Source organism: Acidithiobacillus sp. TH-A117, assembly GCF_057473465.1.
Window position 1 is genome coordinate 1 of the sequence record NZ_JBYCKQ010000022.1, and the last position, 54,768, is coordinate 54,768.

Consider the following 54,768-nt stretch of genomic DNA (forward strand, 5'->3'; position numbering starts at 1 on the left):
AAAGGGGAGACTCGAACTCCCACGCCGTGCGGCGCTGGAACCTAAATCCAGTGCGTCTACCAATTCCGCCACTCTCGCTTACGCGCTATCTTATGCGTTATAGACCCTGACGACAATCATCGGAGTGCCGCCCATGAGCAAGACCCAGCAATCCCAGCGCTTACGCCGTTTGCTGGCGGTGGAATCGGCGCGGATCATGGCAGAGGAGGGGGTCGTCGATTTTCGAGTGGCCAAGGAAAAAGCGGCGCGCCGCTTGGGGACGGGGGGCGATGCCCGACACCACTGGCCGAATAACAGTGAAGTGGAAGTGGAGCTGCAGGCCCGACTGAATCTTTTTCATGGCCCGGATCATGCCGCAGATCTGCGCCAACTACGCGAACAGGCACTGCAAGCCATGTTGTGGCTGGAGGACTTTCAGCCGCGCCTGACAGGGCCGGTGCTGAGTGGCACCGCGACCCGACATGGGGTTATCACCTTGCACCTGTTTGTGGATACGCCGGAAAGCGTGATTTTCTTTTTGATGGACCAGAAAACGCCCTACGAAGAAAGCTGGCAGCGCCTGCATTTCGGTGATGCTCCGGCGGAAGATTATCCCTGTCTGAAAATAGAATATGGTGGAGCGGAAATCCGGCTGGTCATTTTTGGTCTGGACGAAGATCGCCGTAGTCCGGCTTCACCGGTGGACGGCAAGCCCCTTAAACGGATCGGGGTGGCGCCATTACGCAAGCTGCTGGAAGAAACGCAATACACTGCGGTCTAAGGGTGTCTGGACCGCTTTTTTCCTGATACCAGTTTATTGTTTGCCAGTTTATTCCTGGCCTGTGGGCAGAATGGCGGATTTTTGTTCCTGGGGACGCAAATGCTGCCAACTAACCAGGGCCAGAGCGATGAAAATGCAGACCATACCCACAGCCTCCCAGCCCCCGGGCGTTTCTCCCAATTGCAGCCAGGCGGCGATCACGCCAATGAGAGGGGCGGCCAGGGTGCCCATTCCGGCAATCCCGGAAGGCAGTTTTTGCAGGGCGTAGGCCCAGAGAAAATAAGCCAGAGCAGTTCCAGGAATGGCGTTATAGATCAGGGCACCGACAAAAACCGGGGTCCAGTGGACGGTGAGCGGATCTATGCAGAGCGTCATGACAATCAGCCCCAGTCCGCCAAAAATCGTTTGCCAAAGGGTGCTGTTAAATAAATCCATACCAGGAGGGGCATAACGCTTTTGCCAGAGGGCCGAGGCCGCCCATAAAATGCCAGAAATCAGGGCGATCACACTCCCTGCCCATTCGCCGCTGAAACTCCAGGGCTTGAGAATGGCGATCAGACCCAAGAGCGCCAGTACCACCGCCGGCCATTGCCAGCCGTGGAGTTTTTCGCTTAGCAAGGGCCAGGCGAACACGATCAGCCAGAGCGGCATCATGTAGACGAGAATGGCGGTTTTCCCAGCCCCGCCATATTCCAGTGCCCACAGGGCCAGACCGATAAATCCGGTGGTCTGGAGCAGGCCGAAGGGAATGATGTAGCGGGCAGAGGGCATGGATAATGGTCGTTTCATCCAGAGCATCAGGGGAATGAGAACAAGCACACTCAGCCAGACGCGCAGGGTGGCAAAAAGCAGGGGCGGGCAGTCAGTAATGGCGACTTTCATGACCACCCAGTTATATCCCCAGATCATGGAGAGCAGGGCCAGCGCGGCTAAAGGCATCAGGGCGGCTGGCGATTTTTGATCAGAGGACATCAGTCAATGACTCCGAATATAGAGAAAGCCGGGACAGAAATCCGTCCCGGCAACTGCAATGTTCACTACGGCAATGGGGTTAGAAAAGGCGTCAGCGCAATTTCGCCCGATCATATTGCTCAGGCCACTGCAAGTCTACTCCCAGTTCCCGGGCGGCATGCAGGGGCCAGTAGGGATTGCGCAGTAATTCCCGGGCAAGGGCAATGCCATCTGCCTGTTCGTTGACCAGAATATGCTCAGCTTGCATGGCTTGGGTAATCAGCCCGACGGCTACCGTAGGGATGCCGACTTTTTCGCGAATATGTTGGGCAAAAGGTGTTTGAAAGCCGGGTCCGGCAGGGATGACGGCATCGGGGGTCATTCCGCCGCTGCTGCAATCGATGACGTCTACGCCTTTATCCTTGAGGTGTCCGGCAAGAACCGTGGACTGTTCCAGATCCCAGCCGCCGGGTACCCAGTCGGTGGCGGAGATGCGTACCCACAGCGGCAGATGCTCAGGCCAGACGGCGCGCACGGCATCGGTAATTTCCAGAGGCAGGCGCATCCGGTTTTCGAGGCTGCCGCCATAGGCATCTTCCCGTTGATTACTGACTGGTGACAGAAAACTGTGCAGGAGATAGCCGTGGGCCATGTGCAATTCCAGCACCTCAAATCCGGCTTGCAGAGCGCGCTGTGCAGCGGCCACAAAGTCCTTGCGGACTTTTTCCAGATCCTGGGTATCCATGGCTTTCGGGACGCTGTGACTGGAACTGAAAGGGAGGGGGCTGGGACCTAGCGGTAGCCATCCCTGTTCTAGGTTCGCGGCAATGGGAGCGCCACCATCGAAAGGTGCCTGGGTGGAGGCTTTGCGTCCGGCGTGGGCAATTTGTATGGCTGGCACCGCGCCCTGCTTTTTCATGAATTGGGTGATAGGTGCTAGCGCTGCAGCCTGCTGATCATTCCAGATACCCAAATCCCGGGGCGAAATGCGACCTTCGGGGCTGACTGCGCTGGCTTCGGCCATGACCAGTCCAGCGCCACCTACTGCCCGGCTGCCCAGATGGACCATATGCCAGTCACTGGCCACGCCATCGGGTGTGGAGTACTGACACATGGGGGCAACGATGATCCGGTTACGCAGGGTGACGCTGCGCTGGTCCCAGGGTGTGAATAGCTTGTGCGTCATGCAGATCTCCCGAGATATTGGTGAAAATGATCCAGGGTCAGGCGCCAGCCCTCTGCGGCCGCTTCCGCGCGGTAACTATCGCGCGGATCAGCAAAAAAGCCGTGGGGAGCACCGGGGAACAGGGTCAGGGTGTAGCGCTTTTTGGCCGCACTCAGGGCAGTGGCAATACGTCCATGTTCTTCCGGAGTGATGGAGTTATCATCAGCCCCATAGAGCAGCAGGAGGGGTGCCCGCATCTGGTCGACCAAGTGGAGTAACGGTTGGCGACCGGCCGGATCCTGGTCGGGGGCGATACCACCACCGTAAAAAGCCACGGATGCACCGAGCTTGTCGGCATGCACCGCATTCGCCATAAAGGCAAAACGCCCTCCCATACAAAAACCCACGGCACCGATGGCATCGCTGCGGACTTCTGGACGTTTGTGCAGTTCGGCAATGGCCAGTCCGGCTTCCTGCATGGCGAGATCATCTTTCAGGGTTTTGAGATGCCCGATGGCATTCTCGAAATCGCTGTATTCATAAACTTTGCCATGATAGAGATCAGGAACGATGGCACAGTATCCGGCGCGGGCAAATCTTTCGGCGACATCTTGAAAATGACTGTTCACCCCAAAAGCTTCGATAAAAATGACGACACCGGGATGGGGACCGGGGCCGCCGGGACGGGCGTACCAGGCACGCAAGTCCTGATCCAGTTGTAGCCATTCGGAATGTATTTCAGACATGACTTTAACTCCTTATTCGGACGTGAAAAGGGTGATGGTAATACTATGTGTTCAGACAGCGAGAGATTGAATATAGACTTGCAGCTGTTTGAGGCAGCGCTGATAGGCCGCTACAGACTGGGCATTTTTCCCGAGGCCGACACAGCCCTCAATAGAGGCGACAATGAAAAGAGCGATATCCTGGGGGGCGGTATCTGCGCGAACTTTTCCTGAGGCCTGACCTTCCTTGAGCGCCTCGGTAACCACTTCCACCCAGCGTTCGATAATTTTTTGCAGACCCTGGCGAAAGGATTCATCCAGAGGGCTCATTTCCTGAATCAGATTATTGAGGGGGCAGCCGTAGCGAATGACGGATTCATCGGCGGAGGCAATTTTTTCTTCGATGAGTTTGAGCAGACCACGGATGGGATCACTATGCTGGGCGAGCATGTTGAACCAGCGACCTTCGAGTTGGGGGCCAATCACTTCTTCAATCACCGCAAGACCGAGATCCCGCTTGGTGCCGAAGTGGTGATAAAGGGCGCCTTTACTCACCGAGGTGTTGGCAAGAATGCGCTCCAGACTGGCCGCCTGAAAGCCCGATTCTAGAATTTCGGTGTAAGCAGCATCGAGCAAATCATTGCGGGTTTGCTCCGGATTGCGGGTTTTACGTTGAACCATAGTCATCATGGGTGATGAAGATACCGACTAAGCGGTATATTGTCAATTATGGCCTTATCCTTCATAGGGAAAAACTCCTGCGGCACTTGGGCAGAAATCTGTGCCGCGTTACACTAAAGCTGTCTGGTGGAGAGGATGGTGAATGAATGAAAGCATCAATGGATTTCAAGCGGCAGGGTGACAAGCAGAATTCGGCTTTTTTTGAGGAATGGTTGGGACGTTTGCTGGAGGATCGGGATCGGCAGGGACTCACGGAGAATATCGGCCGGATTGATGCCCTGATGATTACCGTGGAGCCGGGCCATTCTGCCGCCTATGTCCATGAACTTTGCTTGATGACCCCGTATAATTATCTGGTAACTCTCGAAACCGACCAGCATTCCACCCATATTCTCCGCATTGATATGAATGCGCCCGATGTACTGGTGCGTGAAGTCAAGGACCCCGGTTTGCACGGCATCTTCCGCAGCTTGAATGAAGTGTATCCGGTGGGTGCCAAACGCCCCAATTCCCGCTATATGGGCGAAGTCTTTCAGGTCAAAAATCTCCATGAGGTACTGGAAGTCCAAAAAAGCCGGGAAATCCGCTTTTTCAACCAGGAGCAGGTGCGGCATCTCGAGTTGCCGGGCAACATGGCCATCGTCAAGCCCTCTCCCTATACCCACAATATTGTCGCTTACTGGGAACGCCCTGATAATGACATCCGGGTGTATTCCCTGGGCCTGTCTTCCATTCGCGATGATATGCAGGTGGCCTTTGAACAGGCCAAGCTGCTGCGGGAAAAACTCGGTCTGGATCAGTTGCTGCTGCCCATTGATCATCTGGCCACCCGGGTGTACAGCCAGAACCGGGAAGTGGCCATTCTCGAATATCTGACCTTATCCAGTTATTATTATTGGGGTTCTTACGATATTCCCGATCAGAACTCTTCCACCAATGTCACCAAGAGCGTTCATTACGACAATGTGTTGAACAGTCCTGCCAAGGTATTTACGGCGGCCAACCATCCCTACTTTTGCAATCATCTGATCGGTCAACCTTCACCGACCGAAGCCTTTGTGCGGAATTTTGGACCACGTCTGCATCATCTGGCGGTAGGCGTCCAGGATGGTCATACCAATAATCAGATCAACATTGATTATGTGGTGGATGCCCTGCAAAACTGCGGACAGAAATTTCTCCTGCAGGTGATTGGGTCGGAGCAGGAAGGCTTGAAGCAGATTTTTTCCAGCGCTTCGGAACACTCCTCCCTGATTGTTGAATATGTGCAGCGTTTTGGCGGTTTTCAGGGCTTTTTTACCAAGGAAAATGTGGCAGACCTGACCGCCGCAGCCGGAGCGGACGAAACTCTGCGCAGTCTGGATGCTGAAGCCCGGGCCTGAAAGCCTCCGGGCCTGTCAAAAATAGCGCAGGGACAAATCCAGGCTCTGCAGATTGCGGGTCAGGCTGCCAACGGAGATGAAATCGACGCCTGTTGCGGCCACCGCAGCAATATTGTGCAAGCCCATGTTACCGGATGCCTCCAGCGGAATTTTGCCATTCACCCGCTGGACGGCACTGCGCAGGTTTTCCAACGTGAAGTTGTCGAGGAGGATCATGTCGGCACCGGCGGCCAGGGCCTCTTCCAGTTGCTCCAGATTTTCCACCTCAATTTCGATGCGGGTCAGGGCCGGAGCAAGGGCCTGAGCGGCATGGAGTGCGGCCGTAATGCTGCCACAGGCGGCGATATGATTTTCCTTGATGAGGATGCCATCAAAGAGCCCGAGTCGGTGATTATGACCGCCCCCTATCCGCACTGCATATTTTTGTGCCTGACGTAAGCCGGGAATGGTTTTACGGGTGTCCAGCAGGTGGGTGCGGGTGCCTTGCAGTAATGCCACATAATCCTGCACTGCTGTAGCCGTACCTGATAAGGTCTGCAGAAAATTCAGGGCACAGCGTTCGCCGCTGAGTAGCGCCCGAGCCGGACCTGCAATGATGCAGAGCTCCTGGTCGGCTATAACGGCGGACCCTTCGGCAACCTGCCACTGCACATGCAATTGTGCAGACAGGGCGGCAAAAGTTGCGGTCGCATAAGGTTGTCCGCAGACAATACCGGGCTCCCGGCTGATAATCCGCGCTTTGAGCATTTGCCCTTCAGGAATCAGGGCGGCGGTCAGGTCACCACTGCCCAGATCTTCGCGCAATGCCTGGCGGACAACGTCCGGGAGATCTTCAGGAATCATTCCAGCTCCTTGATTTTGTTGCCGACCCAAAAAAGCCAGAGTAGCCCTATACAGGCAGCCGTCAGGGAGGCCAGCAAAATTCCCAGCTTGGCTTCTTCCACCATGTGCGCATCCTTGAAGGCAAGATCACTGATAAACAGAGACATGGTAAACCCTATTCCCGCCAGCCAGGCAGCACCCAGCAGATGGGGCCAGCGCACTCCACCGGGCAGGCGGGCGAGCTTGATTTTAATAGCTAACCAACTCGTCAGGGATATTCCCGCAAATTTTCCGAAAACCAGCCCCAGAAAAATTCCCAGAGTGACGCGACTGAGTAACATGCCGCTGTTGACGTGCGCAAAGTTGATGCCGGCATTGGCCAGAGCAAAAACGGGAATCACCAGAAAAGTCACCCAGGGCTGGATGCGATGTTCCAGATGCTGCTGGGGCGCAATGGCCTCGGCGCTGCTGTGTTCAATACTCTGAATGATGCCCGCCAGTTTGCCATTGACCAGGGGATCCAGGCGCTTGCTGTGAATGATGGTGTCACGCAGGTTTTCGCTACGCGCACTGAGGGTATCGGCCAGTTGATCGGGACGAATCCGTCCTCTTGCGGGAATGGTAAAAGCCAGCAGAATCCCGGCGACGGTGGCATGGATGCCCGACAGCATCACAAAGTACCAGAAGGGCAGACCCAGAATCAGGTAGGGTAGTACCTTGCGTACCCCGCTTTGATTGAGCAGCACCAGGCCCAGGAGCAAAAGGCCGGCAATGAATAAGGCCGTCAGGCTTAAGGAAGGCGTATAAAAAATAGCAATGACCAACACCGCGCCCAGATCGTCGGCAATAGCCAGAGCGGTCAGGAAAACAATCAGATTACGGGGAATGCGCCAGGCCAACAACACCAGAATGCCGATGGCGAAAGCGATATCTGTCGCCATGGGAATGCCCCAGCCCCCGGCTGCCAGCCCACTGGGATTGATCTGATGATATATCAGGGCCGGTGCCAGCATACCGCCCCCGGCGGCAATAATGGGCAGGGCGGCATCCCGCAGCGAGGATAATTCTCCGACCAGAAATTCCCGCTTCAGCTCTAAGCCCACCACAAAAAAGAAGACCACCATCAGCCCGTCATTGATCCAGTGGTGCAGGCTCTGGTCCAGCACCCAATGGCCCCAGTGGATGCCGAAATGCTTTTCCCAGAAGAGGTGATATTGGGTATGCCAGGGTGAATTGCTGAGGAAGAGGGTGAGGACGGTTGCCAGAATCAGGATGATTCCGCCTGCCGTTGCCCGCCGTAGAAACTGTTCGAAAGGCGAAAAGACCTTGCCGAAAAGGAGCTCCAGCGGGTAGTAGTGATTCTGGAGGGATGGCGTATCCGGCATTTTCACAGTTGTTGCAGGCGGGCAGCCTGTTCGGCCAGTTGCTCCAGGGCGGCTTCGATTTCCCGCAGGCGCTCTTCCTCCTTGGCGACGACCTCCGCCGGAGCGCGACTGCGGAAACTTTCCTGCCCTAACTTGGCCAGGGTTTTGCTGCGATCAGCCTCCAGACGTTGCTGTTCCTTACCCAGGCGAGCCTGCTCTGCGCCCACGTCAATGACCCCTGCCAGGGGCACGAGAATTTTGAGCTCAGCCAATAACTGCAGAGCGGCTGGTGGCACTTCGGTACTGTCCGGCAGCCAGTCCAGGCTGCTCAAACGGGCCAGGGCAAAAAGCCAGGGTTGGTAATGTTCGGCACGGCGACGATCCTCGGCATCTCCGCCCTGCAGGAGAACCGGCAACAATTTTCCGGGAGGAATGTCCATTTCGCCACGCACCGAGCGCACGGCACGGATGAACTGGATCAGCCATTCCGTGTCTGCATCCGCCTCGGGATCCACGCGCTGCAGGTCGGCTACCGGGTAGGGTGCCAGGGCAATGCTGCTCCCGCTTTTGTCGAGCATGGGGGCAATACGTTGCCAGAGCGTTTCCGTAATGAAAGGCATCACCGGATGCAGCAGACGCAATCCGGCTTCAAGCACCTGCAATAGGGTGTTGCGGGTGCCGCATTGCTGGGCGGCGGTGAAAGCGCTATCCGCTCGCAACACCGGCTTGCACAGTTCGATGTACCAGTCGCAGTAGTCGTTCCAGAAAAACTGATAGAGCGCATGGGCCGCATCGGCAAAACGGTACTGATCAATGGCATGGTTTACAGCGGCCTCGCAGTGCTGCAGGCGGCCGATGATCCAGCGTTCCGGGGCCATCAGGGTCTGATCGCCCTGTAACAATCCTGTTTCTGGTACCTGCATCATGGCAAAACGGGAGGCGTTCCAGAGCTTGTTACAGAAATTACGGTTGCCTTCGACGCGCTTCAGGTCAAATTTGATGTCCCGGCCCTGGGTGGCCAACGCAGTAAAGGTAAAACGCAGGGCATCGGTACCAAAGGCGGGAATGCCCTCGGCGAACTCCTTGCGGGTGGATTTTTCGATTTTAGCGGCCATTTGCGGCTGCATCAGCCCCCGGGTGCGCTTGCTGACTAGATCCTCCAGGCTGATGCCGTCGATCAGGTCTATGGGGTCCAACACATTGCCCTTGGACTTGCTCATTTTCTGGCCTTCGGCATCGCGCACCAGGCCATGAATATAGACTTCCTGGAAGGGTACTTCATCCATGAAGCGCAGACCCATCATGATCATGCGCGCTACCCAGAAAAAAATGATGTCGAAACCGGTGACCAGCACACTGCCCGGGTAAAAACGCGTCAGATCCGGGGTTTTTTCCGGCCATCCCAACGTGGTGAATGGCCACAAGGCCGAGCTGAACCAAGTATCCAGCACATCCGGATCGCGTTCCAGCACCACCGGCATGCCGTAATGGCGGCTGGCCTGGCTTTGGGCTTCTTCTTCATGACGGGCCACAAAAATTTTCCCGTCTGGACCATACCAGGCCGGGATCTGATGACCCCACCAGAGCTGTCGGGAAATACACCAGTCTTCAATGCGATGCATCCAGTCAAAGTAGGTTTTGTTCCAGTTTTCGGGGACAAAACGAATCCGGCCTTCTTCCACGGCCTTGATGGCAGGCTCAGCCAGCGGCGCAACCCGCACGTACCACTGATCGGTCAGGTAAGGCTCGATGACCGCCTGGGAACGATCACCACGGGGCACCATCAGTTTATGGGGGTCGGTTTTAACCAGCAGACCTTCGGCTTCCAATAGGGCAATGATCTGTTTACGGGCGGCATAGCGGTCCAGACCCTGCAATGATTCAGGAATGGCTTCGGCTGTGGTTTCGCGTATATCGGGGCCGGCAAACACTTCCAGCTGCTCGCGGATGCGGGCGTCCGGGGTGAATACATTCATGAGCGGCAGATGATGGCGCTGACCCACCTGATAGTCATTGAAATCATGAGCCGGGGTGATTTTGACGCAGCCCGAGCCAAATTCCGGGTCCACATACTCATCGGCAATAATGGGAATCTCGCGGCCCATGATGGGCAGGCGCAGGGTTTTGCCGATCAGGCTTGCGTAACGTGGATCCTCGGGATGGACAGCCACGGCGGCATCACCCAGCAGGGTTTCCGGACGGGTGGTGGCGACCACCAGAGAACCACTGCCATCACTGAGGGGATAGCGGATATGCCAGAGGTATCCGTCTTCTTCCTCGCTGAGCACTTCCAGGTCGGAAACCGCTGTGCGCAGGACCGGGTCCCAGTTGACCAGGCGTTTACCGCGATAGATCAGGCCCTCATCATGCAGTTGCACAAACACTTCGGTGACCGCCCGGGACAGACCGCTGTCGAGGGTGAAGCGTTCCCGGGTCCAGTCACAGGAAGCACCCAAACGCCGCATCTGCCGGGTAATATGCCCCCCGGAGCTATGCCGCCACTCCCAGACTTTTTCCAGAAAAGCGCTGCGGCCCATTTGATGACGATCGCCACCAGCCTGGATAATCTGGCGTTCCACCAGCATTTGCGTGGCAATGCCGGCGTGGTCGGTGCCGGGCTGCCAGAGGGTTTCTTCGCCACGCATCCGGTGAACCCGGACCAGAATATCCATGAGGGTATCCTGAAACGCATGGCCCATGTGCAGGTTGCCGGTGACGTTGGGCGGCGGCAACATGATGCAATAAGGCTGCGCGCCAGCGCGGGGCTGAAATACGCCTTCCTCCTCCCAGTGTTGGTAACAGGTGGCTTCAATCTCGGCGGGAGCAAAGGGGCGATCTAAATGGTCAGTCATGAGCCTTCATCAGTCAGCTTCGGTGGGAATGATTTGTTCCAGGCCATTATGCAGAACGCGCTGGAGGATTTCCGGGAGCGATTTGCGCATCTCCTGGGCAAGGCTTTCACGCAGTTTTATCCCTTCCAGGGCCAGGGTCCGCATCATGGTCAGACTTAACTGTTCTTTCCAGATCTTCTGCAGATGTTCGATCATCTGCTCTTCCATTTCGTTCATGACCCGTCTTTCTATTTCCTGAAATAATAGTTGCTCAAAATCCTTGAGAAAATCAAGATCAAAGGGGGTTTTTTCGAGAGCGGGTTCCTGGGTGAAGTGCCCAGTGCTGTGAGGGATTTCTGCAGGCTCTTGAATGGGTTCTTCGTGGATAGGTTCATCGTGTTGTGAACGAACAGATTCTGCAGAAGGTATATTTTCTGACTCGTGAGTAATAGGGGTTGATTCAGGATCGTTTCGGGTGAAAGCTGGCATGGCAGCCGTATCAGCCGTATCAGCCGTATCAGCCGTATCAGCCGTATCAGCCGTATCAGTAAATATGGGCTCCATATCCCTATCAACAGGCGAGCTCAGTGAGCTTGATTCATGGTTGTCCGGAGCTGGCTTTAGCTTATCGCTAACAATGCCGGGAACATGAGGCTCAATATCAGCATTCAATTTTTCATCTGCGGTCGTTTCGTGTCTGGAAGCTGTATATTGACTAAGTCCTTCACGCATCCGCGCCAATGCTGCTTCAAGATCATTGTCTTCGAAATCCTTTGGTGCTTTGCTGATTTCTGGATCCTTCAGGTATGCACTGCTTTGGGTATAACGAGGGGTACTTGCAGGGTCTGTGGCAGTTGCAGCAGCCGAGGACCTTGCCTCTTCCCATTGCATTGAAAAAGTTTTTTCGGTGGAGGCTGGTTTATTGTCCAGAGTCTCTGCGGGTTGCTGACTTTGGAGCTTTTTAGATTCTTTTGTAGATTCTATGGATTCTTCATGCCGCCAAAGAGGAGGGGGCAATCCTTCCCTCACTATATTGGTGAGCAGCAGGGGAGCGTCTTCGTTTTCTTCCAGAGCTCCTTCGAGCACGGGTTCCTTACGGTTGTGGTTCATGGCGATTTTTCTCCGCTCAGGCTTCCAGGGCGTGTACTTGCAAAGTGTATCCAAGGCTTTTTAACTGCTTATATCGTTCTCTGGCTTGATTCCTGGCCTCGGACGCGACCGGAATAAAATCCACCAGCCGGTCAGATCTGGGTAACGCTGTAGGCAACTCGGATATGTTGCATAACACTGTCACTTTACAACACTCCGGCCAAGGATCTTGGTGGAATATTCGCACAGGATTACCGACCCCTAATCCATGAGGAATAAAAGCATCGGCTTGAAAAACCCAGAGTGTATTATCCAGGCTATGGGCAGTTTCCAAATTGTCACAAAGAATATCTGCTTCCCCGGCAACTTGCCAGACCTTGTGGATAACACGACAGATGCCCCGCAGCTGCTCTTGCGGGGTCAACAGGGTTGCGGGCAAATCGTAAAAGGAAGCAGTAGGCAATCTACACCCGGTTTCAGGCAGCGTGATGCGCCCGGTGAAGCAGATACTCTACCAGCAAGGAGACTGGACGACCGGTAGCTCCCTTGTTTTCGCCGCTTTTCCAGGCGACTCCGGCAATATCCAGGTGCGCCCAATGGTAGTTTTCGGTGAAGCGCGATAGGAAAGAGGCGGCCGTAATGGTACCCGCAGGCCGGCCACCGACATTGGAAAGATCGGCAAAAGGACTCTTCAACTGTTCCTGATATTCCTCGTACAGCGGCAATTCCCAGGCCCGATCCATGCTTTCTTTGCCAGCACGGATCAGGTCATGCACCAGGTCTTCGTTATTGCCGAGAACCGCCGCAGTCTGATGACCCAAAGCAATGATGCAGGCGCCGGTCAGGGTAGCCATGTCAATCACTACATCGGGTTCAAAGCGTTCTACATAGGTGAGGGCATCGGCGAGAATCAGGCGGCCTTCGGCATCGGTATTGATGATTTCCACCGTCAGACCCTTCATACTCTTGTGGATGTCGCCGGGTTTGGTGGCCTGGCCGTCGGGCAGGTTTTCCGAAGCCGGAACCACCGTAATGATGTTCAAGGGCAATTTCAGTTCGGCAGCGGCCTGAATGGCAGCAAGGGCGGAGGCGCCGCCGCACATGTCGTACTTCATCTCGTCCATTTTGTCGGCCGGTTTGAGGGAGATACCGCCGGCATCAAAAGTCAGCCCCTTACCCACAAAAACAATGGGAGCCTGTTCATCCGAGCCACCCCAGTATTCCAGAATGATCAGGCGGGGCTCCTGTCGGGAGCCCTGAGCGACCCCAAGTAGCAGCCGCATACCCAAGGCCTCCATAGCGTCAGGGCCTAAAATCGTGCTTTTGATGCCGGTGCGTTGTGCCATGGCTTCGGCTTGCTCAGCAAGCCAGATGGGAGTACAGATATTACCCGGTTCATTGGCCAGATCTTTGGCCCAGGCGACAGCCCGGGCAGTAGCCAGAGCTTCGGTGCAGGCACGCTTGACTGCCGCTTCTTCCTCGTCTCCCCCGGATACGTGGATATGCAGCTGAGTCAGGCTGCGCCGGGGCTTTTCTGAAGGTTCCTTGTGATGATCAAACTGGTAATCACTATCCATTACCGTTTGTACCAGGATTTTACTGAGGGCGGCCGGAGAGCGGCGGGCTACCGGGGTGTCCAGCAGATAAAAACTGGCTTGTACTATTTGTGCCTGCCGCAGGGCTTTGCTGGCGCCCTGAATAGCCTTGCGGAATTTGCTGTCGCTGAGTTTGCCGTGTGTGCCCAGGCCGAGGACCATCACCCTTGGGGTGGCCAGACCAGAGAGCTTATACAATATTTGGGTTTCGCCACATTGGCCGGTGAAGTCGCCGGTGGCCAGAAAAGACTGTATGGCTCCTGCACTGGCTACATCCACCAGGGTGGCCCCCGGACTGAGAATGCCCTGTTCATAAACACCGATGACTATGCAATCGTTATTGTCAGCACTTGGTTTGAGGCTATGAATGGCTATCTCCACGGCAAATCTCCTGATAATCTCTAGGTGAGGAATTTAATATGAACCAAAGTATACAAAGTAAGCCCCAAAGCGGTCGCGAATCAAGACTTGCCTGGCAAAAAAAGCTCTCATGACCCGCATTCGCTGGCAAATCATCCGCAATGTGACGGTCACTTTTCTGCTGACCTGTCTGGTCATTCTCGCCATTCTGGCCATCGGTCAGTTGACCCAGCTCTTGAAGCAGGTGGCTTCAGGGCAATTGCCTCTGCCCATTGTTCTGCAACTTCTGGGGCTGGCTGTACCTACCTTGCTGGTGACAGTGTTGCCCCTCGCCTTCTTTTTTGCGGTTTATCTGGTTTTCAATAATCTTTATCGTTCCAATGAGATGGTCGCCATTCGCAGCACGGGTACGGGGCTGATCGGGTTGTTACCGGGAGTGGCGTTTGTGGTCGGAGTGGTGTTTTGCCTGGAACTGGCTCTGTCCTTATCCTGGGCCCCTGCCGCCCAGCGCACGCTACAGGCAGAATCTGAAAGGCTGGCCAATGCCGCCGCCGAAGCCATGCTTCAGCCCGGTAGTTTTACCTCCTTGCCGGGGGGGCGGGTGATTTATGTAGGTTCGGCCATAGGCAAAAACACCCACCGCTACCATGAAATCTTTCTGTCCATTGCTCACGGCAAACAATCGGATATGGCTTCGGCAGCCTATGGAGAAATTATTCCGGGAAGTGACGGTGGACTGAGTCTGGTGCTGATTGATGGTCAGCGTTATCTGGGGTTACCGGGACAGAATGGTTTCAAGGTGCTGTCCTTTGCGCGCTATCGGGTGATGCTCGGGAGCACTGTGGCAAATAATAACCAGGCAGGCGGAATCAACTGGACTAGTGCTTCTCTGCCAACCTTGCTGAGTCACATGCAAGACCAGGACCAGCGCTATGCGGTGACCGAACTGCAATGGCGGCTGATATGGCCTATCGCTCTGCCACTGCTGGCGTTACTGGCGATACCGTTGGCCTACAGCGAACCGCGCGGTGGCGGTCGGGCGGCGGGCATGTTGCTGGGCGTTTTATTGCTGCTGGCCATCAATAATATATTGATTTACTTCAAGGAACACATGATGGCCGGGAAAATGCCACTGTATCCCGGATTTTTCTGGGTGGTGCTGTTTATTGGCGTCATCGCTTTTTACACCTTCTGGCGTAGAAATCGGGATCTTGGCCTGCTGCCCGTTTTGTTCAGGCAGAGAGTGTCATGAAACGCGCTGATCGACTGCTGTTTACCGGCCTGCTGTCCTACAGTGGGGTGGTTCTGGTGTTATTGCTGGGACTGGTCTATGTCGCCCAGCTCATTGCCAAATCATCGGGTCCCGGACATGGGGTCTGGAACATGGCGCGGCTGATGCAATATGCGGCGCTGCAACTGCCAGATGTCGCCTATGATGTCATTCCCCTGGCCTTGCTGCTCGGTACGCTGATCTGGTTGAGTATTCTCAGCGGACATTCTGAGGTGGTTGCCTTGCGAATGTCCGGCTGGTCATTGTGGCGCCTGGAACAACCCCTGCTCCTGGTGGGTTTGATAGGAACCCTGTGCATGTTTGTGCTGGGTGAGTGGGTGATTCCGGTGACAGCGCCCGCCGCCGAGGCCATGTGGGCCAATGCCAGTCAGCCGGGGGCTGGATTTCATAATATGGGAGAACAGGGGCTCTGGTTGCGTCGGAATCATCAACTGATCCAGATTGGCGCCGTGGGAAATGACGGTAAATCGTTGCAGGATTTGCGTATGGTTTCTCTCAGTCCGGGTATGGTGGAATTAAAAACCCTGACCAGCGCCAGCTCTGCGCACTTTGCCGGCGGCCACTGGGTTTTGCAAGACGTTGCAATTTCGTCGATTACGCCGGAGCGGATACAAATTCGTCATGAGTCAAGTCAGCCCTGGAGCATTGATCTTCCACCCTCCACCCTCAGCAGTTTCGCCCATCCGACGCGGACCATGACCTTGCCAACGCTCTGGCGCAACTATCAGCATCTCCAGACCGGGGCCCTCAAGATGAACCGCTTTGCCCTGGCCTTCTGGCGGCGCTTGAGTTACCCATGGGTGGGACTCATCATGATTCTGCTGGCAGTGCCTTTTGTTACCCGTAATCCTCGGGGAGGCGGCCTGGCAGCGCGGATCATGGCCGGTCTGATCCTCGGGCTGGGCTTCCATTTTCTGACCGAAATGTCAGGGTATATCAGTGTATCAGGCGGTATCAGTCCATCTATAGCGACTATTTTACCCATTGCATTATTTGCGATTATTGCTTTTTTTCTGCATCGCATGGCGGAATAGAAATTTTTCAAACCCTTTTTCATTGTGGCAAGATCACTTTACATTATAATGTCCTTGATTCGACCGGAAGCGGCCAAGCCAATCTCGGATGATCTGTTGCTTGTATGGAGAGAAGAACATGTCCCTGCCTTTGCTTGTTGAGCGTTTGCGTGAATATCATCAATGGCGCTTGCACATCGCGAATGCTGTCCACCAAATTGCCAAGCTCTCCGTAGAGTTGGAAATTCTTCCCAGCGGTACCATGCTGCGAATGGATAATCTTTCCCGGGAAATTGCCAGTGACCAGCTCCGTATTTCCTTTTTCGGTGAATTTGCCCGAGGAAAATCCGAATTGATCAATGCCCTGTTTTTTTCGGACTTGGGCACGCGCTTGATGCCTTCCGGTCCCGGACAAACGACCATGTGCCCGGTGGAAATCACCCACAGCCATGAGAGTCCATCCTTGCAGCTCCTACCCATTCGCAGTCGGACCCTCCATGATTCTGTCGATAAGCTCAAAAAGATTCGTGATCTTTGGACGTTCTTTCTGCTGAATCCTGAAGATAGAAAAGACTGTAGCGAAAAGATGGCGCAATTGACGGAAACTCTTTGCGTACCTCTGGAGGAGGCACGTAAATATGGGCTATGTGCACAAATCAAGGAGTTTGGCGGGCAAACAGAGGCTACTCATTGTAGTTCTTGTGGTGAGGGCAAAGTAAAAATTTCCCGTTGGCGCTATGCGTTATTGCAATGGGCGCATCCAGTACTGGAAGCAGGACTGGTCATATTAGACACACCAGGCCTTAATTCTCTGGGAAGCGAAGCTGATTTGGGTCTGGAAGCAGCCCGGGGTGCTGACGCTTTGATATTTGTACTGAGCGCCGATTCTGGTGTGACCCAGAGCGATCTGGCCATATGGGAGCAGTCCTTGGGCCGTAATGCCATGCAGAATCAATTGGTCGTACTGAACAAGGTGGACACCCTTTGGGATGATTTGCGTTCTTCTGAAGAAGAGGCCACAGCTATTTTGATGCAGCGGGAAAGAACCGCAAAGAGCTTGAATTTAAACTTGGAGCAGGTCATTGCCGCTTCTGCGCAAAAGGGTTTGTTGGGGCGGATACGCCAGGATCAGGGCTTGTGCGAGCGCAGTGGGCTGGCTGAACTGGAGAATGCCATCGCCGAAATTCTGATTCCAGGAAAGCGAGCTTCCATTCTGTCCAGTGCGCAAAGGTTGATCAATCGGGTAGTCATTGATCAGCGGGTACTCCTGGAAGAGCAGGTTAAAAATCTCTGTGGTGAAATTGAAAGTATGGAGCGTCTGCAGGCGCAAACGGGAGAGCAATTACCCCGGTTGCTGGAAAGACAGCAAAAGCTGATGCGTACTTTTGCCGGGGACCGCGATACCTTTATTATGAAAGAAAAAGAATTTCTGGAATCAGCCAACACCTGGTTGCTGCAGGCACTTTCTTTGGAAAAACTGGATCAGATTGTAGCTGCTGCGCGTGCGGAGTTGCTTGCAGCCTGGACTACTGTGGGTATTTATGAGCGATTCTCAAAGTTTTTTGAGGAAACCATTGCCCAGTTTGACAATGCACTGGAACGTGCCAACCGCTTGTCGGCGCTGATGCTGGATGCCTATCGGGTACTGGAGCAGCAGTATGGCTTACCTAAGCTGGATACCATGCCTTATGCTATACTGCCCCGTCGGGCAGAGCTCTTGGCAATGGCGGATCGTTATGAGCGATTTGGCAAGCGTCTGGAAATTGCGGCCTCTACCCAGGGGTCTGTAGTGCGCAAGGCCTTTTTTTCTCTCGCACAGCAAGTTGAAGCTTTTGTCGAGGAAACCCGGAAAGATTTGCGTAATTGGGTCAATGAGTCTCTTGATCTAATGAATCGGCAGCTGGAGCTTTTTGCCACGCAGTCCAAGGAAAAATTGACGGCATTGGAATCCATTGTCGACTCATCGGCCAACATTCAACCGCGTATTCAGTCCCTGAGCCAACAACGGAAAGTCAAAGAAGATAATTTGTCGGCGCTCAATGATACTTATGCGTCACTCTGCAGTTTACTGCAGATGGATAGAGATGTTGCCCTGCAAAAAAATCATGCTGAAGCATTTTTGGCTTAAAAAAATCTGCTTATTACAAGTGGAGATATTTTTATGCTGAAAGTATTTCTACTTTTATTGCTGCTCTTCAGTTTATTTTTTACCTATCGCGCACTCGTCATAAATCGTAAAAACAATAAACAACTGAAAGCACAATTTACTTTGCAAGCGGCTTTGCTGGAAGTGAATCGGTTGCTGGGAGATTCCCTGACCCTCGAGCTCCCTTCAACGATGCAGCAGATGGTGGAAATTTTAGCCAATCGCCTGAGCGCTTCTCTGGTATGGGTTGGTGTACAAAAGACCATGGATGATTACGTCAGCATCCTGTCAGTGGGTGGACCGCGCCGGGATGTGATTGTGAGCGCAAGGATTATGGCTGGTTCTGATGGGGTTGATGGATCCGTGTCTAAAGCGCTGGATAGCGGAAGTGTTCAATACCAGCTGTTGCAAACAGACCCTTCTTATCGTGCTTGGTCCATTCTTGATGATGCTGTTTTTCATGCCAGTCTTTGTGTGCCTTATCGCAGCCTGGATGGCGCCAAAGGCGTCATTGTTTTTTTTCTACCGAAATCTGCAGAATTCGTTTCTCCTAATCATACCTTGTGGTCGCGACTCGCGGATGATTTCGCGGTTTATATGGAACGGCGTAAAAATGCTGTTGATGTCAGTCGTATTTCTGGTTACCAGCTGGCTGTAGTCGATTTACTCAAGGATATTCTGGAAGTGAAGGATCTTTCTGCAGCCCGTGATCTGGTTCTTTCGGTCTTAACAACGCGAGCTGAATCTTGCTGTGCCTGGATTATGGCTGTTACAAAGCAGAAAGATAGTCTGACACGCACGTTGCTGTCAGCTCGCGGAAGCATGCCGGAAACTACGCTCAGACATTGGTTGGAACAGATTCCTGCGGGTCAACAGTGGTTGGATGACGCGATTCGAAGAATGTCCACAAGTGGTCATGCATTCGTAGACATAGTCAGAACCCATTCACTTCTGGAAGTCTGGCGTGACTCGCAAACCGAGATGAAAAAAGTCGCAGTCATAGGCGCATGGCCATTATGGAATGAATCGGGCCTACAAGCCGTTTTATTTGTCAGCAGTAATGACGCCGCTTATTTCAGCAATAACCTACAGGTTTTTCTGCATCAGCTTACCGAAATACTGCATATGGCCGAACAGCAACTCCTCAACAAATCAGAGATCGTCCGTCGGACCCGGTTATATCAAGCTCTCCTGGATGAAGCGGATGCGGTTCTGAAAATGCAGACGGAACAGCCATTGATAGAAGAAATCTGCAGAAGACTGGTTGACAGCACACTTTTTGAAGCAGCCTGGTTAGTACGACCTGAAAAGAGTGGCACTTTGGCAACGCTGGCATTTGTATCATCTGTTGCCAAAGCCATTAACCAGCAAGTCAATGGGCTGAGTGATGAATCAGAACAGGATCTGATTTTGCATGCCTGGAAAACAGGTCAGGGGATTTTTCCCACTCGGACTCAATGCAAAGATGCTTCATCAACTTGCGTTTTTCCAGTGGCATTCTTGCCGGTGCTGCGTGGCTCGAGGGTATGGGGAATATTGGCTGTCAGATGCTCCAAAGTGGAATACTTCAGTGCAGATGTCAATGAGCTCCTAAAGCGGATTGCTTCCCTGCTCGGACGGGGGTTGGATGAAATAGATCTCAAGCTCCAACTGGCTGATGAACAACGCCGGCAAAGTTGGTTGGCCAGTCATGACGCTCTTACGGGATTGAATAATCGTCGCGGTCTGGACGCTTTTTTTACCCATGCCGTTTTGCGTACGCAGCGAAATAACACATTGTTAGCGGTGATGATAATCGATTTGGATGATTTCAAGCCGGTCAACGATACTTATGGGCATGAAGCGGGTGATCTGCTGCTCATTAAAGTGGCCCAAGCTCTGCAAGCGGCTATTCGCGGTACGGATTTCCTGGTGCGCCTGGGGGGGGATGAGTTTGTTCTGTTGCTGGAAGGACTGCATAGTCGGGATGATCTGCAACCGATTCTGTCCAGTATCTGCAAACTGGTGGAGGCACCTGTCCTGCTCGGCGGAGATGCGTCGGTTTCAGTAAGTTGCAGTGCCGGGCTCACCCTGTATCCCGAAGATGCCTCTCCTCCGGATCGGCTTTTGCGCCATGCCGATGAAGCCCTGTATGTTGCCAAACGCAGCAAACAGGACCGTAGCCGCTTCTGGGTCAATTATCTGGATTTACCCGCCGCTGAAAAGGACGACCAGGGTCTGCCTTCGGGCGGATAACTTCAGTAGCTAGCATTTATTGCCTTTGTCGGATCAGCTCCTGATCAAAGGCATTATCCAGCTCCTGGGAGAGTTTGAGAACCTTGCGGAAAATGACCGGATCGGCATCATCGGCCTGGGCGCGCAGACGCAGGCGCGCCAGTCCGTCAAAGCTGTGGGCCCGGTCCACCGGATCGCTCACCGATTGACACTGGTTGCCTTGATATATTGCGTTCAGTATTTCTGCTGTCAGGGGATCATCCAGGGTATTGTTCCAGGCGGCTTCCAGGGCAGCGGCAGGACTGGATTCGTTCAGAAATGGATAGCCCAGGTGCTGGTTGAGAAATACTACCAATTCTTCATAAGTCATCATGCACTCCATAAGTTAGAAACAAATTTCACAGCGATTGGCTCATGCCGTCGTTCAGCGTAAGCTGGCAGGCGTCGCTGACACGTTGAAAATAATATTGCAGGTCCAGAGGAATGGTCACGCCATCCAGCAATCGGAGCAAATGCAGATCTGCGGTCAGGACGATGTCTATCAGTGACAGCTGACCCGTATAAAAACGCTGACGAGCGAGAATTTTGCCCAAGTCGCGCAAGCGCCCCCTGCTTTCGAGTTGCTGATAGGCACCATAACGATCATTGGCCAAGGCCTCCACAGACTGCTGGAAGCGCCGTTCGCATTCGTTGCGATAGAAAGCCATATCTTCTTCATGATGACAGATTTCATCATAGGCCGGCAGAACCGGAGCGATCAATCTTTCCAGGAGCGGTGTCAGACTGCTCCGCCACTGGCAGAATGCCGTCCACTCGGCTTCGCCAATCGGGGCATGCAAGGGCAGAGTTTCCGGATAACGCTGATCCATGGCGGCTAGTTCGGGCAGCGTGCCTTGTTGCTGGCATCCGTCGGCGTGAATCAATACCGGGAGGTCGCCATAACCGAGATCAAAAGCCGTTTCCTGATCCCGTAACGCACAGGGATGGTCCTGCCACTGCAAATTCTTGGCGCTCAGCACCATGCGCAGCATCTGCCCGGAGGTGGAAGACCAGCGGTGATAGAGGTGCAGGTTATCAGCCGGATCAATCATGTTTGATCTGCGTGATCAGCAAGCTGCAGCACATGCTGCCACTGGCTTTCGGTGATGGGCAGGATGGACAGACGGTTGCCTTTGCGCACCAGAGGGCTTTCTGCAAATTCCGGCATAAGACGCAGGCTTTCCAGGGAAATACAGCGGGCAAAACTACGACCATAAGCCACATCTACCAGATCCCAGCGCGGCTTTTCGAGACTGGAGCCCGGGTCGTAATAGTGGCTTTGCGGGTCAAACTGGGTGGGATCCGGGCGAGCTGTACTGGCCACGGTGGCTGCCCCGACAATCCCCGGCACAGCAACCCTGGAATGGTAGATGAAAACTCCATCGCCCACCTGCATGCTGCGGATGAAATTACGCGCCTGGTAATTACGGATGCCATCCCAGGGTTCCTGACCACGGGCTTGCAGGTCTTCCAGGGAAAAAGCCTCAGGTTCGGTTTTCATCAACCAGTACGCCATGGCTTCAGTCCAGGTTGACCGGTGCGGACAGGCGCCGGCTCAGCAGTCGTCCCAACGCCGCTGTCAGGGTTTCCCCACTGTGGCTGTCCACCCATTGATCTTCCTGCGCAGAAAAGCGCGCCGGACCATCACTGCACGCCAGCCAGATTTGCTGGACGGCTTCCTGACGGTTGATGATGATCTGGCTATCATCGGGCAGCAGCAGGGTCAGAACGCTGTCGACCAGATCACATTCCACATCGGGCGCCCGCTCTTCGATGCGGGTCAGCAGGTCGGTCAGGGTGTTTTCGACGGCTACGGCAAAGCTTTTTTCATTCATTCCGGATTCCCTCAAATTTGCTCTATGATGGGGCCGGACCCGCTGCAGGGCAAGTTTTCAGAACGGGCTGCTGCCGGTTCATCCTTCAGGGCTGCGCAGTGTGGCCCTGTAATATGGCGAGGAATGAATCTCCATAAGCCGCCAGTTTGCGTTCACCCACTCCAGGTACATGGGCCAGGCCGGCCAGATCGCGCGGCCGCTGGCGCAGCATCTCCATCAGGGTGGCATCATGAAAAATCACGTAGGGAGGCACGCCCTGGGCTTGCGCCAGATCGCGACGATGCTGCCGCAATGCTTCCCAGAGCAGTTTATCGGCGGGATGAATGTCCTGCGTTTTTTCTTTTTTGCGGGAAGCACTGTTTTCATGCTGACGCAGGGTCAGGATTTCCTCACCGCGCAACACAGAACGGCTCAAGGCACTCAAGCGCAAGCCCCCATGCCCCTCACTGTCCACCTCCACCAGACCCCGCAGCAGCAGATGGCGGAACAAGGCCCGCCAGGCGTTGGCGGATAAATCCTTGCCAATCCCGAATACCGCGAGTTGATGATGCCCCCATTGCTGAATGCGCGGATCTTCCCGGGCCATTAACACATCCACCAGATACTGCACCCCGAAACGCTGACCGGTGCGGTAAACGACAGACAGCGCTTTTTGGGCGGCGACAGTCGCGTCCCAGGTGGCCGGAGGGTGCAGACAGTTATCACAATTGCCGCAGGGCATTTCCAGAACCTCGCCAAAATAGCTGAGCAAAGTCTGGCGCCGGCAGGCGATGGTTTCGCAGAGAGCGAGCATGGCATCCAGCTTGTGTCCTTCCATTTGCTTGCGCTGCTGGTCGGCTTCCGATTGTTGAATCATCTGCCGCAGTTGCACCACATCCTGCAGGCCGTAATACATCCAGGCTTCAGCGGGCAGACCATCGCGTCCGGCGCGGCCGGTTTCCTGATAATAGGCTTCGATACTTTTGGGCAGGTTCAGATGGGCGACAAAGCGGACATTGGGTTTGTCGATACCCATGCCGAAGGCGATGGTGGCCACCATAATGACCCCCTCATCGCGTTGAAAGCGTTGTTGATGGCGACGGCGCTCCTCGGCCCCCAGGCCGGCATGATAAGGCAGAGCGTCCAGGTGTTCGTCCTGCAACCAGGCAGCGATTTCTTCCACCCGTTTGCGCGAGAGGCAATAGACAATGCCCGCTTCCCCATCATGGCGGTCACGGATGAAACGCAGCAGGGCCTGACGCGCACCCTGGCTGCCGCTGTGAATGTGGTAGCGGATATTGGGTCGATCAAAAGACCGGCTGAATACGCGCGCCCGCTGCAAGGCCAGGCGTTCGATGATTTCCACCCGGGTTTTCGGATCAGCTGTGGCGGTCAGGGCGATGCGCGGAATGGTCGGAAAGCGTTCGTGGAGGATTTTCAGTTGCAGATATTCCGGACGGAAATCATGGCCCCACTGAGACACGCAATGGGCTTCATCAATGGCAAACAGATTGATAGAACACTGCTGCAAAAGGCGCAGGGTGCGCTCCTGCAGCAGCCGTTCCGGGGCAATATAGAGTAAATCCAGTTGTCCCAGGCGCAGTGCTGCTTCGGTGGCGCGCACTTCTGCCGGAGAAATGCTGGAATTGAGGGCGGCTGCCGCCACTCCCGCCTGCCGCAGAGCATTCACCTGGTCTTCCATCAAAGCGATGAGCGGCGATACCACCACTCCCGCACCGGGTTTCGCCATAGCGGGTATCTGAAAACATAAAGATTTCCCGCCACCTGTAGGCATCAGGACCAGGGCATCCTGCTCCTGCATGAGTGTCTCAATCACTTCCTGCTGCGGCGTACGAAACTGCTCGTAGCCAAAAGTGTGGCGGAGAATATCGAGGGGAGAGCGGGCGGCTTGCATGTTGCCAGAGGATAGACGCAAAAGCGGACAGGGCCAACTATATCCGTGGACTTATCGGCGGGCGGTCATTATTCCTTGGCGCTGGGCTGGGCATACATGGGGCAGTCGATCTGATGAATTTCCGGAGTTTCCAGATCGATGCGGGCGGCACTCAGCTGGCGTCCCCAGACGCAGCCACTGTCCAGAGCCAGTAAACGTTCATGCACCAGCAAGCCCTGGGTAGCCCAGTGTCCGCAGATGATGGCACCTTCGTTCTGCCGTTCAAAAAACCAGGTATGCCAGGGCGCATAAGCCGAAGCACCCTCTTTGGGCAGGGTACTGGGCCAGTTGAACTGCCCTTCGGCCGTCACATAGCGCGCCCTGGTGAACACAGCTACCCGAAAACGCTGGGCATCGTCTTCATTGCGGCAATCTTCCCAGCAATTGGGCGCCGAGGCCGCCCACAGCATTTTCAAAAAGCGTTTCCATTGCCGCCCGCTCAGGGCATTTTGCAGTTCCTGAGCGTGGGCGGTGGCGGTAGCAATATCCCAGTCGGGATGAATAGCCGCATGGACCATGGTCCAGCCCAGGGTGCTGTCATGGTGGAGTAGGGGCATTTGCCGCAACCAGTCCAGCCAGTCCCCGGCATTTTTATCGCTCAACAGGCTGCCCAGGGTGTCACTTTTTTTAGCCGGAGCAATGCCCGCCCAGCGAGAAAGCGCATATAAATCATGATTGCCCAGCACAATCTGCAAGTGATCCTGCCAGTGGAAAAGTCTTTTCAGGAGTGGCCGACTGTCCGGACCCCGATTCAGCAGGTCCCCTGCCAGCCACAAGCGATCCTCTTGGGCATTAAACTCGATTTTTTTGAGCAGGCCGTTGAAGGGTGCACAACAACCCTGCAGATCCCCCAGTGCATAAATAGCGGCCATAGTTTTAGAGGGTGATGACCTGGGCGGAAATTTTCATCTGGCGGATCAGGGTTTTCATGCTGGCCGTCTCAATACTGGCATTGAGCAATGATTTTTCTGTCTGATGCAGCCACTCCAGGCCAACGACATAGGTCCGGGCACCCAGTTCCTGCAATTCATGAAGGAGATCCTGCTGGACTTTTAGTTGGGCACCAGCCTGTTCATCCTGAAAGGCTAAAGAAATAGCTTCCTGTGAGAGAAAGATGCTGATCTCGACATCATCCGCCAAAGCCGAAGCGGCCATCCGCAGTCCGTGAAGGACAGGATTACCTTTGGCTTCAGGGTCAGATTTGAGAAGTATAGTCCAGTGCATGTTGATAAACTCTTTCATGTAATTGCATTAACCAATTGTAAAAACTATCTTCTTATCAAGCTTGATGGTTGTTTATAAGTTAAGCATAGCATAATTTTGCACCAGCAAAGAATCGGCCTGCTACGGCTTGACCCGGGCATTTGCGCAGGTTATAAGTTGCTCTGAACAGGATATGTTCAACAGGGAATAACGTGGGAGTGTTGATTGCAAAGGTGATGATCCAGTGAAATCTGCCTATGGCACTGAAAGACGCGGTGCGGGCCATTTCCGGCCGGGATCGATTCTGGCGGCGGGTGTCTTCATTTTTTTGCTGGCGCCGTTTGCGGCCCTGTTTTTTGCGACGGACTGGGCGGATTTCCATTTTGCCCAGGGCGATATGGGCGCTATCCGGACATCGCTGCTCTACAGTGGGTTGGCGGTACTCTTGGCGGTACTGGCCGGGACGCCTCTGGCCTGGTGGCTGGCCCGGGGACAATGGCGCGGCAAGTGGCTGCTCGACGCGTTACTCATGTTACCCCTGCTGACCCCGCCCCTGGCATTGGGCATTTTACTCAGTAGTTTTTACGGCCCTTATTCTCCGGTGGGCAGTGTCTTCAGTCAGGCAGGCATCTATCTGACCAATACTGCGCCCGCCTTCATTCTCGCCCAGATATACGGCGCCATGCCTTACTATATCATCGCCGCCCGGGCCGCTTTTGAGGGCGTCCCCCGGGATCTGGAACAGATCAGTCGCACTCTGGGCCGCAATCGTCTGCAAACTTTCTGGGGCGTGACCCTGCCTCTGGCCCGCATTGGCCTCTCGGCAGGGCTGGCCCTGGCCTGGGTGCGGGCCATGGGCGAATTTGGCATCGTCCTGATCGTCGCCTATTTTCCCCAGGGCATCCCCGTCAAATTATGGGTGAATCTCCAGGACATCGGTCTCAGCGCCGTCTATCCCCTGCTGTGGATATTTTTTCTGGTCGCGGTACCGCTGCCTCTCTGGATCGGGCTGCGCGCCAGGCGTCAGACCCAGGCCCTGTTTTGAGTCAGGCACCCGCAGTACTGGACCTGCGCTGTCAGATGACGCAGCCCGTCGCTCTCGACTTGCGTCTGCAGGTCAGGGGCTTTACGGTGCTGCTGGGCGTATCCGGGGCAGGTAAGACTTCATTGCTACAGGCCATCGCCGGCCTGCTACCGGCCCGGGTCAGCCCGTTTGGCGATCTGCCGGTAGAACAGCGTCCCATTGGTTATCTCCCTCAAGGCTATGCGCTTTTTCCCCATCTCCGCGCCTGGGAAAACGTGGCATTTCCTTTGCCACGTTCAGCCCGGCGTCAGACCGAAGCCCTGGCATTACTGCAGCGAGTGGGGCTGAAAGAGCTGGCAGAGCGTTTTCCCTCGGAATTATCCGGCGGCCAGAAACAGCGGGTGGCCCTGGCCCGGGCTTTGGCGCGCAAGCCGCAGTTGTTGTTGCTGGACGAGCCGACTTCGGCCCTGGATATGGCTACCCGTGACGAGGTGCTGGATGAGCTGATTCAAGAGGTGCGTGCCTTCGGAATTCCTCTACTGGCGGTCAGTCATGACCCGCATTTGGCGATGCTCGCCGATCACATGGCCATTTTGCGCGACGGCCGCATCGTTCAGGAAGGCCCCCCTGTCGAAGTTTTTGCCCGGCCCCAACATCAGGCTACCGCGCGGCTGCTGGGTTTTCGTAATTTTCTGTCTGGCCATGTTGACGCACGGGAAAACGCTTTCCTGCAGATTGCCGGTGCTGGCTGGCAGTTGCAGGCCGACGGGCAGGCGGGCCTGTCTGTGGGGTCTCTGGTACAACTGACCTGGCGGGCCGAAGATCTCTTTCTGGAAGAAGAGTCAGAACTGTCCTGTCCCAATCGTCTATTGGTCCGGGTGCGGGCAAGTCGTGCTGAAGGGTTGTCCACCCGCTTTTATCTGGAAGGCCCCGCCCCCCTGGAAATGCTGCTGCCTCGTCAACGAGCCGAAGCGGCGCAGATCACCCCGGGAAGCCCTCTGAAAGTCTGCGTACAGCCCCGGCATTTGCAGATACTGGCAGAATAAATATCGCGCCTACTTTGACACCGTACAGGGATTTTCTTACCCTTAAGTAAGGATTTTTTATAGAGTAATACAAACGGGGGCTTTATGTATTCATCCACTTCATCCATGACCAGAAAGGTCGCCGATGTGGCCGGAAGACTGAGCACCTATAAAAAGGATGCGGCCATCTCGACCGAGGCCATGCATGATGCGATCAAAAAACGCATCCAGAAAAAACGGTTATGAATGTTCGAGCACCCTGACCTTTGATAAAAAAGCAGGTAAATCACTTTACTTTGAGTAGATAGGGTGATTCGATCCAATGGATAATCCATTGACAGTGCTGCAAGGAAGAGTAGAATCCGCAGCTTGAAATTTCTGCACTGACCTGCAATGCAAATACACGGAGAGTAAAACTTGGCGAATACAGCTCAGGCGCGCAAGCGCGTTCTACAAAATGAAAAGCATCGCTTGCACAATGCCAGCATGCGTTCACGTCTGCGTACCTTTGTGAAGAAGGTGCTCAAGGCCGTACATGACGGTAATCAGGAAGAAGCCCGCATCGCGCTGCGCACGGCGGAATCGGTTATCGACAAGTCTGCCGGTAAAGGCGTGGTGCATCGCAATGCCGCTTCCCGCACCAAGAGCCGTCTTTCCGCACGGGTCAAGGCCATGGGCAACGTCGCCGCGCACTGAGTAGGCAGCGCAGTACTGCTTCAAGCAAGGGGCTATCTTAGGATAGCCCCTTGGCGTATAGGGCTGAAAACGCTCACTGCTTCCCTAACATATCGCGCAAACGCGCAAAGGCCGTGGCCGGGTCCATTTCCGGCTCCTCGCTTTGCTCGCCCAGCCAGTCCAGGTGCTCCTTGGGAATCTCCTGCAGAAAGCGCGAGGCCTTGGGATTCACGTCCTGTCCATAACGCCGCCTTTTGCGGCAGCGGCTCAGGGTCAGGCGAAAACGGGCGCGGGTCATGCCCACATAAAAAAGGCGGCGCTCCTCGGCAATTTGTTCCGGGGTTTCGCTGTTGCGATGCGGGAGCAACTCTTCTTCAGCCCCCACCAGAAATACCTGGGGAAATTCCAGCCCCTTGGCGGCATGGAGGGTGGACAGGCGCAGTACGTCGCGGTCATCGTCCTCCTCCCGTTCCAGAACATTGAAGAGCATCAGTCGGTTGAGGATTTCCACCAGTGTTTGTGGGCCGTCTTCCTGCTCCTGCAGACGCTTTATCCAGGTCAGCAGCTCCTGGATGTTTTCCCAGCGCCGGGAGGCTTCTTTTTCATCCCCCTCATTGTGCAGATGCTGCAAATAGCCGATATCATCGGGCAGACTCTGCAGAGCCGGGAGCAGTTCGGCTTTGTGCAGTTCATCGGCCTTGAGGTTGACCCAACCCGCAAAGCTGCGCAGGGCATTTCGGCCTTTGTCGGGGATATCCAGGCCTTCTTCCCAGACTGCCGCGAACAAGGACAGGTTCTGGGCTTTGGCAAACTCCCCGAGCTTTTCCAGGGTACTGCTGCCGATACCCCGGCGTGGCGTATTCACCGCCCGCAAAAAAGCCGGGTCATCATCAGGATTGCTGAGCAAACGCAAATAAGCGAGAAAATCCTTGATTTCGCTGCGTTCAAAAAACGACAGACCCCCGGAAATCTGATAGGGAATGCGGGCATTACGCAACGCCGCTTCAAAAGGCCGGGACTGATGATTGCTGCGATACAAAATCGCATAATCCCGATATTCTCCCTGGCGCTGAAATCGGTCGCGGAGAATGGCATTGACCACCTGTTCGGCCTCGTCGCTTTCATCGGCGCAGTTGAGCACACGAATGGCGTGACCATCCCCCAGAGTGCTCCACAGGCGCTTTTCAAACAGATGGGGGTTTTGCGCAATCACCGCATTGGCCGACTGCAGAATGCGCCCTGTCGAGCGGTAGTTCTGTTCCAGCTTGATGACTTTCAGGGCCGGATAATCCTGGGCCAGACGATGCAAATTGTCGGCCGCCGCCCCCCGCCAGGAATAAATACTTTGATCATCATCTCCCACCGCCGTCAGATTATGGCGTACCCCCAGCAGGTTGCGGATCAGACGGTACTGGGCACCGTTACTGTCCTGATATTCATCCACCAACAAGTAGCGAATACGGTCCTGCCAGGCCAGGCGGGCTTCTTCATTTTCCTGGAGCAGGCGGGTAGGCAGCAGAATCAGATCATCCAGATCCACGGCATTGCAGGCGCTCAGGGCGCGCTGATAGGGCTTGTAGATAGCCGCCGCCTCCTCCCCCAGCCGATCATCGGCCTGGGCCTCCTGGGGCAGGAAACCATCATTCTTGAAGCGGGAGATACGCGCCTGAATGGCCTCAGCCAGATCGCTGGGGCCGTTGGCATCGCGCAGCAGGTTGCGGACCATGCTCAGGCTATCGCCCGGATCAATCACGCTGAAATTATCGCGATAGCCCAGACGGGTAATGTCCTTACGCAAAATATCCAGGCCTAGGCGGTGAAAGGTGGAGACCATCAAGCCCCGGCTGTTCTGACCTTGCAAGGACTGGCTCACCCGGCTTTTCATTTCGCGGGCAGCCTTGTTGGTAAAAGTCACCGCGCAGATATGTTTGGGGGCGACCTGCTGCTCGCGAATCAGGTGGACGATTTTCCGGGTAATGACCCGGGTTTTGCCCGATCCGGCCCCGGCCAGTACCAGCAGGGGACCATGCACATGCCGGACGGCTTCCTGTTGCGGCGCGTTGAGTTCATCAGCCACTGGATCGCAACTCCCGTGAAGATGCAGTAATCAGTGTTCGCTAAGGGTTTTGGCGCTGGCGGCGGGCTCTGCAGGGGAGGGGGATTCAGCAAACCCACCCTTGTAGGCCCACCAGATAATGACCGGACCGAGAATGATCATGGGCACCGACAAGACCTGACCCATGGTAAAAGGCCCGAATACAAAACCCAACTGAATATCCGGCTGGCGGGCAAATTCCGCGACAAAACGGAAAATGCCGTAAAACAGCACGAACATCCCGCCAATCGCCCCGGCCGGACGGGGTTTGCGGCTGTATATGGCCAGAATCAAAAAGAGTAACACGCCTTCCAGCAGAAACTCGTAAATCTGCGAGGGCTGGCGGGGCTGTGGCCCCCCCGCTGGAAACACCATAGCCCAGGGCAGATGACTGACCCGTCCAAACAACTGGTCATTGATGAAATTCGCCAAGCGCCCTAGGCCCAGACCAATGGGCACCGCCGGGGCAATAAAATCCAGGGTCGGCAGAAAACTGTGATCCTTATGAGAGCGGGCAAAGGCCCAGCAGGCCAGCACCACGCCCAACAGTCCGCCATGAAAGGACATGCCGCCATCCCAGATGTAGAGCATCTTGATGGGCTGACTAAGGTAATAGGGGAGGTTGTACCAGATAATATAGCCTACCCGTCCGCCGAGAATCGCCCCCACCGCCACATAAAATTCCAGATCGACTACCTGCTCCTTGGGCCAGTGCCAGTGCGGCATTTTGCCGCGCCGGATCAGCCACAGGGTGGCAATGACGAAGCTGATGATTTCCAGCAACCCATACCAGTGAATGGTGATGGGGCCCAGGGGAAAGCCAACGGTATTGATATCCGGAAAATGCAGCATGGAGGTCCTCACAATTTCCCGCAACCATGGCCGAGGCACCGCTTTCTGTCAAGCGGCCTGATGGATTGTGAACTTTCGATTCTGTCTTTCTGCTGATTGACGATGCCAGCCAAGGTCTCGCGGATGTTGCCGTAGGCAAGGTCAAAGATGCGCAGACTCGCAATATCTGCTGTTCAGTTTCCGATCTGATTCAGGCAGAATCTCTACATGGCTACTCGTCCTTCTGTGATCGTCCTGGGCGCCGGCATTGTCGGCGTCTCCATCGCCCTGCAACTGCAACTGCGCGGGCGGCAGACTCTGCTGCTCGACCGTCAGGGACCGGGGGAGGGGACTTCCTTCGGAAATGCCGGCCTGATTCAGCGCGAAGCGGTCATGCCCCATCCTTTCCCCCGCGCCCTGGCGCAAATGCTCAGTTATGCCCGCAACCGTTCAACGGAAGCCTATTATCGCGGCACCATGCTGCCCCGACTCGCCATTCCGTTCATGCAGTACTGGTACAACTCTCAGCAAGAACGCCATCGTGCCATCGCCCGCCACTATGCGGCCCTCATTACCCACTGCCTGGACGACCACCTGGCGCTGGCCGGATTGGCCGGGGCGACGGACCTGTTCCGTTCCGGGGGCTGGTTGCAGGTGCATGCCCAGGAGGAATCCCTGGACCATGCCCTGCAGGAAGCCGCCTACAAGGCCGAACATTTCGGGGTGACCTATACCGCCCTGGATACGGCCCAGGTAGCGCAGATGGAATCCAGCTTGCGGCCCGGCCTGGTGGGTGGCATCCACTGGACCCAACCCCTGGCAGTGACTGACCCCCACGCCCTGACCCGCGCCTACCTGAATTATTTCACCCGGCTCGGCGGCGAATTTCGTACCGGTAATGCACAAAGTATTCAGCGGGAGCAGGCCGCCTGGCGGGTGCAAACAGCCCATGGCCCCATCGAAGCAGCGGAACTGGTCATCGCCCTGGGGGCCTGGTCACCGGATTTGACCCGCGCCCTGGGCTTTCATCCCCCGCTTTTCGTCAAGCGCGGCTACCATATGCATTACAGCCAACCGGCTACGCCGCTCTGCCATCCGGTGCTGGACGCCGATCAGGGCTATGTGCTGGCACCCATGCAACGCGGCATTCGCCTGACCACGGGCGCCGAGTTCGCCCACCGCGATGCGCCGCGTTCCGCCGTGCCCCTGACCCGCGCCGAAGCCCAGGCCCGGCAACTCATGCCCAGCCTCGGCACCCGTCTCGACCCGGAAGCCTGGATGGGCGTGCGCCCCTGCACCCCCGACATGCTCCCCATCATCGGCTCCGCCCCCGGCCGGAAAGGCCTCTGGTACGCCTTCGGCCATTGCCATCAGGGCCTCACCCTCGGCCCCACCACCGGCCGTCTGCTCGCTGAAATGATGGGCGGAGAAACGCCGTTTACCGATCCATTGCCTTATCGGCCGGGGCGGTTTGTTTGATGTTTTACGACATTAGCCTTGCCTGTCGATGCGATTAATATGATTTGTAAAGTATGCAACGACCAAGTACTTTGTGTTTCCAGAGATTATGAGTTGCGGTAAGCGAGACTGCTTCTTTCAGTTTTTGCGGTGTTCCGGGACAAATAACTACAAAGTCCACCTTGAATTTTTGGCAATAGCTGGTGAGCTGATTTATAAATCCGCTTTCTGGGTTGCCAGACAATAAAGTAGTGTAATTGTATAGTGATTATAAGGTGCCGGTACAGTTCCAGTGTAACCCCCCACTAACCGAAATGAAAAATTTGATTCTGCTTGCCACAGCATGGAATCTCCGGTATAGCCAAAAGGTAGTATAAGGAGGTGTTTCCCAGCGAGATAACTGGCTTGTGCAAAAGACGCAGGAATTGTATTTTTTTTCCAAATATATTGACTTGTGTTTGGTACAATAAATATAACTGCAAATATAACAAATATTATTCGTAGTAGATTGTTCTTCTTGGCAGCCATCCAGTCTGTTAAGATGATGGCAATAATAAGGAATAAATACATTGTGAATCTGCTTGGCAGTGCGTCTCTTATTAGGGGAAAATTAGTGAATATTTTCCATGGCATAGTAATGTTAGTTATTATTCCATTAACATGTAATTTTTCACCAAGGGAAAAAATTGAAATTAGAATTAATATTGTTATTAAGAATGCTCCTATGTTTTTATGATTTCTTATTTTTTCAGATAATGAGATGATAATAATAGAAAAAATTGGGATACCAATGTAGGCGCCTTCTTCGCTGTAGTTCCCGGTGAAGTTTGCTGAGATATCAGAAAAAATGCTCCCGCCAATTTTGGTTATTGGTGTTGGAATAAAATAATTAACAATATCAGTGGAAAAATATAGTGGGCTTCCTGGGATTCCGGGTTTTGATAAGTAACCAAGCATGAGAAAAAAAATAAAAGGGGATATCAATATAAAATAAAGTATAACTGATATAATTGTATCTTTAATGGTGGATAATATGCTGATTCTATATTCTTTCATCAAAAAGAAAAATATTGATATTGTGATGACAAAAAATGTGATGGATGTGGCAAGAACCTCGGTAGATATTCCGGTTTGGAGGGCAAGCAGTACAGCAAGCGTGGTGATATATTTGTTTTTGCTACACTTATTTCTCAGTCGTTTTATAAAAATCAGTATAATTAGTGGTATTATAAATACCATGTCCAGATTGAGATGTCCTTGTAGTTGGCCAAGAACATAAGTGCTATAGCCAAAAATATATCCACCCAAGAATGCAGGAATATCTTTTTTATATAAATATTTTAGTAATAGATATGCTGTAAAAGCATTGAGAGGAGTGGCGAGGAGCGTGAGAATATTCCAGCTTGTGATCGGTCCCATGGTATATGTAATTGGAGCCATCAGGATTGCTAAGGTGGGGATGGAGGTAACCCAAGTGAGATTCAAATTTGCTGATGGCCAAATGTAATTTGTTATAAATGGATTGAGGCCGTTCGCTATAGCTTTAGGCCACCATAATAAAAACCATATAAAGGTGTATTGATCTCCTCCGGGTGTGAATATAGTATTTTTAATGTTATGAAATAACGGATGAAAATATATGCAAGTAATAATGATATAAAACGAAAACGATAAAATTGCAGAAAAGATTTTTTCTTTCTGTTCTTTCATGTATGTGCTCCGGAAAAATTTTTATTTAATTTCTAAATAGTTTTGAATTTATTAGGCTTACTATTCATGAGTGGCCATTTGTGCGTTTTTCATGCTTTTGTGATTCCTGATAACGGATAAAATTGAGGCACCAATATAAAATATATTTCTATCCGCTAGCTGTCAATAGATCTGTTGATAAACCAAATCAGCCGTTTATATGTATCGGTTTGGATTTGGCAAAAATCAGTTTGTGCGCCCCTTCGTGAAACTCATGACCTCAACTTCTCGAACCGCCCGGTGCGGTCCCGCATCACATGCGGAATGAAAACCGTTGTTTCATGGTATCGGTAAAAAATGCGGCAGGGTGGTTCGACGATTTGTCGGTAACGAGACGGCCCCAATTCAGGCGGATAACTGCCGCTCTCTGGAAATTCAGCCAACTGCTCGATGTGGCTGAAGACACGCTGAACAAATGCAGACGCTGCAGCGGGATTGTCGAGAGCGATGAAATCAGCGATAGCATCCAGATCATTCAGCGCTGGATTGGACCAGATTATTTCAACCATCGGGCAAGATAATTGCTGGCTTGGGCGTGGTTGCTGACACGGCCCTCGGCTATCGCCTGTTCGCCACGCGCAATGGCTTCCAGCAAGGTCATACGCTGCTGCATCTGCTCATAAGTCTTTACATCCACCAGGTACGCGCTGGGCAACCCATGTTGGGTGATGAGTATAGGCTCCCTGTCCCGCTCGATGTCTGAGAGGAGTTCTGTAGCCTGTCTTTTCAGGGTGGTGACGAGTTCCGTGCGCATGGCAGTGATACTAAAGTATCACTTGGGAGATGAAAACCCCGCGCCATCGGCTGTTCAGTTTCTGGCCTGATTCAGCGCTGGAGCACGCTTCGCAGTGTTAAACACCCACATCACATCGTCGCTAGCGTTTTTAATATTTGTAGCTACAATAAGTCGATGAAGATCACCTACGATCCCGCCAAGCGGCAAAAGACCCTCGAAGAGCGCGGGCTGGATTTTGAGGATGCACTATTGGTCTTTGCCGGAAAGCACTTTACCCGCGAGGGCGACCGCAGGGACTGCGGAGAAGTTCGCCTGATCACGGCGGACCTCTTGCGGGAGCGAATGGTGGTCATGGTCTGGACGCCGCGTAACACCGATGACCGGCACATTATCAGCATGAGGAAAGCCAATGAGCGAGAACAAGCCCAATATACCCGGCACCTGGATGGCCTCGGACGACGCCCCCGAGCTTGATGCGCAGTTTTTCAAGTGTCCCAATCCAAAGCCACAACCTGACGCGCCTTGAGGGCCTGCGCCTGCTCCTCAATCCAGGATAGGAAATCCTGTTCATAGAGGTTTGGTGCGTGTTCTAGCTGTCTTGCTGTTGCCATTAGAGCATGCCTCCAGTTGGCATGAGATGCTATTCGAAAGAATAACCAGTAAGACGGAGGAAAGGAAGGGCGGAACTGTTGGGTGTTAGTCCAAAACTATCATCCTGGAGTTTGCCTGCATACCTGATTTTCGGAGTGGATTTTAATTGCGTTTTGATATCATTGCCATACAATGTGTGCGTTGATAGATTTTTATGGAGATATATCAAATGGCAAATGTGAATGTAAGAAATCTGCCCGATGAGGTACATCGGGCCATCCGAATCCAGGCCGCCCATCATGGTCGCAGCACCGAGGCGGAAATCCGCGACATTCTGGAGCGGGCGGCTAAGCCGGAGGGGCGCGTAAAACTTGGCTCATTTCTGGCCTCTATCGCCAGCGAGGCAGGTGGCTTAACTGATGAAGAAATCACGATTTTTGAGAACGCGCGCATCAATTCCCCAGCCCGCGCAGCGGGATTTGAATGATTCTGCTCGATACCAACGTCATTTCTGAGCCGCAGCGCCCGGCCCCGAATACCCATGTTCTTGACTGGCTCGATGCGCAAGCGCTGGAAACACTCTACCTGTCAACGATCACGGTAGCCGAGTTGCGTGCAGGTATTGCGCTGATACCGACCGGAAAGCGTCGGGACAGCCTGCATGAAAATTTGGAAAAGCGCTTGTTGCCGATGTTCGCCAACCGGGTATTGCCATTCGATATGGCTTGCACGAAAGCCTATGCCGAGCTGCTGGCCAAGTCCCGCGCTATAGGCGTGGCGATCGAAACAGCCGACGCCTTCATTGCGGCCGTCGCCCTCGCCAACAGCTTCACCGTTGCCACCCGCGACACCAGTCCTTTTGAAGCTGCCGGGGTGAACGTCATCAATCCATGGGAGGCAACGCAGTCATCCGGGGTAAGAAACCCCCGGCTTTAGCAGAGGGTTAGGCTCAGGGCATTCTTTATCACACATGGGACGATCGAGGATAAAATTTTTTCCACTCACAGGATCGTGCCTTGCCATAAATATGCACGTCTCGAATATAACTAGAGATTTTTTTTAAATATCTTCTATTCTTCGTACTGGTGTTTTTCACCTTGACAGCATGGCTAATCAAACTAAATATCCAAAATAATAACAGGAAGGGCTCAGAGTTTTATTTGGAGTATAATTATGCTTGTACGTAATGGCTTGAAGGTATCGCTAGTGATCATGGGGCTATTGAGTAGCCTGTTTCCAGAAGTGTCCATGGCAGCACCTGCAGAACCCAACGAGTTGCAGGCTATGCAATGGCTATATGGCCCCGCCTATGTAAAGACCGGGTCAGTGGTCAAGACGCCAGATCCACATGGCATACGTGTCAACAAAGGGCCTGGATATAATCATACGATCACCGAATATGTCAGGCCTTGGCAAACGGCTACTGTAAATCTCAATGGCAAGACTTATTTCATTGCTACAGGACAAGGCAGCGCCGTTACAGATTCAGAAAACCCAAGTTTTACCGTACAAGCCCAGCCTGCCTACATTTCGGCAATCTGGTTTCAGTGGGATGGAAATCATTGGGTTCCTGTAGGCAGAGAGTATAATTTTGCAGCAGAAGGCTCCAATGGGCGAGTCAATGGCAAGCCATGGAGTATTTTCCCACAACGAGCACTACTAAAAAATCAAGTACTGCTTGTCGGAGAAGAGGACGGTTTTGAGACACAAGGTTATGCATCAAGTTGGTATCCAATCTACACCTTTAATGGTAAAGCATTGCAATATCTTGGCGGCTTGAGTAGCGGAGGGAGCAATGGCGGTGCGGGAGTAACCCCTGTTATTTCCATCCAGGGTAAGATTATAGCGGCTGCTTTGTCTTCAGATGGTCAACCCCATATTATCTTGTCCTTTAATGGTAATACAGTGATTCAGGGTAAAGCCATTCAACTTCACAACACACAATGCAAATTTATCTCCGAAAAAAATCCCAGGAGTATAGACCGCAATGTTTTTAAGCCAACAACCCAATTATGTATGGAAATTGTTAAAAGCATTACCTTTTGATGCCGGAGGTGCAATTTGAATAAAAATATTTTGACATGGTCGGTAATGGCCTCAGCATTGTTACTTTCTGGTTGTAAGCTGACCGACCCTACGGGGCCATCCGTGAAAGTTTCAGAGTGTTGGTCGAAGGGGACTAACCAAACAGTGTCTGAAATTATTGACCCCAACCTAAAGTCGGGTTTGCAGAGAGCGCTTAACGTCTTGGGAGACAATGATTCTTTGGCTAAAAATATCGCAGTCCATACCACCTTGTATAATCGACATCCTGTGGGTGGGAACAAGATTATTGGTTCAGTCGATTGCAGTGCATCAGCAAAAGCAACCATCACCACACCTACTCACCCAAGTGGTATAGTACTGCAAACGTACGGGCTAAATTACTCGATCTTTCCTGGAAAAAATGGCACAGTCATTTTCGCCTCAACTGGGGCATTCTCAGATTCCGTCGAGGCGCACATCAATCAAATTGCCCGGATGGTTCGGCCGCAGCAGCAAGCGAATCCTTCCCCGGCATCCTCTGCGGAACAATCACAACCATCTTTGATTCCCCCAGTACCACCTGAAAGTGATGAGCACACCTCCTTTCAAGATCTTAAATCGGAACTAACTGATGTGACGCATAAAATTGACCTTGTTTACGATGATGAGCTAAATAATTTGTCGCCAACAAAAGCAAGCGAACTTAAAGCGAGCGAAATTGCATGGGTAATAAAAAAGAGAGGCGATTGCGGTACATATAATAGCGATTTAAGTTCCCATAGTAAGACGGCACTGAAATGTCAGTTGAGTGAATCGAAAAGTCGCCTTAAATATCTCCAAGGCGTGACGTAAGTTTTTAATAAATTTGCAAATAGATAGTATGCACAATGTTATTTATCACATTTGTATGCCTCAATTACTTTTTGATAGAGTGATTCATAGGTTTTTGTCCAGTGTAAAATATCAATAAATGGTAGACTAGATTTTAGCGCTTGGGCCGCCATTCTTGCACGTAGGCTTTCGTCGCACATGGTCTTGATAGCAGATTCAAGTTCATCTGGAACACTAGGTTCGAAAAGTAAACCATTTTCACCGTCCTGGATCATTTCTGGTATGCCTCCACGGCGGGATGCAATTACTGGTTTCCCGAACGCGAGGGCTTCAAAGATTACACCAGGCAAGTTGTCATTCCAAAGTGATGGCACAATCACCACGTCAACTTGTGGATAAAATTCTTGAGGAGTAACCTGGCCCATGAAGTGGATTCCAGTATCGTGTGTTTTTGAGCGTAGTTCATCTTCATATTGAAGTTTCCCAGATCCACCAATCCATAGTTCACTATTATCTAAATCGGCTTTACAGAATGCATCGATCAGTAGCGAAACACCCTTTGTCGGGTGTAATCTTCCTATATAGCCAAAACGTAGGCCATTATGTGGCGTTTGAAGATAATCAATGCCTAAGGATTGAGGTGAGCGTACATTATGAATAACTGTTTTGATTGGTACTTCATTAAAATATCCTAATGAAACGTGTTGTTTAAGTATATAGTTACTAACTCCCACAACTGCCTGTAAATGCTGACTTAGCTTGCGGTGCGGTAACCGAAAAGCATGACAGTGCAGGCACTGGCCAACGCAGTTATGGCCTTTATTATACATGGATGAATTTACACAAATTGATTCATAACCGTGTAAAATTTGAACCGATGGTATCCCTAAATGCGATAACATTTTCCAGCTTGCGGAAGACCAACCCTGAAGAGCATGTATGGAAGCTATATCAGGTTTTTCATAATGAACGACTTTACGCAAAAATGATTGCATTAATGGATTATAGATATCTATAGTATGCCAGATGAGCCTTAAAGGTGCGGAAGGTCGTTTTTTGTGAAAGGGCCAGTAAATGTTTTTTATTCCCGCCAGCCAAATCGTTATACCGTCCTTTTCAGTTTTTTTTAGACCGGGCTCATCACTTGTCGCGAGTAGTACACACTCATGGCCACAATCTCTTAATGCACGCATTTGTTCCCATAGGATAAATTCACCACCACCACCTATTCTTGGATCGGATAAGTTATTAAGAAATAATATTTTCATAGCGGATAACTCTTATTTTCTCCTAATCTATTTGATAATCCATCATTAATCGCGCCCTTCAACAATATAAATCTATCTTTTTTATAGAGTACAATAGAAAAAATGTATAGAATAATTATGTATGTGTATAAATTTATAAAAAACATAATGTTGTTTTTTTTGTATTTTGAAGAGAAAAAATAAGCTGTATTTCTCATTGTATAATACGCACGGAAATCCCCATTACCCTTTAATAGTCCAACAAAGCTATTGCTAAAGCTTTTTTTTATGTTCCAAGATGATTCTAAATCTTCTATGATTGCATCTGGCACGAGTAAAATCTGGCCGCCATTTTCGATGATGCGATGGGTAAACTCAATGTCATCTGCGTATAGAATGAAATCAATGTTAGGAAGGCCAGTTAATTCAACCATATCACGATGAAAAAATAGCCCGCTATATGGTGCCATATCGAGGGGTATAGTTGACGGTAGCTTGCCATTAAGTCGTGGCCTTCCCCAGGGCGTTCTACGCCATATTTTATATGGTATATCGAATATATGGAACCACTGAAAACTATTTGGGCGTGGGTTTATACGCTTTATTGGGACACCCATAGCTACATCTACTTGGTGCTCTGGGCGAAAAGCCAATGTTGCCAATTTATTCCGTGGAGTATATTTAATAGCTTGAGTAAAAACATCTAATAATTTTTTTAAGGTGCCTTTCTGGGGCATGTTGTCATCATCTAGTAACCAGATATAATCAGCACCAAGACTAATTGCATATTCTATTCCAGTCGAAAAACCGATAGCAGATCCGGTATTTTCACCCATATTTATAATATGCAAAAATTCTCCATAAGTTTTCTTGAGTGAATTTATTTCCCATTCTGAACCGTTGTCAATAATTATGATTTTTCCTGCTGGCTCTTGCGAGACTGATTTTATCAATTTTTCTATGAATTTTTTCCTATCTCCATATGTGACGGTTACGATAGTAATGTCTTTTGTGTTTATTTCTGTTTTGTTTTTTTCCTTCATTGGGATGTTCATCGTATTACTTGAAATTTCTTATAAGAGCTTGTGGTGCTGCGAACAATCTATCTTTTGTTCGCATGTAATAGCGAAAAATATGGTAATGCATAAAGTTATCCTCCAAACCTAGGCGTATGCTTTGCTTACGAAGATATTGCCAGTTTTGAGCGCAAAGGTTACGTACACTAACTTGCTGCTGTGTTTGAGAAGCGTGGATGCGAAATTTTGCTATAGGGTCTCTAAGATAAGCTAAGTCTCCTTTAGAGAGTAGGTGCGTTGCGAGGCAGAGATCACCTACGCCGACACATAGGTGCCCAAATAAGGTCATCACATTCGGCTCTTCTATGGACATGGCATCAGACCGTCGGAACATCATACAGGTTGGTTCACCCAGGAAATTATGGGCCCTACTAAGTATTTTTTCCATGACTTTTGTGCCAGATATTTTACTATCTGTTCTAGTAAGTTTGGGACCAATGATTGTTGATCTGATTTTTTTTCCTTTCTCATCAATTGCCAACCTGCGACCAGCCGCCAATCGAACACCAGGATGTAAACGCCATATGGCTAGTAAGCGCTCAATGGCATCTGGTTCGAGCAGGTCGTCATCGTACAAGGGCTTGATGAACTCACCGTGAGCCAAACGTATTCCCTGTGTTAGATTATCGGGTTCACCTAGTGCTGGTGTGTTCCGTTTGTAGGTTATTCGTGAATCGCGGGGCTGATACAACCTTACAATTTTTTCTACGGCATCGGTTGAACAATCATCCAGAATAAGAATCTCAGTATTTGTGTACGTTTGGGATAATGCACTGTCGAGACAGTCAGCGAGGAAGTCAGCACGATACGCCGGCACGATAATCGAGACCAGCGGATATTCACCCACAGAATCTATTCGCTTGGTAAACTCCATGATCAACGTCGATTCAATCCGGGTTTCCAATCCTGCAAGGTGTGGGTCAGCACTCTCATTGAGCATAGTCCGCTGCGGTTGTTCCAAGCCGGCCCATTTTGCCAGACGAGACAGTTCTTCCTCATCAACGACCCACGCATGGCCCCACTCGCGCAACGAAACATTGAGGTATTCAGCGCGAGTCTGGATCCATTGGTACCCGTATTTTTCGAGCCAGGGCTGGCGCCAGTTGTTTGTTACGTAGTGTGAAATGAGGTCTTCCAGATCCGAGGTCGCAATGCGAATTCTCCCGCCCGGTTTGAGCACTCTTCGGCATTCACGAAGAAACCGTAAAATATCTCTCTGGCTGAGATGCTCAATGAAATGTTCACTATAGATACCGTCGACCGTAGCATCTGCGTAGGGAAGTCCTTGGGTCACGTCGCACTGTATGTCTCCTCCCGGTTCCAGATCGATATTGATGAAACCGGGGAGTTTGACCTTGCCACAACCGACGTTGAGGTATAAGGGTGAAGTCATTCTAAATCCTTTTGACCACTGAGGAAGCGTGCCTCCAGTTCAAGAAGGGCGCGACTACGCTCCTTAATCCGTTTTGCGGGGTGGCCGGCATAGATACCGAATTCTTTGCAGTCGCGGGTTACCAACGACAGGGCGCCTACCGCCACACCGTCTGCAATGGTGACGCCGGGGAGAATGACGCTGCCGCTACCTACAATGACATGGCGACCCAGTCTGACTGGCGCATGGGTGACATCGGTGAATTCTGCTGGCACGGTGGGATTCGTCAAACTGGCTCCAGAGTAATCGTCGTTACTACTATAGATGGAAACGCGCGAAGACAAGTTCGCGAAGTCCGCAATGATGATCTCGCCTCGACCAATCAGAGAACTGAACACTGCGATATGCACATGGTGGCCGATGCGAATTCCACCCGTGCCTGCTGAAAGGACGCAGAAATCGTCGATGCGGACATGGTTGCCAAGAGCAATTCGATGCGCACCATAAAACCGGGCTTGTTCTGATATTTGCACGTCCTTGCCCACCTCAGCGAATCCAATAGCCTCTAGCTGGGAGCGAGTCAGCATGGTCATTCACTCTCCGTCATCATTCCGCAATAACATGGACAATTTCTTGTACAGTCTGGTGATCGAGCGCGGGGAATATGGGGAGACACAGGACTCGCTCAGCCACTTGTTTGGCTATGGGTAGATTATCGGGACGTGCGGAAGGTAATCCCCGGTACATCGGAAAGTCAGAGATCAGAGGATAGAAATAACGGCGTGCGTAGTAGCCATGCTTCTTGAGTTTTTCATAAAGAGCGTCGCGGGAGAGTGGATACTCGGGTTCCACAAGCACAGGGAAATAGGAGTAATTACGTACCGTTTCACCACTGTCTGATAAACAACGAATACCCGGAACTTGTGACAGCAGGTTGCGGTAAAGCGCGTCTATAGCAGCTCGGCGCGCAATGGCCTCGCCGATATAATTAAGTTGCAGTAGGCCGAGGGCCGCATTGAACTCGCTCATCTTGCCATTGATACCCGGCGCGACAACAGTCGTTTCATCCACGAAGCCGAAGTTCTTCAGATGATCAATGCGTTGTTTGGTTTTCGCATCTGGGCAGACAATGGCACCCCCTTCAAAGGTTGAAAAAGTCTTGGTAGCGTGGAAGGACAGCACGGACAGGTCACCATGCCGCAAAATGCTACCCCCTGAATCCTGCACGCCAAAAGCATGCGCTGCGTCATAGATTATCTTCAGATTATAGTTATCGGCTATTTGTTGGATAGCATCAACGTCGCAAGGATGACCATAAACATGAACCGGCAGGATTGCCGTTGTCTGTGGGGTGATAGCGGCTTCAATTTTTGCGGGGTCGAGATTGAGCGTCTGAGGGTCAATATCGACGAAAACAGGTCGGATACCGTTCCAAAGCAATGAGTGCGATGTAGCAACGAAAGAGTACGGTGTTGTGATTACTTCCCCCGTGATACGAAGCGCCTGCAGGGCCGTGACAAGAGCGATGGTCCCATTGGTGAACGGGGCCACATGTTCGACACCAAGGTGATCACAGAGCGCTTGTTCGAACTGAACGTGGAAGGGTCCACCATTGGTCAGGATCTTGTTATCCCATATCTGCTGGAGAAAGGGGAGAAATTCCTCCAGCGGGGGAAGAAAGGGTTGCGTAACAAAAACGGTTGTTGATGCTTGGCTTGAGTTTTTTTTCATAATTTTAATTTACCAATTCCTTGCAGAAATCAATGATACTATTTATGTTATTATAATTCTTATGTACAATGAATAAAAAATCGCATTTTTCGTTGGTCTTTTTTAAGGCGACGTTGTTGGAAGCTACCGAATCCATGTGCTTATCTTTTCTCCCAGGCGAACGAGTACTGAAAGCCTGCCGGTTGGGTCAGTGGTGGAGGCTATTCGAATTAAAGCCAAAATTCCTAATATTACAGCAAACGTCAAGCCTGCCGCAGATGCTCCAATTTCTGACCAGTTGGCAATATAGGCCACTAAGAGTGTTGTACAAAAAACCAGTACAACATGCAACTTCACTGGACGAGACCAGCGAAATCCAATACGACGCACACCCATCCACCAAACCAGAGGAAGATAGACTATATAGGTCATAAAAAAAGCCATACCGGTTGCTTTCACGCCGAACAAAGACAATCCTAGTGCTACGCACAGGATGTACACACTATTGCCGATGAATTCAGTAAGGATGAAGGTTTTTCCTGCTCCGCTGGCTACCAGAATCATTCCCAATGGCCAGCTCATGACCTTTAAAATGTCACCCATTATTTGCCATCGCAGAATTTCACTTGCCGGAGTAAAGGCGCTAGAGTAAAAGATATTAATAATTAATGGAGCTAGTCCCATTACAGCTACTAGGATAGGGCCTGCCAATAGTAGTGACACTTCGGTTTGATCGTTCACCAGGCGATTAGCAGTTTCCTTGTTATGAATGACTGCAGTGAGTCTAGGAAAGTAGTCCGTACCCATTGCCCCTAGCACGAAACCCATATAGGTGACTGATAAGGTCCAGGTTGCGGTGAAGTAGCCTAGATTTTCAGCACCTAGTTCTTTTTGTACCAGAGTACGTACTGCGAGTTGTCCACCAATGGTAAACAAGCCAGAAAGCATGAATGTGCTTCCCAGCTTGAGCAGTGTGGTTACTTGCTGTTTGAGATCAGCGAGTGACGGACGCGGTAAATCATATTTTGGTAGTCGTGCCACAAAGACATAACCAAAAATGAAGCTGGCGGTGGGTGGACCGAGTAGTAGCACGAGGACTGCTTTTTCGCCCCAGATGAGCAGCGCCGGTACAATAGCTAGGGTTGAGATTATGGCGGAAAGGATGCTGACACGTGCGAGATCAACTATCCGGCGCAGGCCAGTTAGCATAGCACCCTGCGATCCTGTGGCAACTGAGAGCGCAACGCCTACGGAAAGCCAACCAACCAGCTTTGCCTTGTCTGTGTTGCCGAATATTAGACGAGCCAGTGGTTCCCGGAAGATCCAAAAAAGCAGGGCACCAACCAGAGCTAGGCCCACGGTAGCCCAGATAAGGGCACGTTGAGTTGTTGCAATCGATGATTGCTCTTCATGACTTGCTGTCTCAGCGATTTGTCGAGTGCCTGCGATGCCAACGCCCATGCCAGCGACAGTCGAAGCAACGCTCATCAGCTGCTGCAGCAGTCCCACAAGCCCCACGCCTGCAGGGCCCAGCATCACTGCGGCAACTTTCATGCGTATTAGGCCGACAATGATGTTGATCACCGATGCCCCCCCCATGATTGATGTCGAGCGAAGGATTTGGCGGTGTGAGGAAGGCTGGTTCAAAGTTTTAACTCAGTCTGAGGGTTTTCGCGATTTCGAATGTAACCAACCCGGGTATTCACCGATGGGATTTTGGCGAGGCTAGATGGAGGCCGGGGGGGAGCTTGTAATTGGCCGTCAATAATCTCCCCCACCATGTTTTCAGGCAGGTCGAAAAGATCTTCGTAGTGCGCAAGACGCTCGGCGGCAGTCATGGGGTTAGCGTAGGAGGCTCAGAGGGATGTTGTCAATCTTGTTTTTCACAGGGGGATTCCTGTTGCGTGGGCGATGCGCACAATGTGACTCGGGTCATCTGGCTGTTTGCTCGGGGCTCAGGCGCATGACCTTCAATCCACCCACAACCCGGCGAGGTCGAGGGTAACAGCAGCAAAGGGATCGATGGCAGCCTGATCACCACCCGCCCATGTGCCCAGCAGCAGCCAGTGTCCATTCTGATTGATATAAGCCTCCAGGGTGCGGATGTCGGGATCAATCAGCCAGCAGTGGGCGACTCCCGCGGTAGCGTAGCGCGGCAACTTGAGGACTCGATCAGTGCGGGCGGTGGCGGGGGAGAGCACTTCACAGACCCAGTCAGGGGCCATCTCGAACCAGGCGGTGCTGGGGAGGGCGGGCATACGTTCCCGGCGCCATCCGGCCAGGTCGGGAACAAAAATATCGGCGCCCAGGTGTAGTTCGGGTTCATCCAGAATCCACCAGCCGCCGGGGCCGCCTCTACCGCGACCAAAAGGCTGCCCGAGATCGGCACCCAGGCACGATGACGCCTGTGCATGGGCCGGCGCGGGCCGAGGGTGGGTATACAATTGGCCGTCAATAATCTCCCCCACCACATTTTCAGGCAGGTCGAAAAGATCTTCATAGCGCGCAAGGCGTTCGGCGGCAGTCATGGCGCTAGCGTAGGAGGCACAGAGGGATGCTGTCAATCTTGTATTTCACAGGGGTATTCCTGTTTCGTGGGCGATGCGCACAATGGGGCGCGGGTCATCTGGCTGTTCGATGATCAAATCGATCTTTCGCTCGCCGAGGCGGGATTCGAGCAGGCCAAGCATGCTTATTTTGCAACGCAATGCGGCGCCGGCTGACAGCGTGCGAGTCTGAACGAGCAGGTCGATATCCCCGCCCCGCTTGCTGTCATTCACCCGCGATCCAAAAAGCCAGACGCGGGCCTCGGGGCCGAAGCTTTCTGCGGCGGCCTGGCGGATGGTGGCGACTTGCTCGGGGCTGAGGCGCATGGGGTTACTCGGTATCCGGCATGGTTTCGGCGGATGCTGCTGTGCGGTCCATGCCGGAGAGCAATCCATATTTTTGGCACACGCCTTCAAACTTCTCGACGATAGCAATCAGGGCATCCATGTTGTCGTGCAGCGCGTTGAGGTACCTGACTGCTGCTTGTGCGTCCAGATCATAGTCGTGGGTCAGTTGATTCCTCAGCGAGTGCAGCTCTAGCAAGACTTCCGGGCTGGTAATGATGCCCTCGTGTGCCATCCAGGTGATGACGTCGAAAAAGGTCCGGTACCGCTCACCCAGCATGGTGTGGGCGTGGCGCAGGGCGCCGGCAAGCTGATCTTGCAACTTGGCGAAGCGGTCGTTGAGTGCGGCTAGTCGCTCGGCGGCTTCCGGGTCGTCGAGGTCGGTCGCGGTAATCTGCCAGCGTAGCCGTCCGGCGGTAAAGCGCAAACCGTCCCGCAAGCGTCGCAGCACCGTAAGCTGGCGCCCCAGAAGGGCCTGTTGTTCTTGATAGAGCGTGGTCATGCCAGGCGCACCCCCGTCATTCGGGCGATGTTGGCAATCGGCCCCGCTTGGTGGCCCGGCGTTTGGACCACGAGATCGGTAGGCAAGCGCAGTGCGTATTCTATGCGTGCCTGGGTACGTAGCAGGGCCTGTACCGGAAGGTCCTGGTCATTTTCGACGAAAAGGTCGACATCGCCGCCAAGCTTGTCATCATGCACCCGCGAACCGAAAAGCCAGACGCGGGCCTCGGGGCCGAAGCTTTCCTGGGCGGCCTGGCAGATGATGGCGACTTGCTCGGGGCTCAGGCGCATGGGTTATTCCTTGCCCGATAAGATCATGAGCTCAGGTTTCCAGCCGGGAATGCGCGTGGCGCGGTATTGGAGTTCGGTATAGGTGGCTTGCAGTACCGGGATGAACTGGTGGGCTCGCTCTAGACTGGCCAGCATGACTTCAGGACCCGGTAGGTATTCATGTACCAATTGGTTACGGAGGGCGCGCATCTCCACCCAGTCTTGGGCTTGCTCGATGATGCCCAGTGCTTCGGCACGATTGAGGTTATCAATGACGCTGCCAGTGGGTTCGAGGACAGCCTGGAGATACGTCGGTAAAGCCTTACCCATGAGGGTATCCTGCATCCGTCCGAACTTGGCGCCAAAGGATTCCAGCCGGTCGATACCCTCAGGGGTGGTGAGAATGCTGTCGAGCCAGGCATTGTCGAGTCGGCTATGATCGTCGAAAAGGCGGCGGGTAACCCCTTGCAGCAGCGTGTCCTCCCGCTCCAGGGTGACCAGGATCAGAGCCAGGCGTTGGAGAGCGTCGCTGGGTATGCGAATCATGAAAGAGGGACCCCTGTGCGGCGGGCGACCTGGTGGATAGATTGGGGCGTGCTGTCTGCGGCCCGGATGACAACATCTATGCGTTGTTCTCCCAAACGGCGCTGCAGCAAGCTCCAGAACCTCAATTGTTGATCAAGGGCATCTGCGCTGGGTTGGGGGCTCTCTATATAGAGGTCGATATCCCCGCCCCGTTTACTGTCATCCACCCGCGAACCGAAAAGCCAGACGCGGGCCTCGGGGCCGAAGCTTTCTGCGGCGGCCTGGCGGATGATGGCGACTTGCTCGGGGCTGAGGCGCATGGGGTTCAAGACCAGGAGATGAGGCCGCGCTTGGCCAGGTCATTCAACAGGGCGTGGGCGGCGTCCGTAAGGATGTGAAGATGCGTGTGAGCCGTCTGTAGAGCGTTCGCGAGCACTGAGGGGTCTTCGATATAGTCGTGGATCATCTGGTTGCGGAGCTGCCTGAGAGTGAGCCAGAGATCGGCGGATTCAATAAGGCCCAGTCTTTCTGCCCGGTCCAGATTGTCGGTCATGGTGGCGGGCTCTTCGCCTACGGCGCTGCGCCATGCCGGGAGGAGTTTATCACCCAGCGTATCCTGCAGGCGCCCGAAGCGGCTGACAAAAGCATCCACCATTTCCGCTAACTCGGGGTTGTCTTCAAGACGGCGTGCATCTTCCACCGTGAAGCCGGAGGCAAAAAGCCGTTGATCTGTGCTTCGCAAATGCAGGGTTTCGCGATCGATCACCCGTGCCAGAAATTGGAGGCGCTCCTGCAACTTGCGGGGGATGCTCATAAAAGCAGACCTTCGCTCTTGGCAATATCGTGGATGGGCAGGTGGCGAAGATTGGGTGCAAGGAGCAGAACATCGACCTTGCGTCCGTGCATCTTTCGCTGCAAGCGAGCGGATAGGCTGGCGGCGAGAAAGGCGGGAGCATCGATAGGGCTGCCTGATTCCACCATAATATCCACGTCGCCGCCCCGCTTGCTGTCATCCACCCGCGAACCGAAAAGCCAGACGCGGGCCTCGGGGCCGAAGCTTTCCCCGGCGGCCTGGCGGATGATGGCGACTTGCTCGGGGCTGAGGCGCATGATCTTCAGTCCACCCACAGTCCGGCGAGGTCGAGGCTGCCAGCATGGCCAGGCGTCGGCCGGAGATGGGCATGCAATTGACCCTCAATAATCTCCCCCACCATATTTTCAGGCAGGTCGAAAAGATCTTCATAGCGCGCAAGGCGTTCGGCTGCAGTCATTGGGCTAGCGTAGGAGGGCGGATTGAATGCTGTCAAGCGGGGTGGGGCTGTTCATTACGCACGCTCGGCATCGTAATAAATGTCGTCCAGGAATAGGTCCATATCCAGGCATTGCAGGTGGATGCTGCCTTCGCCGTAGCTTTTATGTTGCCAGCCATCCGTTGTGCGGCGATACAGGTCGAGCTGACGATGGTCCTGGGCAATCAACAGGTATTCTTGCAGGCTTGGCAGACCACCGGTGTAGGCATAGAGCTTCTCACGCCGGTCGATGCGCTCGGTATTTTCCGACAGGACCTCGATAATCAGGCAGGGACGGGTGCTGAAATAGGTTTCCCGATCTTCGGGGTCACAACTGAGCAACAAATCAGGATAATAGTAGCTCTCTTCACCGGCTTGCTGGATACGTACTTTCATGTCATTGCTGAAGAGCTGACAATCGTGCTTCCTGGCCTCGGGACCCAGCAAGAGGGTAAGGGCGGTGACTATCAGCGCATGGCGGCGACTGGCACCAGCCATGGCATAGACATTGCCGGCAATATATTCATGTCGAAGCTCGCCGTCTCGCTCCCCAGCAAGATAGTCATTGACGTTCAATCGGGGAGATGCTGTACCCAAAGGGGTCATGGAAACCTCCATATCACGCAAGACATTCTTCATTATTCATGATGTTAGCCTGGGAGTACAGGATGAAGCTGTCAATACATAGGCTGTGGATGGTTTGCACACTTTGAATCAAGGTCTGTTGAAAGTCGCAAATGGGTATTCGTGCGCGTAATGGCCTGCGGGATTGACGCCCCTGCGGGGAGGTTCTAGCATCGCAGGGATGCAAATACAGGTAAATGGTGCGGCCCGCGAGGTGCCGGAGCAAATCACAGTGCTGGCCCTGCTGGCCGAGCTGGGCTGGGCTGACCGTCGGGTAGCGGTCGAGCGCAATGGCGAAATCGTCCCGCGCAGTACTCATGCCCAGGCCGTCATCGAAGCGGGTGATCGCCTGGAGATCATTCAGGCGGTGGGCGGTGGTTGAAGCTGGGTGCCCAGTAACCCATTTTGAGGTGAGATAATTACGATGCAAAAAGATCCCTTGGTGATCGCGGGGCGGGCGTACCAGTCCAGATTGTTGGTAGGTACCGGCAAGTACAAGGATTTTGCCGAAACCCGGGCGGCAGTGGATGCGGCGGGCGCGGAAATCATTACCGTGGCCCTGCGCCGGGTGAATCTGGGTCAGGACAAGGACGCCCCCAATCTGCTCGATGTCCTGCCCCCGGATCGCTTTACCATTCTGCCCAATACGGCGGGTTGTTATACGGCGGAGGACGCAGTGCGTACCTGTCGTCTGGCCCGCGAGCTGGGCGACTGGAAGCTGGTCAAGCTGGAAGTCATCGGTGATCCCCAGACCCTTTACCCCGACATGCGGCAAACCTACGAGGCAGCCAAGGTGTTGATTGCCGAGGGTTTTGAGGTGATGGTGTATAGTGTCGATGATCCGGTGGCCTGCAAGACCTTTGCGGAAATGGGTTGTGTGGCGGTCATGCCCTTGGCGGCACCCATCGGTTCGGGGCTGGGTATTCGCAATCCCTACAATTTGCGCATCATTCTGGAGCAGGCGACGGTGCCGATTCTGGTGGATGCCGGGGTGGGTACGGCCTCTGATGTGGCGGTAGCCATGGAACTGGGTTGTGATGGTGTGCTCCTGAATACCGCCATCGCCGCTGCCAAGGACCCTCTGTTGATGGCCGAAGCCATGCGTCTGGGAGTGGATGCCGGGCGCAAGGCCTTTCTGGCCGGGCGGATGCCGCGCAAGCTTTATGCCAGTGCCAGCAGCCCGGTGGATGGAACTTTCTTTGAGTAGCCACGACGCGCTGGAAATAGCCCGGAGTGCCGCTCTCGATCAACGCTATCTGGAGCAGGTCGAAACCTTGGTCATGGGTTCTCCCCCGGGGAGCCCCATCCCGGATTACGCCGAAGATTGGGACGAGGCGGAACGCCTGATTGCCCGGCTCGGTGATCAGGGGGTCGGGGTGCGCCTCGAATTCATGTCTGATGAAAATGGTCAGCGCTGGCATGTGTATATGGACTGGCAGGAAACCATCAGTCACGAGTGGCAGTTGACCGAGGTGGAAGAAGCGACGGCGGCCCAGGCCATTACACGGGGTGCCCTGGTCTGGTATTTCCAGCAGGAACTGGCCGCTGCCAGCGCCCAGCCCCCCGATGGTTGGGCTTACTTCGAGGTAGTGGAGCGTTTGGGTATGGCCCGGGACATGCTCGCCCGATCCCTCGACGATCATCCGGTGCTGGCCGAAGAAGAGGCGCTCATGAGCCGCTATCAGGAGTTGTTGGAGAAGTTTACGGCCATGTTTGAGCTGGCCAACCAGATGCTTGACCAGCGTTTGGGCGCGCCCTCCCGCAGTACCATGCATTAACTACCCATGCATATTCATGTCCTCGGAATCTGCGGGACTTTTATGGGGGGCATCGCCCTGCTGGCCCGGGCGGCCGGGCATCGGGTAACTGGTTCGGATACCCACACCTATCCCCCCATGAGTGATCTGCTGGCCCGTGAGGGGATTGTGGTGCATGAGGGGTATGACCCTGAGCAGCTGCAGCCTGCGCCGGACTTGGTCATTATCGGCAATGCCCTGTCCCGGGGAAATCCCTGCGTGGAAGCGGTGCTGGATCGGCAAATCCCTTATGATTCCGGCCCCGGCTGGCTGGCTCGGGAGATTCTGGCCAGCCGTTGGGTGCTGGCGGTGGCAGGTACCCATGGCAAAACCACCACGACCTCCATCCTGACCTGGATTTTGCAGGAGGCGGGGCTTAATCCGGGTTTTCTGATTGGCGGCGAAGCCCGCAATTTCGGGGTGTCGGCGCGCCTCACCGATAGTCCTTTTTTTGTGATCGAAGCTGATGAGTACGATACGGCTTTTTTCGATAAGCGCTCCAAATTTGTGCATTATCATCCCCGCACCCTGATCCTGAATAATCTGGAATATGATCATGCCGATATATTTCCGGATCTGGCGGCCATCATCACCCAGTTCCATCATTTGGTCCGTACTATGCCCGGAACTGGCATGCTGCTGGTCAATGCCGCAGCCCCCGCCTTGCAGCAGGTGCTGGACAAGGGCTGCTGGACGCCGGTACAGCGCTTTGCCGGAGCAGAGAGGGGTACCACAGGCGCTGCGGACTGGCAGGTGCGCCTGGATAGTCCTGATGGTCGGCGTTTCAGCGTCCTGGAGCAGGGTCAGCTACGCGGCCGGGTGCAATGGGAGATGGCCGGGGTTTTCAATGCCGAAAATGCTCTGGCGGCCTTGTTGGCCGCCCGCCATGCCGGGGTGCCTTTGGACGTGGGTTGTGATGCCTTGAGCCGTTTTCAGGGCGTGCGCCGGCGTCTGGAGCTACGTGGTACGGTGGCCGGGGTGGCTGTATATGATGATTTCGCCCATCATCCGACCGCCATTGCCGCCACCATAGCCGCCCTGCGCGGGCGTATGGGTGATGCTGGTCGTCTGATTGCTGTCTTGGAGCCGCGTTCCAACACCATGAAGCTGGGGGTGCATCAGCAGACCCTGGGCGCCAGTCTGGAAGAGGCGGATCAGGCTTTGGTGTTTGCCCCTGGGGATATCGGCTGGGACGTGGCTACAGCCTTGGCGGGGAAGGCGGCGGTATATGCGGATATGGACGCGCTACTGCAAGATCTGGTGCAGAGCCTGCGGGCGGGTGATCAGGTACTGGTGATGAGCAACGGGGCTTTTGCGGGTATCCATGGCCGCCTGTTGGCGGAACTGACTCGCCGTGACGTAGAGAAGAAGGGAGATTCCGTATGAATGAACAGCGCGCGCAGGACAGGATTTGTGTAGCCATGACCGGGGCTTCGGGAGCCGCTTATGGTATTCGTCTGGTGGAGGTATTGCTGACCGCCGGGGTGCAGGTGTATCTGCTGATTTCCGACGCGGCCCGGGTGGTCTGCCGAGAGGAGTTGGGGCTGGACCTGCCCGAAAAGCCCGAGGCGGTGGCTCAGTTTCTTCATGCCCATTTTGGCCTGGAAGAGCCCGGTCTGCTGTCGGTGTATGCCCCCCATGACTGGTATGCGCCAGTGGCTTCAGGCTCCAATGCGCCTCGGGCCATGGTGATTTGTCCCTGTTCCGGGGGTACTCTCGCGGCCATCGCCCATGGCTTGTCCGACAACCTCACCGAGCGGGCCGCCGATGTCATGCTCAAGGAAGGCCGCAAGCTGGTGCTGGTGCCCAGGGAAAGCCCGGTGTCCACCATTCATCTGGAAAACATGCTCAGTCTCGCCCGCGTGGGGGTGCGCATACTGCCCGCCAGTCCGGGTTTTTATCACCGTCCCCAGCGTATTGAAGATCTGGTGGATTTTATGGTGGCGCGGGTGCTGGATCAGATCGGTGTCGCCAATCAGATCAGCCGGCGCTGGGGGGAGTAGGCAGTTCACCGGTAGCGCGCAGGCTGTTCAGTAGCCTTTCGCCGCGTTCGCCATGAAAAAATGCGCGGATATAGGGATGATCGACGGCTTGAACCTCACGCAGTGGCCCCACAGTCAGCACCTGATGATCGGCGAGCACCGCCACCCGACTGGCGGTGGCGGCCAGGCTGTCGAGATCATGACTGACCATGACCACAGTAAAGCCAATATCGGCATGGACTTGCCGGAGCAGGGCGTCAAAATCCGAGGCGGCAATGGGGTCGAGTCCGGAAGTGGGTTCATCCAGAAAGAGGATTTCCGCTTCCATGGCCAAGGCCCGGGCCAGCGCTACCCGTTTGATCATGCCTCCCGAGAGTTCTGCCGGAAGTTTCCAGGCATCGTTTGGTTTAAGCCCTACCATCTGTAACTTGAGGGTGACCAGATCATTGATTTCGGTGCGGGTCAGATGTCCCCACTCGCGCAGGGGAAAGGCGATATTCTCGAAAACCGTCAAGGCGCTGAACAGGGCGCCTTGCTGAAAGAGTACCCCCCAGCGCTGACGCAGGGCGGTTTGTGCGCGCAGGGTAAGGGTCTGGGGGTTTTCGCCGAGTATGGTCAACTGCCCTTCAGCAATGGGAACCAAGCCCATCATGGCCCGTAACAGGGTGGTTTTGCCGGTGCCACTACCGCCGACAATGGCAAGAATCTCCCCACAGTGTACCTTGAGATTCAGATGGCGGTGTATCCAGTAATCCCCGAAGCGGGTACCGATATTGTCCATGATGATGGCGTCGGGGCGTTCCATCAGCTGATTCCTGTGTTGGCGAATACCAGGGCGAGAATGGCATCGATGAGGATCACCAGAGTGATGGAAAACACTACGGAATTGGTGGTTTCCCGGCTCAGGCTGGTGGTGTTGGGTCGAACTTTGAGGCCGTGAAAACCGGCAATCCAGGCAATCAGAATGCCGAAGATGGCACCTTTGATAATGCCCAGCCACAAGTTGAAGCTGGGCACGGCGACGGGCATTTCCTGGATGAAAAAAT

At 53.6% G+C, this 54,768-nt stretch carries 61 protein-coding genes (1 of these 61 only partly in view); 20 read left to right on the forward strand and 41 right to left on the reverse strand.

What is annotated here, in order from left to right:
- Window positions 1-133 precede the first annotated feature (133 nt).
- On the forward strand, window positions 134-760 hold the full coding sequence (locus AC2VLR_RS04290) for a nucleotidyltransferase (protein ID WP_486880999.1): 627 nt from the start codon (window positions 134-136) through the stop codon (window positions 758-760).
- 48 nt (window positions 761-808) lie between these two features.
- Here AC2VLR_RS04290 and AC2VLR_RS04295 read toward each other — a convergent pair whose 3' ends face one another.
- From AC2VLR_RS04295 to AC2VLR_RS04310, 4 genes are all read right to left on the reverse strand, one after another.
- The gene (locus tag AC2VLR_RS04295; RefSeq protein WP_486881000.1) at window positions 809-1,732 is read right to left on the reverse strand and encodes a DMT family transporter; all 924 of its coding nucleotides are present in this window, start codon (window positions 1,730-1,732) and stop codon (window positions 809-811) included.
- Between the two features lie 91 nt (window positions 1,733-1,823).
- A complete protein-coding gene (locus tag AC2VLR_RS04300; RefSeq protein WP_486881001.1) occupies window positions 1,824-2,897 on the reverse strand; it encodes an NADH:flavin oxidoreductase/NADH oxidase in 1,074 nt (357 codons plus the stop codon).
- Window positions 2,894-3,622 (reverse strand): dienelactone hydrolase family protein, encoded by a 729-nt coding sequence (locus AC2VLR_RS04305; protein WP_486881002.1) that lies wholly within the window; start codon window positions 3,620-3,622, stop codon window positions 2,894-2,896. The genes AC2VLR_RS04300 and AC2VLR_RS04305 overlap by 4 nt, the downstream gene beginning before the upstream one ends.
- A gap of 51 nt (window positions 3,623-3,673) precedes the next feature.
- The gene (locus AC2VLR_RS04310) at window positions 3,674-4,282 is read right to left on the reverse strand and encodes a TetR/AcrR family transcriptional regulator (protein WP_486881003.1); all 609 of its coding nucleotides are present in this window, start codon (window positions 4,280-4,282) and stop codon (window positions 3,674-3,676) included.
- A 146-nt stretch (window positions 4,283-4,428) separates the two neighbouring features.
- On the opposite strand from AC2VLR_RS04310, the gene AC2VLR_RS04315 reads away from it, so the two are divergent.
- Window positions 4,429-5,664 carry a hypothetical protein gene (locus AC2VLR_RS04315; RefSeq protein ID WP_215844304.1) on the forward strand — a complete coding sequence of 412 codons (1,236 nt, stop codon included), beginning with the start codon at window positions 4,429-4,431 and terminating at the stop codon, window positions 5,662-5,664.
- 15 nt (window positions 5,665-5,679) lie between these two features.
- Here the strand turns inward: AC2VLR_RS04315 and nadC are convergent, their stop codons facing one another.
- From nadC to AC2VLR_RS04345, 6 genes are read right to left on the reverse strand one after another with little or no spacing between them, the layout of a single operon-like run.
- Window positions 5,680-6,507, reverse strand: a complete 828-nt coding sequence (gene nadC / locus AC2VLR_RS04320) for a carboxylating nicotinate-nucleotide diphosphorylase (protein ID WP_486881004.1) — start codon at window positions 6,505-6,507, stop codon at window positions 5,680-5,682.
- Window positions 6,504-7,871 (reverse strand): Na+/H+ antiporter NhaA, encoded by a 1,368-nt coding sequence (gene nhaA / locus AC2VLR_RS04325; protein ID WP_486881177.1) that lies wholly within the window; start codon window positions 7,869-7,871, stop codon window positions 6,504-6,506. The genes nadC and nhaA overlap by 4 nt, the downstream gene beginning before the upstream one ends.
- A gap of 2 nt (window positions 7,872-7,873) precedes the next feature.
- Window positions 7,874-10,702 carry a valine--tRNA ligase gene (locus AC2VLR_RS04330; protein WP_486881005.1) on the reverse strand — a complete coding sequence of 943 codons (2,829 nt, stop codon included), beginning with the start codon at window positions 10,700-10,702 and terminating at the stop codon, window positions 7,874-7,876.
- A gap of 9 nt (window positions 10,703-10,711) precedes the next feature.
- Window positions 10,712-11,791, reverse strand: a complete 1,080-nt coding sequence (locus AC2VLR_RS04335) for a hypothetical protein (RefSeq protein ID WP_486881006.1) — start codon at window positions 11,789-11,791, stop codon at window positions 10,712-10,714.
- A 16-nt stretch (window positions 11,792-11,807) separates the two neighbouring features.
- Window positions 11,808-12,233 carry a DNA polymerase III subunit chi gene (locus AC2VLR_RS04340; RefSeq protein ID WP_486881007.1) on the reverse strand — a complete coding sequence of 142 codons (426 nt, stop codon included), beginning with the start codon at window positions 12,231-12,233 and terminating at the stop codon, window positions 11,808-11,810.
- 13 nt (window positions 12,234-12,246) lie between these two features.
- The gene (locus AC2VLR_RS04345) at window positions 12,247-13,746 is read right to left on the reverse strand and encodes a leucyl aminopeptidase (RefSeq protein WP_486881008.1); all 1,500 of its coding nucleotides are present in this window, start codon (window positions 13,744-13,746) and stop codon (window positions 12,247-12,249) included.
- A gap of 109 nt (window positions 13,747-13,855) precedes the next feature.
- Here AC2VLR_RS04345 and lptF point away from each other — a divergent pair, with 109 nt between their 5' ends.
- From lptF to AC2VLR_RS04365, 4 genes are all read left to right on the forward strand, one after another.
- Window positions 13,856-14,977: an LPS export ABC transporter permease LptF gene (gene lptF, locus AC2VLR_RS04350; protein ID WP_486881009.1), complete on the forward strand. Its 1,122-nt coding sequence runs from the start codon at window positions 13,856-13,858 to the stop codon at window positions 14,975-14,977.
- Window positions 14,974-16,050: an LPS export ABC transporter permease LptG gene (gene lptG, locus AC2VLR_RS04355; protein WP_486881010.1), complete on the forward strand. Its 1,077-nt coding sequence runs from the start codon at window positions 14,974-14,976 to the stop codon at window positions 16,048-16,050. Before lptF ends, lptG begins: the two co-directional genes overlap by 4 nt.
- Window positions 16,051-16,168: 118 nt before the next feature.
- Window positions 16,169-18,157 carry a dynamin family protein gene (locus tag AC2VLR_RS04360; RefSeq protein WP_486881011.1) on the forward strand — a complete coding sequence of 663 codons (1,989 nt, stop codon included), beginning with the start codon at window positions 16,169-16,171 and terminating at the stop codon, window positions 18,155-18,157.
- A 33-nt stretch (window positions 18,158-18,190) separates the two neighbouring features.
- On the forward strand, window positions 18,191-20,410 hold the full coding sequence (locus AC2VLR_RS04365; RefSeq protein WP_486881012.1) for a diguanylate cyclase domain-containing protein: 2,220 nt from the start codon (window positions 18,191-18,193) through the stop codon (window positions 20,408-20,410).
- 16 nt (window positions 20,411-20,426) lie between these two features.
- On the opposite strand, the gene AC2VLR_RS04370 is transcribed toward AC2VLR_RS04365, so the two are convergent.
- The 7 genes from AC2VLR_RS04370 to AC2VLR_RS04400 form a co-directional block, all read right to left on the reverse strand.
- Complete coding sequence (locus AC2VLR_RS04370) at window positions 20,427-20,762, reverse strand: hypothetical protein (RefSeq protein WP_486881013.1); 336 nt, start codon at window positions 20,760-20,762, stop codon at window positions 20,427-20,429.
- Between the two features lie 25 nt (window positions 20,763-20,787).
- Window positions 20,788-21,480: a glutathione S-transferase gene (locus tag AC2VLR_RS04375; protein WP_486881014.1), complete on the reverse strand. Its 693-nt coding sequence runs from the start codon at window positions 21,478-21,480 to the stop codon at window positions 20,788-20,790.
- Entirely contained in the window at window positions 21,477-21,944 is a 468-nt protein-coding gene (locus tag AC2VLR_RS04380; RefSeq protein ID WP_486881015.1) for an EVE domain-containing protein, read from the reverse strand. The genes AC2VLR_RS04375 and AC2VLR_RS04380 overlap by 4 nt, the downstream gene beginning before the upstream one ends.
- A 4-nt stretch (window positions 21,945-21,948) precedes the next feature.
- On the reverse strand, window positions 21,949-22,263 hold the full coding sequence (gene cyaY / locus AC2VLR_RS04385; RefSeq protein ID WP_486881016.1) for an iron donor protein CyaY: 315 nt from the start codon (window positions 22,261-22,263) through the stop codon (window positions 21,949-21,951).
- Between the two features lie 85 nt (window positions 22,264-22,348).
- Window positions 22,349-24,157 (reverse strand): DNA helicase RecQ, encoded by a 1,809-nt coding sequence (gene recQ / locus AC2VLR_RS04390; RefSeq protein WP_486881017.1) that lies wholly within the window; start codon window positions 24,155-24,157, stop codon window positions 22,349-22,351.
- A 68-nt stretch (window positions 24,158-24,225) separates the two neighbouring features.
- Window positions 24,226-25,068 carry a symmetrical bis(5'-nucleosyl)-tetraphosphatase gene (locus tag AC2VLR_RS04395; protein WP_486881018.1) on the reverse strand — a complete coding sequence of 281 codons (843 nt, stop codon included), beginning with the start codon at window positions 25,066-25,068 and terminating at the stop codon, window positions 24,226-24,228.
- Window positions 25,069-25,072: 4 nt separating this feature from the next.
- Window positions 25,073-25,420: a DsrE family protein gene (locus AC2VLR_RS04400; RefSeq protein ID WP_486881019.1), complete on the reverse strand. Its 348-nt coding sequence runs from the start codon at window positions 25,418-25,420 to the stop codon at window positions 25,073-25,075.
- A 223-nt stretch (window positions 25,421-25,643) separates the two neighbouring features.
- On the opposite strand from AC2VLR_RS04400, the gene AC2VLR_RS04405 reads away from it, so the two are divergent.
- From AC2VLR_RS04405 to rpsT, 3 genes are all read left to right on the forward strand, one after another.
- Window positions 25,644-26,444: an ABC transporter permease subunit gene (locus AC2VLR_RS04405; RefSeq protein WP_486881020.1), complete on the forward strand. Its 801-nt coding sequence runs from the start codon at window positions 25,644-25,646 to the stop codon at window positions 26,442-26,444.
- A complete protein-coding gene (locus AC2VLR_RS04410) occupies window positions 26,441-27,469 on the forward strand; it encodes an ABC transporter ATP-binding protein (protein WP_486881021.1) in 1,029 nt (342 codons plus the stop codon). Before AC2VLR_RS04405 ends, AC2VLR_RS04410 begins: the two co-directional genes overlap by 4 nt.
- Window positions 27,470-27,865: 396 nt before the next feature.
- The gene (gene rpsT, locus AC2VLR_RS04415) at window positions 27,866-28,144 is read left to right on the forward strand and encodes a 30S ribosomal protein S20 (protein WP_215844025.1); all 279 of its coding nucleotides are present in this window, start codon (window positions 27,866-27,868) and stop codon (window positions 28,142-28,144) included.
- 73 nt (window positions 28,145-28,217) lie between these two features.
- Here the strand turns inward: rpsT and AC2VLR_RS04420 are convergent, their stop codons facing one another.
- Both AC2VLR_RS04420 and lgt read right to left on the reverse strand, forming a co-directional pair.
- Complete coding sequence (locus tag AC2VLR_RS04420) at window positions 28,218-30,200, reverse strand: UvrD-helicase domain-containing protein (protein WP_486881022.1); 1,983 nt, start codon at window positions 30,198-30,200, stop codon at window positions 28,218-28,220.
- Window positions 30,201-30,230: 30 nt separating this feature from the next.
- Complete coding sequence (gene lgt / locus AC2VLR_RS04425; RefSeq protein ID WP_486881023.1) at window positions 30,231-31,070, reverse strand: prolipoprotein diacylglyceryl transferase; 840 nt, start codon at window positions 31,068-31,070, stop codon at window positions 30,231-30,233.
- A 207-nt stretch (window positions 31,071-31,277) separates the two neighbouring features.
- Between lgt and AC2VLR_RS04430 the strand changes: the two genes are divergently transcribed.
- Window positions 31,278-32,528: an NAD(P)/FAD-dependent oxidoreductase gene (locus AC2VLR_RS04430; protein ID WP_486881024.1), complete on the forward strand. Its 1,251-nt coding sequence runs from the start codon at window positions 31,278-31,280 to the stop codon at window positions 32,526-32,528.
- A 192-nt stretch (window positions 32,529-32,720) separates the two neighbouring features.
- Here AC2VLR_RS04430 and AC2VLR_RS04435 read toward each other — a convergent pair whose 3' ends face one another.
- The 3 genes from AC2VLR_RS04435 to AC2VLR_RS04445 form a co-directional block, all read right to left on the reverse strand.
- A complete protein-coding gene (locus AC2VLR_RS04435; RefSeq protein WP_486881025.1) occupies window positions 32,721-34,217 on the reverse strand; it encodes a hypothetical protein in 1,497 nt (498 codons plus the stop codon).
- A gap of 251 nt (window positions 34,218-34,468) precedes the next feature.
- The gene (locus AC2VLR_RS04440) at window positions 34,469-34,765 is read right to left on the reverse strand and encodes a type II toxin-antitoxin system RelE/ParE family toxin (RefSeq protein WP_486881026.1); all 297 of its coding nucleotides are present in this window, start codon (window positions 34,763-34,765) and stop codon (window positions 34,469-34,471) included.
- Complete coding sequence (locus AC2VLR_RS04445; RefSeq protein WP_486881027.1) at window positions 34,753-35,010, reverse strand: type II toxin-antitoxin system prevent-host-death family antitoxin; 258 nt, start codon at window positions 35,008-35,010, stop codon at window positions 34,753-34,755. The genes AC2VLR_RS04440 and AC2VLR_RS04445 overlap by 13 nt, the downstream gene beginning before the upstream one ends.
- Before the next feature lie 156 nt (window positions 35,011-35,166).
- Between AC2VLR_RS04445 and AC2VLR_RS04450 the strand changes: the two genes are divergently transcribed.
- Window positions 35,167-35,466, forward strand: a complete 300-nt coding sequence (locus AC2VLR_RS04450; RefSeq protein WP_486881028.1) for a BrnT family toxin — start codon at window positions 35,167-35,169, stop codon at window positions 35,464-35,466.
- Window positions 35,467-35,477: 11 nt separating this feature from the next.
- Here the strand turns inward: AC2VLR_RS04450 and AC2VLR_RS04455 are convergent, their stop codons facing one another.
- A complete protein-coding gene (locus AC2VLR_RS04455) occupies window positions 35,478-35,603 on the reverse strand; it encodes a DUF29 family protein (protein WP_486881029.1) in 126 nt (41 codons plus the stop codon).
- Window positions 35,604-35,812: 209 nt separating this feature from the next.
- Here AC2VLR_RS04455 and AC2VLR_RS04460 point away from each other — a divergent pair, with 209 nt between their 5' ends.
- From AC2VLR_RS04460 to AC2VLR_RS04475, 4 genes are all read left to right on the forward strand, one after another.
- The gene (locus AC2VLR_RS04460; protein WP_486881030.1) at window positions 35,813-36,070 is read left to right on the forward strand and encodes a FitA-like ribbon-helix-helix domain-containing protein; all 258 of its coding nucleotides are present in this window, start codon (window positions 35,813-35,815) and stop codon (window positions 36,068-36,070) included.
- Window positions 36,067-36,519, forward strand: coding sequence for a PIN domain-containing protein (locus AC2VLR_RS04465; RefSeq protein ID WP_486881031.1), 453 nt, complete (start codon window positions 36,067-36,069; stop codon window positions 36,517-36,519). The genes AC2VLR_RS04460 and AC2VLR_RS04465 overlap by 4 nt, the downstream gene beginning before the upstream one ends.
- A gap of 237 nt (window positions 36,520-36,756) precedes the next feature.
- Window positions 36,757-37,629, forward strand: a complete 873-nt coding sequence (locus AC2VLR_RS04470; RefSeq protein WP_486881032.1) for a hypothetical protein — start codon at window positions 36,757-36,759, stop codon at window positions 37,627-37,629.
- 15 nt (window positions 37,630-37,644) lie between these two features.
- Window positions 37,645-38,460, forward strand: coding sequence for a hypothetical protein (locus AC2VLR_RS04475; protein WP_486881033.1), 816 nt, complete (start codon window positions 37,645-37,647; stop codon window positions 38,458-38,460).
- 38 nt (window positions 38,461-38,498) lie between these two features.
- Here the strand turns inward: AC2VLR_RS04475 and AC2VLR_RS04480 are convergent, their stop codons facing one another.
- From AC2VLR_RS04480 to AC2VLR_RS04555, 16 genes are all read right to left on the reverse strand, one after another.
- On the reverse strand, window positions 38,499-39,707 hold the full coding sequence (locus AC2VLR_RS04480) for a glycosyltransferase family 4 protein (protein WP_486881034.1): 1,209 nt from the start codon (window positions 39,705-39,707) through the stop codon (window positions 38,499-38,501).
- A complete protein-coding gene (locus AC2VLR_RS04485; RefSeq protein ID WP_486881035.1) occupies window positions 39,704-40,729 on the reverse strand; it encodes a glycosyltransferase in 1,026 nt (341 codons plus the stop codon). The genes AC2VLR_RS04480 and AC2VLR_RS04485 overlap by 4 nt, the downstream gene beginning before the upstream one ends.
- Before the next feature lie 16 nt (window positions 40,730-40,745).
- Window positions 40,746-42,155 carry a glycosyltransferase gene (locus AC2VLR_RS04490; RefSeq protein WP_486881036.1) on the reverse strand — a complete coding sequence of 470 codons (1,410 nt, stop codon included), beginning with the start codon at window positions 42,153-42,155 and terminating at the stop codon, window positions 40,746-40,748.
- Window positions 42,152-42,727, reverse strand: a complete 576-nt coding sequence (locus AC2VLR_RS04495) for an acyltransferase (RefSeq protein ID WP_486881037.1) — start codon at window positions 42,725-42,727, stop codon at window positions 42,152-42,154. The genes AC2VLR_RS04490 and AC2VLR_RS04495 overlap by 4 nt, the downstream gene beginning before the upstream one ends.
- A gap of 13 nt (window positions 42,728-42,740) precedes the next feature.
- On the reverse strand, window positions 42,741-43,865 hold the full coding sequence (locus tag AC2VLR_RS04500) for a DegT/DnrJ/EryC1/StrS family aminotransferase (RefSeq protein WP_486881038.1): 1,125 nt from the start codon (window positions 43,863-43,865) through the stop codon (window positions 42,741-42,743).
- 123 nt (window positions 43,866-43,988) lie between these two features.
- The gene (locus AC2VLR_RS04505) at window positions 43,989-45,491 is read right to left on the reverse strand and encodes an O-antigen translocase (protein ID WP_486881039.1); all 1,503 of its coding nucleotides are present in this window, start codon (window positions 45,489-45,491) and stop codon (window positions 43,989-43,991) included.
- Between the two features lie 323 nt (window positions 45,492-45,814).
- Complete coding sequence (locus AC2VLR_RS04510) at window positions 45,815-46,372, reverse strand: Uma2 family endonuclease (RefSeq protein WP_486881040.1); 558 nt, start codon at window positions 46,370-46,372, stop codon at window positions 45,815-45,817.
- A 45-nt stretch (window positions 46,373-46,417) separates the two neighbouring features.
- Window positions 46,418-46,717 carry a nucleotidyltransferase family protein gene (locus AC2VLR_RS04515; RefSeq protein WP_486881041.1) on the reverse strand — a complete coding sequence of 100 codons (300 nt, stop codon included), beginning with the start codon at window positions 46,715-46,717 and terminating at the stop codon, window positions 46,418-46,420.
- Window positions 46,718-46,721: 4 nt separating this feature from the next.
- Window positions 46,722-47,237, reverse strand: a complete 516-nt coding sequence (locus AC2VLR_RS04520; protein ID WP_486881042.1) for a hypothetical protein — start codon at window positions 47,235-47,237, stop codon at window positions 46,722-46,724.
- Window positions 47,234-47,527 carry a nucleotidyltransferase family protein gene (locus tag AC2VLR_RS04525; protein ID WP_486881043.1) on the reverse strand — a complete coding sequence of 98 codons (294 nt, stop codon included), beginning with the start codon at window positions 47,525-47,527 and terminating at the stop codon, window positions 47,234-47,236. Before AC2VLR_RS04525 ends, AC2VLR_RS04520 begins: the two co-directional genes overlap by 4 nt.
- A 3-nt stretch (window positions 47,528-47,530) precedes the next feature.
- Window positions 47,531-48,052, reverse strand: a complete 522-nt coding sequence (locus tag AC2VLR_RS04530; RefSeq protein WP_486881044.1) for a hypothetical protein — start codon at window positions 48,050-48,052, stop codon at window positions 47,531-47,533.
- Window positions 48,049-48,351, reverse strand: a complete 303-nt coding sequence (locus tag AC2VLR_RS04535; RefSeq protein ID WP_486881045.1) for a nucleotidyltransferase domain-containing protein — start codon at window positions 48,349-48,351, stop codon at window positions 48,049-48,051. Before AC2VLR_RS04535 ends, AC2VLR_RS04530 begins: the two co-directional genes overlap by 4 nt.
- Window positions 48,352-48,356: 5 nt before the next feature.
- Window positions 48,357-48,845, reverse strand: coding sequence for a hypothetical protein (locus AC2VLR_RS04540; protein ID WP_486881046.1), 489 nt, complete (start codon window positions 48,843-48,845; stop codon window positions 48,357-48,359).
- Entirely contained in the window at window positions 48,842-49,141 is a 300-nt protein-coding gene (locus AC2VLR_RS04545; protein WP_486881047.1) for a nucleotidyltransferase domain-containing protein, read from the reverse strand. The genes AC2VLR_RS04540 and AC2VLR_RS04545 overlap by 4 nt, the downstream gene beginning before the upstream one ends.
- Before the next feature lie 5 nt (window positions 49,142-49,146).
- The gene (locus AC2VLR_RS04550) at window positions 49,147-49,302 is read right to left on the reverse strand and encodes a hypothetical protein (protein ID WP_486881048.1); all 156 of its coding nucleotides are present in this window, start codon (window positions 49,300-49,302) and stop codon (window positions 49,147-49,149) included.
- Window positions 49,303-49,356: 54 nt separating this feature from the next.
- Window positions 49,357-49,926, reverse strand: a complete 570-nt coding sequence (locus AC2VLR_RS04555; protein WP_486881049.1) for a Uma2 family endonuclease — start codon at window positions 49,924-49,926, stop codon at window positions 49,357-49,359.
- A 199-nt stretch (window positions 49,927-50,125) separates the two neighbouring features.
- Between AC2VLR_RS04555 and thiS the strand changes: the two genes are divergently transcribed.
- Genes thiS through AC2VLR_RS04580 form a run of 5 tightly spaced genes read left to right on the forward strand, consistent with a single transcriptional unit; the run spans window position 50,126 to window position 53,743 of the window.
- A complete protein-coding gene (gene thiS, locus AC2VLR_RS04560; RefSeq protein ID WP_215843526.1) occupies window positions 50,126-50,326 on the forward strand; it encodes a sulfur carrier protein ThiS in 201 nt (66 codons plus the stop codon).
- A gap of 42 nt (window positions 50,327-50,368) precedes the next feature.
- Window positions 50,369-51,151 (forward strand): thiazole synthase, encoded by a 783-nt coding sequence (locus tag AC2VLR_RS04565; RefSeq protein WP_486881050.1) that lies wholly within the window; start codon window positions 50,369-50,371, stop codon window positions 51,149-51,151.
- Window positions 51,144-51,722, forward strand: a complete 579-nt coding sequence (locus AC2VLR_RS04570) for a hypothetical protein (protein WP_486881051.1) — start codon at window positions 51,144-51,146, stop codon at window positions 51,720-51,722. Before AC2VLR_RS04565 ends, AC2VLR_RS04570 begins: the two co-directional genes overlap by 8 nt.
- Window positions 51,723-51,728: 6 nt before the next feature.
- On the forward strand, window positions 51,729-53,126 hold the full coding sequence (gene mpl, locus AC2VLR_RS04575; protein ID WP_486881052.1) for a UDP-N-acetylmuramate:L-alanyl-gamma-D-glutamyl-meso-diaminopimelate ligase: 1,398 nt from the start codon (window positions 51,729-51,731) through the stop codon (window positions 53,124-53,126).
- Complete coding sequence (locus AC2VLR_RS04580; protein ID WP_486881053.1) at window positions 53,123-53,743, forward strand: flavin prenyltransferase UbiX; 621 nt, start codon at window positions 53,123-53,125, stop codon at window positions 53,741-53,743. The genes mpl and AC2VLR_RS04580 overlap by 4 nt, the downstream gene beginning before the upstream one ends.
- On the opposite strand, the gene AC2VLR_RS04585 is transcribed toward AC2VLR_RS04580, so the two are convergent.
- The gene (locus AC2VLR_RS04585; RefSeq protein WP_215843374.1) at window positions 53,721-54,527 is read right to left on the reverse strand and encodes an ABC transporter ATP-binding protein; all 807 of its coding nucleotides are present in this window, start codon (window positions 54,525-54,527) and stop codon (window positions 53,721-53,723) included. The two genes, AC2VLR_RS04580 and AC2VLR_RS04585, sit on opposite strands and share 23 nt — an antisense overlap.
- Window positions 54,527-54,768, reverse strand: the end of a protein-coding gene (locus AC2VLR_RS04590; RefSeq protein ID WP_486881054.1) for an ABC transporter permease. The gene runs 865 nt beyond the window's last position; 242 of the gene's 1,107 nt are visible here — the last part of the coding sequence; its start codon lies beyond the right edge, outside the window; it ends in the stop codon at window positions 54,527-54,529. The genes AC2VLR_RS04585 and AC2VLR_RS04590 overlap by 1 nt, the downstream gene beginning before the upstream one ends.

What these genes read in the sequence shown, in the direction of transcription:
- AC2VLR_RS04580 (WP_486881053.1), top strand. Translation starts at nt 53,123, where the DNA reads ATGAATGAACAGCGCGCGCAGGACAGGATTTGTGTAGCCATGACCGGG.
- AC2VLR_RS04515 (WP_486881041.1), bottom strand. Translation starts at nt 46,717, where the DNA reads ATGCGCCTCAGCCCCGAGCAAGTCGCCACCATCCGCCAGGCCGCCGCA.
- AC2VLR_RS04460 (WP_486881030.1), top strand. Translation starts at nt 35,813, where the DNA reads ATGGCAAATGTGAATGTAAGAAATCTGCCCGATGAGGTACATCGGGCC.
- mpl (WP_486881052.1), top strand. Translation starts at nt 51,729, where the DNA reads ATGCATATTCATGTCCTCGGAATCTGCGGGACTTTTATGGGGGGCATC.
- AC2VLR_RS04500 (WP_486881038.1), bottom strand. Translation starts at nt 43,865, where the DNA reads ATGAAAAAAAACTCAAGCCAAGCATCAACAACCGTTTTTGTTACGCAA.
- AC2VLR_RS04470 (WP_486881032.1), top strand. Translation starts at nt 36,757, where the DNA reads ATGCTTGTACGTAATGGCTTGAAGGTATCGCTAGTGATCATGGGGCTA.
- AC2VLR_RS04565 (WP_486881050.1), top strand. Translation starts at nt 50,369, where the DNA reads ATGCAAAAAGATCCCTTGGTGATCGCGGGGCGGGCGTACCAGTCCAGA.
- AC2VLR_RS04310 (WP_486881003.1), bottom strand. Translation starts at nt 4,282, where the DNA reads ATGGTTCAACGTAAAACCCGCAATCCGGAGCAAACCCGCAATGATTTG.
- AC2VLR_RS04480 (WP_486881034.1), bottom strand. Translation starts at nt 39,707, where the DNA reads ATGAAAATATTATTTCTTAATAACTTATCCGATCCAAGAATAGGTGGT.
- nhaA (WP_486881177.1), bottom strand. Translation starts at nt 7,871, where the DNA reads ATGCCGGATACGCCATCCCTCCAGAATCACTACTACCCGCTGGAGCTC.
- recQ (WP_486881017.1), bottom strand. Translation starts at nt 24,157, where the DNA reads ATGCAAGCCGCCCGCTCTCCCCTCGATATTCTCCGCCACACTTTTGGC.
- AC2VLR_RS04555 (WP_486881049.1), bottom strand. Translation starts at nt 49,926, where the DNA reads ATGACCCCTTTGGGTACAGCATCTCCCCGATTGAACGTCAATGACTAT.
- lptG (WP_486881010.1), top strand. Translation starts at nt 14,974, where the DNA reads ATGAAACGCGCTGATCGACTGCTGTTTACCGGCCTGCTGTCCTACAGT.
- AC2VLR_RS04330 (WP_486881005.1), bottom strand. Translation starts at nt 10,702, where the DNA reads ATGACTGACCATTTAGATCGCCCCTTTGCTCCCGCCGAGATTGAAGCC.
- AC2VLR_RS04510 (WP_486881040.1), bottom strand. Translation starts at nt 46,372, where the DNA reads ATGACTGCCGCCGAACGCCTTGCGCGCTATGAAGATCTTTTCGACCTG.
- AC2VLR_RS04550 (WP_486881048.1), bottom strand. Translation starts at nt 49,302, where the DNA reads ATGACTGCAGCCGAACGCCTTGCGCGCTATGAAGATCTTTTCGACCTG.
- AC2VLR_RS04440 (WP_486881026.1), bottom strand. Translation starts at nt 34,765, where the DNA reads ATGGTTGAAATAATCTGGTCCAATCCAGCGCTGAATGATCTGGATGCT.
- AC2VLR_RS04445 (WP_486881027.1), bottom strand. Translation starts at nt 35,010, where the DNA reads ATGCGCACGGAACTCGTCACCACCCTGAAAAGACAGGCTACAGAACTC.
- AC2VLR_RS04375 (WP_486881014.1), bottom strand. Translation starts at nt 21,480, where the DNA reads ATGATTGATCCGGCTGATAACCTGCACCTCTATCACCGCTGGTCTTCC.
- AC2VLR_RS04370 (WP_486881013.1), bottom strand. Translation starts at nt 20,762, where the DNA reads ATGATGACTTATGAAGAATTGGTAGTATTTCTCAACCAGCACCTGGGC.
- AC2VLR_RS04530 (WP_486881044.1), bottom strand. Translation starts at nt 48,052, where the DNA reads ATGATTCGCATACCCAGCGACGCTCTCCAACGCCTGGCTCTGATCCTG.
- AC2VLR_RS04360 (WP_486881011.1), top strand. Translation starts at nt 16,169, where the DNA reads ATGTCCCTGCCTTTGCTTGTTGAGCGTTTGCGTGAATATCATCAATGG.
- AC2VLR_RS04400 (WP_486881019.1), bottom strand. Translation starts at nt 25,420, where the DNA reads ATGCACTGGACTATACTTCTCAAATCTGACCCTGAAGCCAAAGGTAAT.
- AC2VLR_RS04365 (WP_486881012.1), top strand. Translation starts at nt 18,191, where the DNA reads ATGCTGAAAGTATTTCTACTTTTATTGCTGCTCTTCAGTTTATTTTTT.
- AC2VLR_RS04315 (WP_215844304.1), top strand. Translation starts at nt 4,429, where the DNA reads ATGAAAGCATCAATGGATTTCAAGCGGCAGGGTGACAAGCAGAATTCG.
- cyaY (WP_486881016.1), bottom strand. Translation starts at nt 22,263, where the DNA reads ATGAATGAAAAAAGCTTTGCCGTAGCCGTCGAAAACACCCTGACCGAC.
- AC2VLR_RS04430 (WP_486881024.1), top strand. Translation starts at nt 31,278, where the DNA reads ATGGCTACTCGTCCTTCTGTGATCGTCCTGGGCGCCGGCATTGTCGGC.
- AC2VLR_RS04455 (WP_486881029.1), bottom strand. Translation starts at nt 35,603, where the DNA reads ATGGCAACAGCAAGACAGCTAGAACACGCACCAAACCTCTATGAACAG.
- AC2VLR_RS04395 (WP_486881018.1), bottom strand. Translation starts at nt 25,068, where the DNA reads ATGGCCGCTATTTATGCACTGGGGGATCTGCAGGGTTGTTGTGCACCC.
- AC2VLR_RS04335 (WP_486881006.1), bottom strand. Translation starts at nt 11,791, where the DNA reads ATGAACCACAACCGTAAGGAACCCGTGCTCGAAGGAGCTCTGGAAGAA.
- AC2VLR_RS04490 (WP_486881036.1), bottom strand. Translation starts at nt 42,155, where the DNA reads ATGACTTCACCCTTATACCTCAACGTCGGTTGTGGCAAGGTCAAACTC.
- AC2VLR_RS04300 (WP_486881001.1), bottom strand. Translation starts at nt 2,897, where the DNA reads ATGACGCACAAGCTATTCACACCCTGGGACCAGCGCAGCGTCACCCTG.
- thiS (WP_215843526.1), top strand. Translation starts at nt 50,126, where the DNA reads ATGCAAATACAGGTAAATGGTGCGGCCCGCGAGGTGCCGGAGCAAATC.
- lptF (WP_486881009.1), top strand. Translation starts at nt 13,856, where the DNA reads ATGACCCGCATTCGCTGGCAAATCATCCGCAATGTGACGGTCACTTTT.
- AC2VLR_RS04485 (WP_486881035.1), bottom strand. Translation starts at nt 40,729, where the DNA reads ATGAAGGAAAAAAACAAAACAGAAATAAACACAAAAGACATTACTATC.
- AC2VLR_RS04380 (WP_486881015.1), bottom strand. Translation starts at nt 21,944, where the DNA reads ATGGCGTACTGGTTGATGAAAACCGAACCTGAGGCTTTTTCCCTGGAA.
- AC2VLR_RS04520 (WP_486881042.1), bottom strand. Translation starts at nt 47,237, where the DNA reads ATGACCACGCTCTATCAAGAACAACAGGCCCTTCTGGGGCGCCAGCTT.
- AC2VLR_RS04525 (WP_486881043.1), bottom strand. Translation starts at nt 47,527, where the DNA reads ATGCGCCTGAGCCCCGAGCAAGTCGCCATCATCTGCCAGGCCGCCCAG.
- nadC (WP_486881004.1), bottom strand. Translation starts at nt 6,507, where the DNA reads ATGATTCCTGAAGATCTCCCGGACGTTGTCCGCCAGGCATTGCGCGAA.
- AC2VLR_RS04545 (WP_486881047.1), bottom strand. Translation starts at nt 49,141, where the DNA reads ATGCGCCTCAGCCCCGAGCAAGTCGCCATCATCCGCCAGGCCGCCGGG.
- AC2VLR_RS04585 (WP_215843374.1), bottom strand. Translation starts at nt 54,527, where the DNA reads ATGGAACGCCCCGACGCCATCATCATGGACAATATCGGTACCCGCTTC.
- AC2VLR_RS04305 (WP_486881002.1), bottom strand. Translation starts at nt 3,622, where the DNA reads ATGTCTGAAATACATTCCGAATGGCTACAACTGGATCAGGACTTGCGT.
- AC2VLR_RS04535 (WP_486881045.1), bottom strand. Translation starts at nt 48,351, where the DNA reads ATGCGCCTCAGCCCCGAGCAAGTCGCCATCATCCGCCAGGCCGCCGCA.
- AC2VLR_RS04450 (WP_486881028.1), top strand. Translation starts at nt 35,167, where the DNA reads ATGAAGATCACCTACGATCCCGCCAAGCGGCAAAAGACCCTCGAAGAG.
- AC2VLR_RS04290 (WP_486880999.1), top strand. Translation starts at nt 134, where the DNA reads ATGAGCAAGACCCAGCAATCCCAGCGCTTACGCCGTTTGCTGGCGGTG.
- AC2VLR_RS04435 (WP_486881025.1), bottom strand. Translation starts at nt 34,217, where the DNA reads ATGAAAGAACAGAAAGAAAAAATCTTTTCTGCAATTTTATCGTTTTCG.
- lgt (WP_486881023.1), bottom strand. Translation starts at nt 31,070, where the DNA reads ATGCTGCATTTTCCGGATATCAATACCGTTGGCTTTCCCCTGGGCCCC.
- AC2VLR_RS04495 (WP_486881037.1), bottom strand. Translation starts at nt 42,727, where the DNA reads ATGACCATGCTGACTCGCTCCCAGCTAGAGGCTATTGGATTCGCTGAG.
- AC2VLR_RS04295 (WP_486881000.1), bottom strand. Translation starts at nt 1,732, where the DNA reads ATGTCCTCTGATCAAAAATCGCCAGCCGCCCTGATGCCTTTAGCCGCG.
- AC2VLR_RS04540 (WP_486881046.1), bottom strand. Translation starts at nt 48,845, where the DNA reads ATGAGCATCCCCCGCAAGTTGCAGGAGCGCCTCCAATTTCTGGCACGG.
- AC2VLR_RS04465 (WP_486881031.1), top strand. Translation starts at nt 36,067, where the DNA reads ATGATTCTGCTCGATACCAACGTCATTTCTGAGCCGCAGCGCCCGGCC.